51 protein-coding genes (2 of these 51 cut by a window edge) are annotated in these 56,729 nt (G+C 61.7%); 19 read left to right on the forward strand and 32 right to left on the reverse strand.

Annotated features, from left to right (window positions below; genetic code table 11):
* Window positions 1-1,002 carry the 5' portion of a murein transglycosylase A gene (gene mltA / locus M1D68_RS01830; RefSeq protein ID WP_434675504.1) on the reverse strand. The gene continues 186 nt to the left of window position 1, outside the view, so the window shows 1,002 of its 1,188 coding nt (coding positions 1-1,002); the start codon lies at window positions 1,000-1,002; the stop codon falls past the left edge of the window.
* 123 nt (window positions 1,003-1,125) lie between these two features.
* On the opposite strand from mltA, the gene M1D68_RS01835 reads away from it, so the two are divergent.
* Complete coding sequence (locus tag M1D68_RS01835) at window positions 1,126-1,575, forward strand: c-type cytochrome (RefSeq protein WP_420764989.1); 450 nt, start codon at window positions 1,126-1,128, stop codon at window positions 1,573-1,575.
* Window positions 1,576-1,644: 69 nt separating this feature from the next.
* Here the strand turns inward: M1D68_RS01835 and M1D68_RS01840 are convergent, their stop codons facing one another.
* Window positions 1,645-2,040: a DUF1090 domain-containing protein gene (locus M1D68_RS01840; RefSeq protein ID WP_420764988.1), complete on the reverse strand. Its 396-nt coding sequence runs from the start codon at window positions 2,038-2,040 to the stop codon at window positions 1,645-1,647.
* A gap of 91 nt (window positions 2,041-2,131) precedes the next feature.
* Window positions 2,132-3,805, reverse strand: coding sequence for an NAD-dependent DNA ligase LigB (gene ligB / locus M1D68_RS01845; RefSeq protein ID WP_457969101.1), 1,674 nt, complete (start codon window positions 3,803-3,805; stop codon window positions 2,132-2,134).
* 207 nt (window positions 3,806-4,012) lie between these two features.
* On the opposite strand from ligB, the gene M1D68_RS01850 reads away from it, so the two are divergent.
* Window positions 4,013-4,633 (forward strand): LysE family translocator, encoded by a 621-nt coding sequence (locus M1D68_RS01850; protein WP_457969102.1) that lies wholly within the window; start codon window positions 4,013-4,015, stop codon window positions 4,631-4,633.
* 75 nt (window positions 4,634-4,708) lie between these two features.
* On the opposite strand, the gene metK is transcribed toward M1D68_RS01850, so the two are convergent.
* Together metK and M1D68_RS01860 are read right to left on the reverse strand one after the other, a co-directional pair.
* The gene (metK, locus tag M1D68_RS01855; RefSeq protein WP_030137860.1) at window positions 4,709-5,899 is read right to left on the reverse strand and encodes a methionine adenosyltransferase; all 1,191 of its coding nucleotides are present in this window, start codon (window positions 5,897-5,899) and stop codon (window positions 4,709-4,711) included.
* A 19-nt stretch (window positions 5,900-5,918) separates the two neighbouring features.
* Window positions 5,919-6,914 carry an ArsR/SmtB family transcription factor gene (locus M1D68_RS01860; RefSeq protein WP_457969104.1) on the reverse strand — a complete coding sequence of 332 codons (996 nt, stop codon included), beginning with the start codon at window positions 6,912-6,914 and terminating at the stop codon, window positions 5,919-5,921.
* 254 nt (window positions 6,915-7,168) lie between these two features.
* On the opposite strand from M1D68_RS01860, the gene tkt reads away from it, so the two are divergent.
* From tkt to fba, 6 genes are all read left to right on the forward strand, one after another.
* On the forward strand, window positions 7,169-9,166 hold the full coding sequence (tkt, locus tag M1D68_RS01865) for a transketolase (protein ID WP_420764984.1): 1,998 nt from the start codon (window positions 7,169-7,171) through the stop codon (window positions 9,164-9,166).
* Between the two features lie 172 nt (window positions 9,167-9,338).
* Window positions 9,339-10,394, forward strand: coding sequence for an erythrose-4-phosphate dehydrogenase (epd, locus tag M1D68_RS01870; RefSeq protein ID WP_457969105.1), 1,056 nt, complete (start codon window positions 9,339-9,341; stop codon window positions 10,392-10,394).
* A gap of 24 nt (window positions 10,395-10,418) precedes the next feature.
* On the forward strand, window positions 10,419-11,582 hold the full coding sequence (locus tag M1D68_RS01875) for a phosphoglycerate kinase (protein WP_420764982.1): 1,164 nt from the start codon (window positions 10,419-10,421) through the stop codon (window positions 11,580-11,582).
* Window positions 11,583-11,613: 31 nt separating this feature from the next.
* The gene (locus M1D68_RS01880; protein WP_457969107.1) at window positions 11,614-11,838 is read left to right on the forward strand and encodes a hypothetical protein; all 225 of its coding nucleotides are present in this window, start codon (window positions 11,614-11,616) and stop codon (window positions 11,836-11,838) included.
* A gap of 56 nt (window positions 11,839-11,894) precedes the next feature.
* On the forward strand, window positions 11,895-12,230 hold the full coding sequence (locus M1D68_RS01885; protein ID WP_434561867.1) for an MliC family protein: 336 nt from the start codon (window positions 11,895-11,897) through the stop codon (window positions 12,228-12,230).
* A 245-nt stretch (window positions 12,231-12,475) separates the two neighbouring features.
* Window positions 12,476-13,540, forward strand: coding sequence for a class II fructose-bisphosphate aldolase (fba, locus tag M1D68_RS01890; protein WP_457969109.1), 1,065 nt, complete (start codon window positions 12,476-12,478; stop codon window positions 13,538-13,540).
* Between the two features lie 106 nt (window positions 13,541-13,646).
* On the opposite strand, the gene M1D68_RS01895 is transcribed toward fba, so the two are convergent.
* From M1D68_RS01895 to M1D68_RS01915, 5 genes are all read right to left on the reverse strand, one after another.
* Window positions 13,647-13,961, reverse strand: coding sequence for a type II toxin-antitoxin system RelE/ParE family toxin (locus tag M1D68_RS01895; protein WP_457969111.1), 315 nt, complete (start codon window positions 13,959-13,961; stop codon window positions 13,647-13,649).
* A complete protein-coding gene (locus tag M1D68_RS01900) occupies window positions 13,962-14,240 on the reverse strand; it encodes a ribbon-helix-helix domain-containing protein (protein ID WP_420764978.1) in 279 nt (92 codons plus the stop codon).
* Between the two features lie 177 nt (window positions 14,241-14,417).
* The gene (locus tag M1D68_RS01905; protein WP_264433038.1) at window positions 14,418-14,702 is read right to left on the reverse strand and encodes a fructose-bisphosphate aldolase; all 285 of its coding nucleotides are present in this window, start codon (window positions 14,700-14,702) and stop codon (window positions 14,418-14,420) included.
* A gap of 459 nt (window positions 14,703-15,161) precedes the next feature.
* A complete protein-coding gene (locus M1D68_RS01910) occupies window positions 15,162-15,830 on the reverse strand; it encodes a polysaccharide lyase family 7 protein (RefSeq protein WP_457969112.1) in 669 nt (222 codons plus the stop codon).
* Between the two features lie 334 nt (window positions 15,831-16,164).
* On the reverse strand, window positions 16,165-16,836 hold the full coding sequence (locus M1D68_RS01915) for a polysaccharide lyase family 7 protein (RefSeq protein WP_457969114.1): 672 nt from the start codon (window positions 16,834-16,836) through the stop codon (window positions 16,165-16,167).
* Between the two features lie 323 nt (window positions 16,837-17,159).
* Here M1D68_RS01915 and M1D68_RS01920 point away from each other — a divergent pair, with 323 nt between their 5' ends.
* Genes M1D68_RS01920 through M1D68_RS01930 form a run of 3 tightly spaced genes read left to right on the forward strand, consistent with a single transcriptional unit; the run spans window position 17,160 to window position 20,129 of the window.
* The gene (locus M1D68_RS01920; RefSeq protein ID WP_457969116.1) at window positions 17,160-19,283 is read left to right on the forward strand and encodes a putative bifunctional diguanylate cyclase/phosphodiesterase; all 2,124 of its coding nucleotides are present in this window, start codon (window positions 17,160-17,162) and stop codon (window positions 19,281-19,283) included.
* Window positions 19,284-19,324: 41 nt separating this feature from the next.
* Window positions 19,325-19,828 (forward strand): M48 metallopeptidase family protein, encoded by a 504-nt coding sequence (locus tag M1D68_RS01925; protein ID WP_457969118.1) that lies wholly within the window; start codon window positions 19,325-19,327, stop codon window positions 19,826-19,828.
* Window positions 19,829-19,832: 4 nt separating this feature from the next.
* Window positions 19,833-20,129 carry a winged helix-turn-helix domain-containing protein gene (locus tag M1D68_RS01930; RefSeq protein ID WP_420764972.1) on the forward strand — a complete coding sequence of 99 codons (297 nt, stop codon included), beginning with the start codon at window positions 19,833-19,835 and terminating at the stop codon, window positions 20,127-20,129.
* A 99-nt stretch (window positions 20,130-20,228) separates the two neighbouring features.
* Here M1D68_RS01930 and M1D68_RS01935 read toward each other — a convergent pair whose 3' ends face one another.
* On the reverse strand, window positions 20,229-20,681 hold the full coding sequence (locus M1D68_RS01935) for a GNAT family N-acetyltransferase (RefSeq protein WP_420764971.1): 453 nt from the start codon (window positions 20,679-20,681) through the stop codon (window positions 20,229-20,231).
* Between the two features lie 261 nt (window positions 20,682-20,942).
* On the opposite strand from M1D68_RS01935, the gene M1D68_RS01940 reads away from it, so the two are divergent.
* Window positions 20,943-21,680 (forward strand): substrate-binding periplasmic protein, encoded by a 738-nt coding sequence (locus tag M1D68_RS01940; RefSeq protein WP_434561875.1) that lies wholly within the window; start codon window positions 20,943-20,945, stop codon window positions 21,678-21,680.
* Between the two features lie 67 nt (window positions 21,681-21,747).
* Here the strand turns inward: M1D68_RS01940 and yccS are convergent, their stop codons facing one another.
* From yccS to betI, 9 genes are all read right to left on the reverse strand, one after another.
* Complete coding sequence (gene yccS / locus M1D68_RS01945) at window positions 21,748-23,931, reverse strand: YccS family putative transporter (protein WP_420764969.1); 2,184 nt, start codon at window positions 23,929-23,931, stop codon at window positions 21,748-21,750.
* Window positions 23,932-24,107: 176 nt separating this feature from the next.
* Entirely contained in the window at window positions 24,108-25,238 is a 1,131-nt protein-coding gene (locus tag M1D68_RS01950; protein ID WP_457970669.1) for an NAD(P)/FAD-dependent oxidoreductase, read from the reverse strand.
* Between the two features lie 194 nt (window positions 25,239-25,432).
* Complete coding sequence (gene dbpA, locus M1D68_RS01955) at window positions 25,433-26,770, reverse strand: ATP-dependent RNA helicase DbpA (protein WP_457970671.1); 1,338 nt, start codon at window positions 26,768-26,770, stop codon at window positions 25,433-25,435.
* 320 nt (window positions 26,771-27,090) lie between these two features.
* Window positions 27,091-28,518: a multidrug transporter subunit MdtD gene (mdtD, locus tag M1D68_RS01960; protein ID WP_420764967.1), complete on the reverse strand. Its 1,428-nt coding sequence runs from the start codon at window positions 28,516-28,518 to the stop codon at window positions 27,091-27,093.
* Between the two features lie 174 nt (window positions 28,519-28,692).
* Window positions 28,693-30,030 (reverse strand): TldD/PmbA family protein, encoded by a 1,338-nt coding sequence (locus M1D68_RS01965; protein ID WP_457969120.1) that lies wholly within the window; start codon window positions 30,028-30,030, stop codon window positions 28,693-28,695.
* Window positions 30,030-31,472: a TldD/PmbA family protein gene (locus tag M1D68_RS01970; protein ID WP_457969121.1), complete on the reverse strand. Its 1,443-nt coding sequence runs from the start codon at window positions 31,470-31,472 to the stop codon at window positions 30,030-30,032. Before M1D68_RS01970 ends, M1D68_RS01965 begins: the two co-directional genes overlap by 1 nt.
* Before the next feature lie 255 nt (window positions 31,473-31,727).
* On the reverse strand, window positions 31,728-33,431 hold the full coding sequence (gene betA, locus M1D68_RS01975; protein WP_420764964.1) for a choline dehydrogenase: 1,704 nt from the start codon (window positions 33,429-33,431) through the stop codon (window positions 31,728-31,730).
* 218 nt (window positions 33,432-33,649) lie between these two features.
* Window positions 33,650-35,122, reverse strand: coding sequence for a betaine-aldehyde dehydrogenase (gene betB, locus M1D68_RS01980; RefSeq protein WP_457969123.1), 1,473 nt, complete (start codon window positions 35,120-35,122; stop codon window positions 33,650-33,652).
* Between the two features lie 79 nt (window positions 35,123-35,201).
* Window positions 35,202-35,822, reverse strand: a complete 621-nt coding sequence (betI, locus tag M1D68_RS01985) for a transcriptional regulator BetI (protein ID WP_434561885.1) — start codon at window positions 35,820-35,822, stop codon at window positions 35,202-35,204.
* 365 nt (window positions 35,823-36,187) lie between these two features.
* Between betI and M1D68_RS01990 the strand changes: the two genes are divergently transcribed.
* Window positions 36,188-37,723: a BCCT family transporter gene (locus M1D68_RS01990; RefSeq protein WP_457970673.1), complete on the forward strand. Its 1,536-nt coding sequence runs from the start codon at window positions 36,188-36,190 to the stop codon at window positions 37,721-37,723.
* 130 nt (window positions 37,724-37,853) lie between these two features.
* On the opposite strand, the gene choV is transcribed toward M1D68_RS01990, so the two are convergent.
* The 3 genes from choV to M1D68_RS02005 all read right to left on the reverse strand — a co-directional run bounded on the left by choV (window position 37,854) and on the right by M1D68_RS02005 (window position 40,888).
* Window positions 37,854-39,032, reverse strand: coding sequence for a choline ABC transporter ATP-binding protein (gene choV, locus M1D68_RS01995; protein WP_420764961.1), 1,179 nt, complete (start codon window positions 39,030-39,032; stop codon window positions 37,854-37,856).
* On the reverse strand, window positions 39,029-39,874 hold the full coding sequence (gene choW / locus M1D68_RS02000; RefSeq protein ID WP_420764960.1) for a choline ABC transporter permease subunit: 846 nt from the start codon (window positions 39,872-39,874) through the stop codon (window positions 39,029-39,031). The genes choV and choW overlap by 4 nt, the downstream gene beginning before the upstream one ends.
* 66 nt (window positions 39,875-39,940) lie before the next feature.
* A complete protein-coding gene (locus M1D68_RS02005) occupies window positions 39,941-40,888 on the reverse strand; it encodes a choline ABC transporter substrate-binding protein (protein WP_420764959.1) in 948 nt (315 codons plus the stop codon).
* Between the two features lie 433 nt (window positions 40,889-41,321).
* Between M1D68_RS02005 and M1D68_RS02010 the strand changes: the two genes are divergently transcribed.
* Both M1D68_RS02010 and gbdR read left to right on the forward strand, forming a co-directional pair.
* Entirely contained in the window at window positions 41,322-42,698 is a 1,377-nt protein-coding gene (locus M1D68_RS02010) for an L-serine ammonia-lyase (RefSeq protein ID WP_434609108.1), read from the forward strand.
* Window positions 42,699-43,175: 477 nt separating this feature from the next.
* Window positions 43,176-44,279, forward strand: coding sequence for a choline metabolism transcriptional regulator GbdR (gene gbdR, locus M1D68_RS02015; protein ID WP_013694424.1), 1,104 nt, complete (start codon window positions 43,176-43,178; stop codon window positions 44,277-44,279).
* A gap of 93 nt (window positions 44,280-44,372) precedes the next feature.
* On the opposite strand, the gene M1D68_RS02020 is transcribed toward gbdR, so the two are convergent.
* From M1D68_RS02020 to choX, 6 genes are all read right to left on the reverse strand, one after another.
* Complete coding sequence (locus M1D68_RS02020) at window positions 44,373-44,636, reverse strand: hypothetical protein (protein WP_434561889.1); 264 nt, start codon at window positions 44,634-44,636, stop codon at window positions 44,373-44,375.
* Window positions 44,637-45,006: 370 nt separating this feature from the next.
* Complete coding sequence (locus M1D68_RS02025) at window positions 45,007-46,170, reverse strand: gamma-butyrobetaine dioxygenase (protein ID WP_457969126.1); 1,164 nt, start codon at window positions 46,168-46,170, stop codon at window positions 45,007-45,009.
* Between the two features lie 20 nt (window positions 46,171-46,190).
* Window positions 46,191-46,667, reverse strand: a complete 477-nt coding sequence (locus M1D68_RS02030; protein WP_457969128.1) for a thioesterase family protein — start codon at window positions 46,665-46,667, stop codon at window positions 46,191-46,193.
* A gap of 160 nt (window positions 46,668-46,827) precedes the next feature.
* Window positions 46,828-47,793 (reverse strand): L-carnitine dehydrogenase, encoded by a 966-nt coding sequence (locus M1D68_RS02035; protein WP_420764954.1) that lies wholly within the window; start codon window positions 47,791-47,793, stop codon window positions 46,828-46,830.
* A 142-nt stretch (window positions 47,794-47,935) separates the two neighbouring features.
* The gene (locus tag M1D68_RS02040; RefSeq protein ID WP_045157164.1) at window positions 47,936-48,823 is read right to left on the reverse strand and encodes a beta-keto acid cleavage family enzyme; all 888 of its coding nucleotides are present in this window, start codon (window positions 48,821-48,823) and stop codon (window positions 47,936-47,938) included.
* Between the two features lie 71 nt (window positions 48,824-48,894).
* Window positions 48,895-49,839 (reverse strand): choline ABC transporter substrate-binding protein, encoded by a 945-nt coding sequence (choX, locus tag M1D68_RS02045; protein WP_420764953.1) that lies wholly within the window; start codon window positions 49,837-49,839, stop codon window positions 48,895-48,897.
* A 187-nt stretch (window positions 49,840-50,026) separates the two neighbouring features.
* Here choX and M1D68_RS02050 point away from each other — a divergent pair, with 187 nt between their 5' ends.
* Window positions 50,027-50,986, forward strand: coding sequence for a GlxA family transcriptional regulator (locus M1D68_RS02050; protein WP_457969130.1), 960 nt, complete (start codon window positions 50,027-50,029; stop codon window positions 50,984-50,986).
* A gap of 130 nt (window positions 50,987-51,116) precedes the next feature.
* Here M1D68_RS02050 and M1D68_RS02055 read toward each other — a convergent pair whose 3' ends face one another.
* From M1D68_RS02055 to M1D68_RS02065, 3 genes are all read right to left on the reverse strand, one after another.
* Window positions 51,117-51,533, reverse strand: a complete 417-nt coding sequence (locus M1D68_RS02055) for a DUF3010 family protein (RefSeq protein ID WP_420764951.1) — start codon at window positions 51,531-51,533, stop codon at window positions 51,117-51,119.
* Window positions 51,534-51,582: 49 nt separating this feature from the next.
* On the reverse strand, window positions 51,583-52,359 hold the full coding sequence (locus tag M1D68_RS02060) for a bestrophin-like domain (protein WP_434561901.1): 777 nt from the start codon (window positions 52,357-52,359) through the stop codon (window positions 51,583-51,585).
* A 109-nt stretch (window positions 52,360-52,468) separates the two neighbouring features.
* On the reverse strand, window positions 52,469-52,870 hold the full coding sequence (locus tag M1D68_RS02065) for a lysozyme inhibitor LprI family protein (RefSeq protein WP_434561903.1): 402 nt from the start codon (window positions 52,868-52,870) through the stop codon (window positions 52,469-52,471).
* A 233-nt stretch (window positions 52,871-53,103) separates the two neighbouring features.
* On the opposite strand from M1D68_RS02065, the gene M1D68_RS02070 reads away from it, so the two are divergent.
* From M1D68_RS02070 to dgcA, 3 genes are all read left to right on the forward strand, one after another.
* Complete coding sequence (locus tag M1D68_RS02070; protein ID WP_186634465.1) at window positions 53,104-54,081, forward strand: dipeptidase; 978 nt, start codon at window positions 53,104-53,106, stop codon at window positions 54,079-54,081.
* A gap of 79 nt (window positions 54,082-54,160) precedes the next feature.
* Entirely contained in the window at window positions 54,161-54,691 is a 531-nt protein-coding gene (locus M1D68_RS02075; RefSeq protein ID WP_018612374.1) for a DUF5943 domain-containing protein, read from the forward strand.
* 15 nt (window positions 54,692-54,706) lie between these two features.
* Window positions 54,707-56,729: the 5' portion of a dimethylglycine demethylation protein DgcA gene (dgcA, locus tag M1D68_RS02080; RefSeq protein ID WP_420764948.1), read on the forward strand. The gene runs 38 nt beyond the window's last position; only the first 2,023 of its 2,061 coding nucleotides appear in the window; the start codon lies at window positions 54,707-54,709; its stop codon lies beyond the right edge, outside the window.

Consider the following 56,729-nt stretch of genomic DNA (forward strand, 5'->3'; position numbering starts at 1 on the left):
CGCAACGGGGCGGTTCAAAGCGCTGCCGTCGGGTCGAGTCGTGGACAGCCACAACAGACTGCCCAAGGGAATTACCTTGCGGTCCACGGCCACGCTGTAGCCCGCGGTCAAAGGGACGTTCAGCGAGCCTCGCGGGCCTTCATTGCTGTCGGGGTTGCGGTTGAAGAATACGTAGCTCGGATTGCTGGCCAGCAATTCGGGAATACGGTTCGGGTGGGCCTTGGCCCAGGCACTGATGGTGCCCATGGTCACGTCTTCTTTTTTCAGCTCGCCCTGCTCAACCAGCCAGCGGCCAATGGGGCGATACGGGTGGCCGTTCTGGTCGGCATAACCGATGCGCAGTTGGCGGCCATCATCGAGACGGATGCGCCCCGACCCCTGGATTTGCAGGAATTGCAGGTTCATCGGGTCTGTCAGCCAGGCGATGACAGGCGCCTTCACCCCGTTGTTCTCGATGGTAGCGGCGTCGTCATACGGCTTGAGCACCCGGCCTTCGAGACGGCCGCGCAGGCGTTTGCCCTTGAGCTCGGGATAAATGCTGTCCAGCGACACAATGATCATGTCCTCCGGTACACCGTAGACCGGCACGTTGGCGGTGGCAGTCTGGGTGAGGCTGCCGGGATAGACCGGTTCGTAGTAGCCGGTAATCAGGCCGTTGGGGCTGTTGTCCCCCGAACGCAGACCATAGACATCCAGGGTCTGCTTGAGGAAGTTGCGAACATCCTGTGGGGTCTGCGGCACATTCACCGCTGCCGCGCAGGTTGGGCCCCAGCTCGCGTCCGCCTTGAGCCGGACGCACGCGCTGCGCCAGGAGCCGAAGCCGGCCAGCAGGTCCTCATCGGACACCGGCGGCAACGCTTCCCAAGGTGCGTTGACGTAAGTGGCAAGGGCGTGGGTCTTGGGTTCTTCGACCTTTTCGCCGCGATTGCAGCCGGCCAGCAGCACGATCAACGGCAGTGTCAGCGCCAGGTTTTTGTGCCATGACTTGAAGCGGCTATTCATGAAGGTTTCCTTTGCAATCGTCGGGTGCCTTCGCGCACTCGACAACCCGTATTGTTGATAGGGCCATTGGTCTTTTCTGGCGACCCGGGGATACTAACGGCCGTTTCCTGTCCCGAGGCAAAGATGTTTGTAAGACGATTTTCCATGGCTGTGCTGGCCTGCCTGATGTTATCCGGCTGCGGTGGCGTCGATCCCAACTCTCCCCTGGGCCAGCGCAAGGCGATTTTCAAACAGATGCTCAAGACCAGTGAAGAACTGGGCGGCATGCTGCGCGGCCGTGTTCCGTTCGACGGCGTGCGTTTTGCCGACGGCGCGGTAAAGCTGGACCAACTGTCTCACGAACCTTGGAAGCACTTCCCGCCGGTTCGTGAAGAAGACCACACCAGCGCCACGGATGAGGTTTGGCAAAAGCAGGCGCGCTTTCAGGAACTGGCCCGCAATCTTGAGGCGGCCACCGGTGAATTGGTGACGGCCAGCAAGGTCCAGCCTTACAGGGCCAGCAACCTGGGGCCGGCGGTGCAGAAAGTCGAAGATGCGTGCAGTGCCTGCCATAAAGAGTTTCGCAATCACTGATCGTGAAGCAGTGGGCGGTTTCAAAGCATGGAGCTTTGAGCTTGCCGCTTGAAACTTGCAGCTTGCCGCTTATTTATCCAACTCATCCACCGCTTCCTGCAATTCCTTGCGGGAAGCCGCCAGTTTGTCTTTACGCTTGTTGATTCGCTCCGCGTCGCCTTTCTTCATGGCTTTTTCCAGGTCGGCCTGGCGACGACTCACCTCGTGCTTGGCCTCGAGGACCTTGTTTTCCCGCTCCTTGCGCAAGGATGCGTCCGTGCAATGAGTGGTCACTTCGTTCAGCGCTGTTTCGAGCCCGGCTTGCTGGGCCGAATTGCCTCGGGACTTGGCCAGTTCGATCTGGTTGATGATGCCCTGGCGCTTTGCCGCGCACCCGGTCAGCTCCGGGGGTTGCTCAGTTGCCATCAAAGGCGAAGCCATGGCACCGCACAGGGCGAGCAGGGCAACGGGGGACAGGAAATTCATAGCAACTCCGTATAAAGACTCTCGGGCGGTCGGTGTAGATGCGCTGTTGGAACGCATGTCCGCCCCTTGGGTTCAACCGCGCCGGGTCGAATCAGAAACCGTCGACGCCAGCGGTGTGTAGTGTTTCTCTCAAGGCCAGCACCTGCGGGTCGCGAAAAAAAGCGCTCAGTTGCGCGGCGCGTCCCGGCCCGATACCGGCTTCGGCTTGCCATTGTTCAATGCTGCGCCCAGCCAGCGCCTGCCACGATCCGTCCAGCTTGGCCTCAGCAGTGGGCGGCAGGCCAAGGGCCTTGAGCCATTGCCGAAAAGGCTGCTGCCGTGCGCTGTGCAGGCTGGCCAGCAGGCGGGCGCTGCTGCGCTCGCCGAAACCGGCAATGTTAGCAAGCTCCGTGGCATCGAGGGTCAACCAATCCAGTAATCCGTCGAGTCGACCCGCGGCCAGCAGCTTTTCCCAGGTGCCGGGGCCGACATGGGGCAGGCCGAGCCCATGTTTGCCACTGAGCCAGTTCAAGCGCGCAAGGAACTGGCTTTCGCAACCGGGCGTCGGCTGCCAGCAACTCAGGAAATGGTAGTTGGCGGCGATCGGTACCTCGAGGTCCGGGCGCTCGACGCTGCGCAGTACAACGCTGTCGAGCCGTGGAATGGTCAACCCGGCCAGGCTGATGGCCACATGGTCGCCGGGGCGGATGTCCATCTGCTCCCAACGCTTGAGCGAGCTGACGCTTACCCGCTGGATCTGGCGATCATCGAGCGTCACGGGCTCAAGCTCCAGCACGGGTGTGATGCGCCCGGTACGGCCGATCTTGAAACGCACCTTGCGTACCTGCGCCAGGGCCTGGGCGTACGGGTACTTCCAGGCCACGCTCCAGAACGGCGCCCGGGCCTGCCAACGGTCGGCCGGTGGACGGTGGCTCTGGCGCAGCACGATTCCATCGCTGGCAAATGGCAGGGGCGTGCGATACCAGTGGTTGCGCCAGTGTTCGGCATCGGCCAATGCCTCGACAGGCTGGCTGTAGCCGGTCGTATCGGCAAAGCCCAGCTCGTTCAGCGCGGCGATCCGTTCGGGCAGGGTCGCCGGGCCCTCGGGCCAGTCCCAAACAAACAGGCCGATTCCTGATGCCTGGCCGGGGGGCAGGTCTTTGCGGGCCATCAACCCGGCCACCGCCGATCGGGCATTGAGTCCGCCGCGAGTGGCTTGTACATGATCGTCGAGCCGCCAATACAACTCGCCCTGAACGAGCAGGTCCGTGGGTTGACGCAACTGGCGGGGAATGGCCTCGATCTTGTGGGCGTTCGAAGTCCAGTCGTGCCCGTGGTTGCCATCGCCGCGGCTGATTGCCTGTTGCAGGCGCCCACCGTGATAGATAAGGGTCACCGCGACACCATCGACCTTTGGCTGGACCCAGACGTCCGATCGCCCTTCAAGCCAGTTCCCCACGGCTTTGGCATCCTGGAGTTTATCCAGGCCCGTATGAGCGACAGGGTGCGGTACTTTTCCGCCCGCCGTTCGCAAGGACGAGGCTAGGGGGGCTAGGCCCTGGCAACGGCGCCATTGCTCCAGCTGCATGCGGGACTGGTCGTACAGCTCGTCGGCCACCAGGGCGCGGCCGAGGCGATGATAGGCATCGTCCCAGGCGTCGACTTGTCGCTGGAGGATGTCGACCTGCGCCTGGGCGCGCTCCTTGGGCCAATCGGGGCACGGCGCAGCAATGGCCAAGGCCACGAATGATAGATAACAGGCGAAGACGCGCAATAACGGCAGCATCGAAGCATCCTTGCTAAATGAGGTACTCGAAGGCTAGCCGCTGCCGTGAAAGGCGCGAGGCCTGGAGCGTTACGGGGTTTTACGAAGAAATGAAGGCGAATCGCCGACGGTACAGTCCGGGTCGATCTGGCTGCGCAACTGTCCCTTGAACCCGTCGGTGGCCGGTGCAGAATGGGCGCTCGATCCGATCTGCCAGGAGTGCAAACGATGGACCTGACGACGCTCGCTGTCTTCATCCCTGCCTGCTTCGCGCTGAACATGGCGCCGGGCCCGAACAACCTGCTATCGATCAGTAACGCCTCGCGTTATGGGTTCGTCCGAGCGTGCAGCGGCGGAGTGGGTCGATTGGTGGCCTTTGCCATCATGATTGCCCTGGCGGCGGTGGGGCTGACGGCTGTGTTGCACACCTCGGAATTGTTGTTCCTGGGCATCAAGCTTGTCGGCGCCGGCTATCTTTTTTACCTCGCCGTGCAGTTATGGCGCGCGCAGCCTGACGCCGGCAGCGAGGCGGCGACCAACTCGATGAGCATGGCCAGCCTGGCGCGCCAGGAATTTCTGGTGGCAATCGGCAATCCCAAGGCGATTCTTTTATTTACCGCTTTCCTGCCGCAGTTCGTTGATCGTGCTGGCACTGTCACTCAGCAGTTCGCCGTATTGGGCGGGCTGTTCCTCGCCCTGGAATGCGTGGCGATCGGCTTGTATTGCTACATGGGCATTTATGCGCGGCGATTGTTTGCCCGGCCTAGCGGCAAGCGCTTGTTCAACCGGATGTGTGCGGCGTTGCTGGCGAGTGCTGCTTCGTTCTTGCTGGTGGCGCGGCGGACGTAGCAATACCCCTTTGTCAAAACGCAAAAAAAGCCCCTGGCGACCGAGTCGCCAGGGGCTTTTTCATTGCAGCGCGTATTACAGGCCGGCAGCGGCGCGCAGGGCGTCGGCGCGGTCGGTTTTTTCCCAGGTGAACGTGGTGAAGGTGTCGTCGCCCACGGTCTTGGTCTGCGGCGTGCGACCGAAGTGGCCGTAGGCTGCGGTGTCCTGGTACATCGGGTGCAGCAGGTCGAGCATAGTGGTGATCGCGTATGGACGCAGGTCGAACACTTCACGCACCAGCTGGATGATCTTGTCGTCGCCGATCTTGCCGGTGCCGAAGGTATTCAGCGAGATGGACGTAGGTTGGGCTACGCCGATGGCGTAGGAAACCTGAATCTCGCAACGCTCGGCCAGGCCGGCGGCGACGATGTTCTTGGCGACATAACGACCGGCGTACGCCGCCGAACGGTCAACCTTGGATGGGTCCTTGCCGGAGAACGCGCCGCCGCCGTGACGCGCCATGCCGCCGTAGCTGTCGACGATGATCTTGCGACCGGTCAGGCCGCAGTCGCCCACCGGGCCGCCAATGATGAACTGGCCGGTCGGGTTGATGTGGAACTGGGTGTCCTTGGACAGCAGTTCGGCAGGCAGCACGTGCTTGACGATCAGTTCCATCACGCCTTCGCGCAGGTCCTTGTAGGACACTTCCGGGTTGTGCTGGGTCGACAGCACGACGGCATCGATGCCGACGACCTTGCCGCCTTCGTAGCGGCAGGTAACTTGCGACTTGGCATCCGGGCGCAGCCAAGGCAGCAGGCCGGATTTGCGGGCTTCGGCCTGACGCTGGACCAACTGGTGCGAGAAGGTGATCGGAGCCGGCATCAACACGTCGGTTTCGTTGCTGGCGTAGCCGAACATCAGGCCCTGGTCGCCGGCGCCCTGGTCTTCTGGCTTGGCGCGGTCAACGCCCTGGTTGATGTCCGGGGACTGCTTGCCGATGATGTTCATCACGCCGCAGGTCGCGCCGTCGAAGCCGACGTCGGAGCTGTTGTAGCCAATGCCGAGGATCACGTCGCGAACGATCTGTTCCAGGTCGACCCAGGCCGAGGTGGTGACTTCGCCGGCGATGATCGCCACGCCCGTTTTCACCAGAGTCTCGCACGCCACGCGGGCGAACTTGTCTTCAGCAATGATGGCGTCCAGCACCGCATCAGAAATCTGGTCGGCGATTTTGTCCGGATGCCCTTCAGACACGGACTCGGAGGTGAAAAGGGAGTATTCGCTCATCTCGATGTTTTCCTACAAGTTACCGATGGTGAGTGTCGCCAGCCGGCCGCTGAAAATGGCGGACCTGTATCTGGAAACCATTACGTAAGCCTACATAGAGGCTTTCCCCGGGCACGAGGCCCGCAGCGGTGGCCCAACGGGCCAGATCGTCCTGTTCAAACCCCAGCCAGAGATCACCGCAGGCCTCCTTGGCCCAACTCTGGTTGTGGCTGCATAACTCTGTCACCAACAGGCTACCGCCCGGTTGCAGCAGGTTGGCCATGTGCTTGAGCGCGTCGGCCGGTGCGGCAAAGTGGTGGAGCACCATGTTCAATACAACGCAATCGGCCCGCAGGCTCACGCCGTTCAGGGCATCGGCCAATTGCAGGCTGACATTAGCCAGGGACTCGCGCTCACATACCTGGCGGGCCAGTTCGAGCATCGCCGGGCTGTTGTCCAACGCTGTCACCTGGCTGAAGCGTCGCGCCAGTTCCGGCAGGAAAGCGCCGTCGCCGGGGCCGACTTCCATCGCCGTGGCACAGGGGCCGAAGCTCAGCTTGTCGAGCAGTGCCACGACGCTGTCACGGTACTGCGGCAGCCCGGCGATCAGGTCCTGCTGGGCGCGAAATTTCTCTGCTACTCGTGCGAAAAAATCCTGGCTGGCGGCGGCGCGTTGCCCGTGGACCTGGGCAATGCGGTCCTGTACCTCCATCGGCAGGTCCAGCTCGTCCACTTCTTCGAGCAGCGCGGCGTGCAGCTTGCCACCCAGAAGCTCGGTGTGGGGCAGGGCGCGCCGATAGAAGATCGCGTTGCCTTCGCGCCGCGTCGCCACCAGGTCGGCCTGGGCCAGGACCTTGAGGTGATGGCTCATGCCCGACTGGCCAATGCCGAAGATCTGCGCCAGCTCCAATACACCGAACGAGTCGTTCGCCAGGGCGCGCAATACATTGAGCCGCAACGGATCGCCGCCGGCCTTGCAAAGGGCCGCCAGCTCATCGCTGTCATCATGGCGAATGAAAGGCACGCGTAAGTTCATGGGCGGCAGTCTAGTGACGGGCCTGGTCCATCGCAAGGCCAATATCAAAAAGTTTTGATATTGCTCGATAAATGGCACTTCCTTGCGTGTGCTTGACTCTACCCACCATCAGCGGAAAGGTTTCACCTGCCCGATGCGACTTTATCCGCCGCAAATATCGCCTTTGGACGAGTATCTGATTGCCCCGGGGCGGGTGGGTGAGGGAAAATGCTCGCCTTTTTCAGTTTCGTTATTCAAAACCCAGGAGATCAGCGATGCCCAGCCGTCGTGAGCGTGCCAATGCCATTCGTGCCCTCAGCATGGATGCCGTGCAAAAAGCCAACAGCGGCCATCCCGGCGCCCCCATGGGTATGGCGGATATCGCCGAGGTGCTTTGGCGCGATTACCTCAAGCACAGCCCGAGCAACCCATCGTTCGCTGACCGTGACCGCTTCGTGCTGTCCAACGGCCACGGCTCGATGTTGATTTACTCGTTGCTGCACCTGACCGGTTATGACCTGTCGATCGATGACCTGAAGAACTTCCGCCAACTGCACAGCCGCACCCCGGGCCACCCGGAATACGGCTACACGCCAGGCGTGGAAACCACCACCGGTCCACTGGGCCAAGGCCTGGCCAACGCCGTGGGCTTCGCCCTGGCGGAAAAAGTCCTGGCGGCGCAGTTCAACCGTCCCGGCCACAACGTCGTCGACCATCACACCTACGTATTCCTGGGTGATGGCTGCATGATGGAAGGCATTTCCCACGAAGTCGCTTCCCTGGCTGGCACTCTCGGCCTGGACAAGCTGATCGCTTTCTACGATGACAACGGCATCTCCATCGACGGCGAAGTCGAAGGCTGGTTCACCGATGACACGCCCAAGCGTTTCGAAGCCTACAACTGGTTGGTGATCCGTAACGTCGACGGTCACGACCCGGAAGAAATCAAGATCGCCATCGAGACGGCCCGCAAGAGCGCTCAGCCAACCCTGATCTGCTGCAAGACGACCATCGGTTTCGGTTCGCCGAACAAGCAGGGCAAGGAAGACTGCCACGGCGCGCCATTGGGTGCCGAGGAAATCGCCTTGACCCGTGCCGCGCTGAAGTGGGAACACGGCCCGTTCGAAATCCCGGCCGACATCTATGCCGAATGGGACGCCAAGGAAAAAGGCCGCGCGGCCGAAGCCGAGTGGGACCAGCGTTTTGCGGCCTATTCCGCCGAATTCCCTGAACTCGCCAACGAACTGGTGCGTCGCCTCAGCGGCGAGCTGCCGGCCGATTTCGCCGAAAAAGCTTCGGCGTACATCGCCGAAATCGCGGCCAAGGGCGAAACCGTCGCCAGCCGCAAGGCCAGCCAGAACACCCTGAATGCCTTCGGCCCGCTGTTGCCGGAGTTGCTGGGCGGTTCGGCCGACCTGGCTGGTTCCAACCTGACCCTGTGGAAAGGCTGCAAAGGCGTGACGGCTGAAGACGCCAGCGGCAACTACATGTACTACGGCGTTCGTGAATTCGGCATGAGCGCGATCATGAACGGCGTTGCCCTGCATGGCGGCCTGGTGCCCTACGGCGCGACCTTCCTGATGTTCATGGAATACGCTCGCAACGCCGTGCGCATGTCGGCACTGATGAAAAAGCGGGTGCTGTATGTGTTCACCCACGACTCCATCGGCCTGGGCGAAGACGGCCCGACCCACCAGCCGATCGAGCAACTGGCGAGCCTGCGCTGCACGCCGAACCTGGACACCTGGCGCCCATGCGACGCCGTGGAGTCGGCCGTGGCCTGGAAACACGCCATCGAGCGCAACGACGGCCCGTCGGCGTTGATCTTCTCTCGCCAGAACCTGCAACACCAGGTCCGCGATGCCGGCCAGATCGGCGATATCAGCCGTGGCGGCTATGTGCTCAAGGACTGTATCGGCGAGCCTGAGCTGATCCTGATCGCCACCGGTTCGGAAGTTGGCCTGGCCGTCCAGGCCTACGACAAGCTGACCGAGCAGGGCCGCAACGTGCGCGTGGTTTCCATGCCATGCACCAGCGTGTTCGATGCCCAGGACGCCGGCTACAAGCAAGCGGTGTTGCCACTGCAAGTCAGCGCGCGGATTGCCATCGAAGCCGCTCACGCCGATTACTGGTACAAGTACGTGGGCCTGGAAGGTCGCGTGATCGGCATGACCACCTATGGCGAATCGGCGCCTGCCTCGGCGCTGTTCGAGGAATTCGGCTTCACCCTGGACAATATCCTGGGGCAGGCTGAAGAGCTGCTGGAAGACTGATCCACATAAGTTGTCTGTTCTGCCATCGTCGGATCGCCGCCCGGAGCAAGCTCGCTCCCACAAGGATCTCCACCGACCCTGTGGGAGCGAGCTTGCTCCGGGCGGCGATCCGACGATAGCGGTGGTGCAGACAATGCTGGTCTTAACGGATTCACCCGATCAGAGAACCCCCATGCCCCAACCGCCTCCCTACAAAGTTGCACTCAACGGCTACGGCCGCGTTGGTCGTTGCGTCTTGCGTGCGTTGTTCGAGCGAGGGGCGAAGGCTGGGTTCGAGATCGTGGCCATCAACGATCTGGCCGACATGGCCAGCATCGAATACCTGACACGCTTTGACTCCACCCATGGCCGGTTCCCCGGCGAAGTGCGGGTCGAGGGCGACTGTCTGCATATCAATGGTGATTGCGTGAAGGTCCTGCGCAGTGCCACCCCCGAAGGCATCGATTGGGCGTCCCTGGGTGTTGACCTGGTGCTTGAATGCTCCGGCGCCTACAACACTCGCGACGATGGCCAGCGTTTCATCGCTGCGGGCGCGCCAAGGGTGCTGTTTTCTCAGCCGATGGCCAGCGAGGCGGACGTCGACGCCACCATCGTCTTTGGCGTCAACCAGGATTGCCTGACCGGCGAAGAGTTGCTGGTGTCCAACGCCTCATGCACCACTAACTGCGGCGTGCCGCTGTTGCGCCTGCTGGACCAGGCCATTGGCCTGGAATACGTGTCCATCACTACGATCCACTCGGCAATGAACGACCAGCCGGTGATCGACGCCTATCACCACGAGGACCTGCGCCGTACCCGCTCGGCCTTCCAGTCGGTGATCCCCGTGTCCACTGGTCTGGCGCGCGGCATCGAACGGCTGTTGCCGGAACTTGCCGGACGAATTCAGGCCAAAGCCGTGCGGGTGCCGACGGTCAACGTGTCCTGCCTCGACATCACGATGCAGACCGTGAGCGATACCGACGCCACCGAGGTCAACCGGATCCTGCGCGAAGCCGCCACCCGCGGCCCGCTCAAAGGCCTTCTGGCCTATACCGAGTTGCCTCATGCCAGCTGTGATTTTAACCACGACCCGCATTCGGCCATCGTCGATGCCAGCCAGACACGTGTTTCCGGGCCGAGGCTTGTGAACATCCTGGCGTGGTTCGACAACGAATGGGGTTTTGCCAATCGAATGCTGGACGTTGCCGAGCACTACCTGCAAACAGCTTCCAATAAACCTGCTCTCTAAACAGTTACCCAGGAATTGCGACCCATGACCGTGTTGAAGATGTCCGACCTCGATCTGCAAGGTAAGCGCGTACTGATCCGCGAAGACCTCAACGTCCCCGTCAAGGACGGTGTCGTCACCAGCGACGCGCGCATCCTGGCCTCGCTGCCGACCATCAAGCTGGCCCTGGAAAAAGGCGCTGCGGTGATGGTCTGCTCGCACCTGGGCCGTCCGACCGAAGGCGAGTTCTCGGCGGAAAACAGCCTCAAGCCTGTCGCCGACTACCTGAGCAAGGCCCTGGGCCGTGACGTGCCCCTGGTGGCTGATTATCTGGGTGGTGTCGACGTCAAGGCTGGCGACGTCGTGTTGTTCGAAAACGTGCGCTTCAACAAAGGCGAGAAAAAGAACGCCGATGAGCTGGCCCAGCAATATGCCGCCCTGTGCGACGTATTCGTGATGGACGCCTTCGGCACCGCGCACCGCGCCGAGGGCTCGACCCACGGCGTGGCGAAATTCGCCAAGGTCGCCGCTGCTGGCCCGTTGCTGGCTGCCGAGCTTGATGCGCTGGGCAAGGCCCTGGGCTCTCCAGCTCAACCGATGGCCGCTATCGTTGCTGGCTCCAAGGTGTCGACCAAGCTGGATGTACTCAACAGCCTGAGCCAGGTCTGCAACCAATTGATCGTCGGTGGCGGCATTGCCAACACCTTCCTCGCCGCCGCTGGACATCCCGTCGGCAAGTCGCTGTACGAGCCGGACCTGCTGGAAACCGCCCGTGAAATCGCCGCCAAGGTCAGCGTGCCGCTGCCGGTGGACGTGGTGGTCGCCAAGGAGTTCGCCGAGAGCGCCGCCGCGACGGTGAAGCTGATCGCTGATGTGGCCGAAGACGACATGATCCTCGACATTGGCCCGCAAACCGCAGCCAATTTCGCCGAACTGCTGAAATCCTCCCAGACCATCCTGTGGAACGGCCCGGTTGGCGTATTCGAATTCGATCAGTTCGGCAACGGCACCAAGGTACTGGCCCAGGCCATTGCCGAAAGCGCTGCGTTTTCCATCGCGGGCGGCGGCGACACCCTGGCCGCCATCGATAAATATGGCGTCGCCGAGCAGATCTCCTACATTTCTACCGGCGGTGGCGCGTTCCTCGAGTTCGTCGAGGGCAAAGTGCTGCCTGCCGTGGAAGTCCTGGAAAGCCGGGCCAAGGCCTGAGGCGACGTTGACCAGGCAAAGGAGTGTTCCGATGGTCAAGACGTTCATGGCGCTGATGGCCGCGACGTTGCTGATAGCCTGTTCCAGCAGCCCGCAAGGCACGGCGCCAGATAATACGGTGCCGGCGCCCGAAAAAGGCTGTTACCAGGCTGACTGGCAGGCCGAGACCAATCCGGTGCTGAACAAGCGCTCAGGACCGGACGGCCTGGATAAATACGAGACGCAAGCGCCGGTCAAGGAACATGGTTGCCCTTGACGGGTCAGACTCATTAGCTCATGGCGGGCGGCTCGGCCGTCAGCCGAGGAACACGGATGAAAGGCTTTGTCGCCGTTGTGGCGTTGGCATTGTTGGCCGGTTGCTCGCAACTGGGTTTTCTACAATCGTCCGAGCCCGTTGCAGAAGGCTGGACGAGTTGGACATGTGATAGCGGGGCCAAGGTGCTCTGGCGTTATACCGATGCAGCGCGCAAGGAAGTGGATGTTCGCCTGGGTGGCGCAGACAAGGTCTACCGTCTCAAGCTTGAGCCGGGCGCTGAAGGATCGCTGTACAGCGATGACATGCTGGCGCTGCACGTCAAGGGTGAGGAAGGCCTGGCGTATTGGGTCGCCACCAATGACTTGATTGGGCGTGGCTGCAAGGCTGACTGATCTGCCGAAACCCCATGTGGGAGCGAGCCTGCTCGCGAAAGCGATGCCTCAGGCAACAGAGATGTTGACTGCTAGGCCCTCATCGCGAACAGGCTCGCTCCCACAGGGTTTCTTGTTTGTAGTGAGATTTTGTTTCATTGGACACGCAGATCGGGTCAACCCCCGATCCGCAATGACTTGAATAGCCGCCGCCGCTCCGGCAGGCTGGCACGATTAACGACCCTCGACCGGGAGAGATACACACAATGGCACTTATCAGCATGCGTCAGATGCTGGACCACGCAGCCGAGTTCGGCTACGGCGTCCCAGCCTTTAACGTCAACAACCTTGAGCAGATGCGCGCCATCATGGAAGCCGCTGACAAGACTAACTCCCCGGTAATCGTCCAGGCCTCGGCCGGTGCCCGCAAATACGCCGGCGCGCCGTTCCTGCGCCACCTGATCCTGGCAGCGATCGAAGAATTCCCGCACATCCCGGTGTGCATGCACCAGGACCACGGCACCAGCCCTGACGTCTGCCAGCGCTCCATCCAACTGGGCTTCAGCTCGGTGATGATGGACGGCTCCCTCGGCGAAGACGGCAAGACCCCGACCGACTACGAATACAACGTGCGGGTCACCCAGCAGACCGTCGCCATGGCCCACGCCTGCGGCGTTTCGGTGGAAGGCGAACTGGGTTGCCTGGGCTCGCTGGAAACCGGCATGGCCGGCGAAGAAGACGGCATCGGCGCCGAAGGCGTGCTGGATCACAGCCAGATGCTGACCGACCCGGAAGAAGCCGCGGACTTCGTCAAGAAAACCCAGGTCGATGCCCTGGCCATCGCCATCGGCACCAGCCACGGCGCATACAAGTTCACCAAGCCGCCTACCGGCGATGTACTGGCGATCGACCGCATCAAGGAAATCCACAAGCGCATCCCCAACACCCACCTGGTGATGCACGGCTCGTCCTCGGTACCGCAAGAGTGGCTGGCGATCATCAACCAGTACGGCGGCGACATCAAGGAAACCTACGGCGTGCCGGTTGAAGAAATCGTCGAAGGCATCAAGTACGGCGTGCGCAAGGTCAACATCGATACCGATTTGCGCCTGGCTTCTACCGGTGCCATGCGTCGGTTGATGGCGACCAATCCGAGCGAGTTCGACCCGCGTAAATTCTTTGGCGCGACCGTGACCGCTATGCGGGATGTGTGTATCGCGCGTTATGAGGCGTTTGGTACTGCGGGTAATGCTTCGAAGATTAAGCCGATCTCGTTGGAAGCCATGTATCAGCGGTATTTGAAGGGTGAGTTGAACGCTAAGGTCAACTGAGGCTTCAACATTGTGAGAAAAACCCGCAGTGATGCGGGTTTTTTAATGGGGCGGATTTGTGTGTATAGCCGGTGCTTGGGTTGGCCGCTTCGAGAGTGAGCTGGTTTTAATCGTCCAGTCCACTCTGCAAAGCGCCCTCAAAGTCTTGTCCGCCATAAAACACGCCCAGAATGGAAACCAGTTCGGCTTCAACAGCAAAGGCGATCACGGTCCGTTTACGGTAGTTTGTGATACGCAAACCCGGGCGTATCTCGTGCCTTTGGTTCCCTCGGTGCGGGAACGTCTGTAGTTCTTCACAGTAGGTCAAGATGGCGTCGGTATACCGACGGGCCATTTCCGGCGAAGCCGCTGTGGCAATGTAGCGGTAGAGGGCAGCTAATTGCTCAAGGGCTTCCGGTGCAAACTCGACGGTGTAAGCCATTCACGGTTTCACAGTGGAATTTTCGTGCTCTGCCGCCAATCGGGAGCGCACCTGGTCCACGTTCAATGCTCGCGAGGGATCGGTTTTCAACGCGTCATAAGCTGGGGCCACTTGGCCTACGAGCCAGTTTTCCAACGCACGATCACGAGCTAGCAGTGCTCGGAGGCCATCCCGAATGACTTCGCTTTCAGTGGCGTACTCACCGGCAGCCACCTTGGCTTTCACTACGTCAGCCATCTGGTTAGGCAGCGTGATGCTGAACTGTTGAGTGCTACGCATGATGAGCCTCCTGGGTAAGATGGGATTTAATCCTACTCTGCTCAAAAGAATATGCACATGACCTCCTATCGTCCGATGACTTTGCCTGCGGATTAGGTGAGCTTGCTCGCGCTCGCGGTGTGTCAGTGGATATCACTGCTTTGCCGATTCGCGAACAGGCTCGCACACAGGGGACCTCTATTGGTCTTCGAGGCCGCGCTGTTCAATGACACCGAACACGTCCGTCACGTCTTGGACGAGGATCCGGGCGACGTTCGTTAGGGTGTTGAAGTCGCCAGCAGCCGAGTCGCGCAAGGTGGCGCAGGCCATGAGCGTCAGGTAGTCGAGCGTGGCATGCAAGCGTTCGCTGGCGCAGGCGTGGAGCTCGGTCAGTGGGACGGTTTTATCGATGAACAGGACGGGCTGGGTGGTGGCGATCGGGGTGAGCGGAGTGAAGCGAGTGGGCAATTGTTCGGCTTTCATGACAAACCTCTAACTCAAATAGATATTTGCCACCGTTCGCTGCGAAACAAATTTGGTGGCAGCCATGTGCGGGTTCGCAGACCGAGGAGTTAGAGAAACCCGGCAGACCCGAAGATCTCCCACACACAGCCGCCATGAAAAGCCGAGCATAGACAGGAATGCCTATGTCGATTTCTGACGGTCGTGATTCTAACTCACACGGGCTGCGAAACCCTTGTCCACCGACCAAAGCCAGCAGACCCACCAACTATAGAGCAGATTCCCAAGGCCAAAATCGGCCCTGTAGGACGCACCAGCCCCCTGTGGCGAGGGAGCTTGCTCCCGCTCGGGGGCGCAGCCCCCGCAAAACCGGTGCATGAGATGGGGCTGGCGGAAAGAAGGGGTCGCTTCGCAGCCCAGCGGGAGCAAGCTCCCTCGCCACATGGTGTAAATTCCTACGAGATTTTAGGACGTGAAAACTCAGGTGTTGTGATCGATATCCAGCACGCTGAACGTCACCTTCCCGCCTTCGCTGGTGTAGCCCGAGTTGTCCTGCACATATACCCCGGCCTTGAAGTACAACGGCTTGTCGCGCCAGGCGCGGCCGACGGTGGTGTACCAACTGTTGCCGGCCGCGGTGATGCCCAGGTCACCGGTACGATCGAGGTGAATCCGGTAGGAGAACGACCGATTGAGCTTCACCCCCGTGGCTACGGTGATGACCCTGCCTTTGCTGTCATCGGGACGCATGCGGACCTTGGCGACGATGTTCCCGGTGTCGCTGTCGTCCTTGTATTGGTATTCCAGCTTGACCATGGGTTTGCTGCTGTCCTTTGCATGAATCTGACCGATGACGATCTTGCCGCTGCTAGGTACCTGATTGACGGCGAGCGTTGCCCTCAGGAAGTTGTCGGCGTCTGGGTAGACCCAATTGCGCAACCTTCCGTCTTTATAGGTTTCGCGCAGTTCACTGCGCGGGTAGATCGCATTTTCAGTCTTGGAGCCCGTCACCGGCGACCAGAAATACACCGTGCTGCCTTGGGAATTGAAATACTTATCCTTGAACCCGTCCACCAGGCGCGGCGTTTCGATGGTTTTCGGCGGGCTGCCTTCGGGAATGCTCAGGTTCCAGGTTGCAAGATCGACCATGTTCGGATCCTTTCTGAGAAAAAGAAATGATTTACGCCACAGCCGGAGGCTCTAAGACGCGCTTTTGCTGAGGCCAGACGCAGGCGCGGACGAAAAATTGGCACGTTCGTCCGGCGAAGGGTTGGCGTCAGCAGACCGTCAGAGTGGCGTTTCGCGGTTTTGTGCCCGAGAGAAGGGACCGCTGGTCGAGAAATTGGATTTTCGAGGGAACGATTACACGATGGCCTTTTGACGCTTGTTGCGTGAAGACATCATGGGCCTGTTGAAACCGAGGGATGAAGGCGGGAACCCATCGCAGCGTCCCTGCTGCAATGGCGGCGGAGCGGGTCGGCGATCAAAGCGTGGTGTGCTTGATTTCCAACTTGCTGAACGTCACTTTCCCGCCTTCAGTGACATAACCGGTGTTGTCTTGCACGTACGCGCCTGCCTTGAAGTAGAGCGGTTTGACTTTCCAGCTTGGGTCAACGGTGGTGCGCCAGTTGTAACCCGCCGCGGAAATGCCCAATGCGCCCTTGGGGCTCAGGTGGATCATGTAGGAAAAGTTGCGGTTGAGCGTCACACCGGTCGCGACGGTGATGACCTGGCCCTCCTCGTCGTCCGGGCGCATGCGCACTTTGGCGACGATGTTGCCGGTCGAACTTTTAGTCTTGTATTGGTATTCCAGCTTCACCATCGGGCTGTTGCTGTCCTTTGTGTGAATCTGGCCGATCACGATCTTGCCGGTGCTGGGCACCTGGTTGACCGCCACGGTCGCGCGCAAGGTGTTATCTGCCGCAGGGTAGAGCCAGTTGCGCAGTCGTCCGTCGGGAAAGGTTTCCCGCAGCTCGCTGCGCGGGTAACTCGCGTTGGCCGTTTTGGTGCCGGTCACTGGCGCCCAAAAGAATACGGTGCCGGTTTCGGCGTTGAAATATTGGTCCTTGAACCCTTGGGCCAGGCGAGGGGTGTCGATGGTCATCGCCGGGCTGCCTTCGGGGATGCTCAAGTTCCAGGTTGCGAGATCGATCATGTCCAGGTTCCTACGTATCTGATGTAAAAGGTGCACGCCGTGTCGGGAGGCTTTAAACCGCCCTTTGAAGCGTTTCGAAACGCTGGATGGGGCTTTTTGTTGTTGACCGGTCGGCGAATGTTTGACGTCAATTGTTCGTCGAGTAGGTCATTGCAGTTTCTGTGCCTGGAGAGGGTGACCGTTAGTCGGCTATTTCGGGCTTTGTCTGGATGATGGCGCGATGACACCTACTGCTTTTCAAAATCCCGGTCTAGAGTGAGATCACTGTATGTTGTCCGCCTTGTTCCATAAGACGGACATGGCGCCCCGATAAGAGAAGCAGCATGGAATGCGCGCAACCCCCGTTTGGCGAAGACAGCTCCGTCCTTTTGATCGTTGATGACTACCCTGAAAACCTGCTCAGCATGCGAGCGTTGTTGCAGCGTCCGGATTGGCGGGTGATGACCGCCGCCTCTGGTGTCGAGGCGCTCAACATGCTCCTGGAACACGACATCGACCTGGTGCTGCTGGATGTGCAGATGCCGGATATGGACGGCTTCGAAGTGGCGCGCCTAATGCGTGGCAGCCAGCGCACGCGGCTTACGCCCATCATCTTCCTGACGGCCAATGAGCAATCCCAGGACGCGGTCATCAAGGGATACGCCAGTGGCGCGGTGGATTACCTGTTCAAGCCATTCGATCCACAGATCCTCAAGCCCAAGGTGCATGCCTTGCTGGAGCACCAGCGCAACCGGCGCGCGTTGCAGCGTCTGAGCCAGGATCTCGAGGCTGCCCGGGCCTTCAATGCCTCGGTGCTGGACAACGCCGCCGAGGGAATCCTCGTGGTGGATGAGAACGGATGCATCCGGTTCGCCAACCCTTCCACCTGCCGCTTGCTCAACGCCACCGCCGACCGGTTGCAGGGCTCGGCGTTCCTCGATTTCCTGCAAAAACCCCACATTCCCGAATGGCTTGATTCCGACATCCATACCGCCTACATGCGCGGCGAAACCTGGCGCTTGCACGATGCCGTGTTGCGTACCGCGCCTGGCCAGCAGGTGTCGGTAGCCTTGTCCTGCGCGCCATTGCCTGCGGAGCAGAGGGCGATGGTGGTCACGCTTCAGGACATGTCGGTGGTTCGTCATCTGCATCAGCAACTCGAATTCCAGGCTGTCACCGACCCCTTGACCGGCCTGCTCAACCGCAGGGGGTTCTATCAGACGGCGGAAAACCTGCTGATGCGCAGCGAGCGGCTGGAAAGCAACTGGGTGTTGCTGTACCTGGATCTGGATGGATTCAAGCGGGTCAACGATTCCCTGGGCCACGATGCCGGTGACCGGGTGCTGCGCTGGGTCTCGGAGCAATTGAAGGCGTGCCTGCGTCCGTTCGACATCCTGGCGCGCCTGGGGGGCGACGAATTCACCGCGCTGCTGGATCTGGAACTGCCTGAGCAGGCGGCGAAGATTGCCGAAAAGCTCATCGAGCGGGTCTCGGTCTGCCAGCAGATCGACGGCATGGACGTGACGCTGGGGGCGAGCATTGGTATCGCGACCTATCCGGACTGCGGCTCCAACCTCGACGGTTTGCTGCGCGCCTCCGACATCGCCATGTACGAAGCCAAGCGTGCCGGCCGCCAGCAATATCGTTTCTACGACCATGAAATGAACGGTCGAGCCCGTTCACGGCTCATGCTCGAAGAGAGCGTGCGTTCGGCAATCGAGAACCGTGATTTCAACATGGTCTATCAGCCGCAGGTCAGCATTCGCGATGGGCGCACTCGCGGCTTCGAAGCGCTGTTGCGCTGGCAGCATCCGAGCGTCGGCGACGTGCCGCCAGGCTTGTTCCTGCCGTTGCTTGAGGAGGTACGGTTGATCAGCCGGCTGGGCAGCTGGATTTATCATCGCAGCGCGGCCCAGCGCAAAGTCTGGGAACGCATGTTCGCGGATGACCTGGTGCTGGGTGTGAGCCTTAGCAGTACGCAGTTCGGCATGCCGAACCTGGTCACCGAATTACGCCAGGTGCTGGAGCGCCATGCCTTGAAGCCCCGGCAACTGGAGGTTGAAGTGACGGAAGATGCGTTGATGCGCAACCCCGACGAAACCCATAAGCAGTTGCGGCTGCTGCGTCATTTGGGCGTGCGGGTGGCATTGGACGATTTCGGTTCGGGCCCTTGCTCGCTGGCGCATCTGCGCGATCTTGAGCTCGATACCCTCAAGCTTGATCGGCATTTGATTGCCCGCTTGCCGGACTCGCCACGGGACGCCGCGTTGGCCGCCTCGGTGATCGATCTGTGCGGTCAACTGGGGTTGCGGGTGATCGCCGAGGGGGTTGAAACCGCGGCGCAGTACCAGTGGCTCAGGGATCACGGTTGTGAATATGTACAAGGTTTCCTGGTGGCGCGGCCCTTGATGGCCGAGGATACCGATGCCTTTGCCCGACCCTTCGACTGGAGCGCGGTGCAGGCCTGAATTCGCTACACTGGCAACCTTTTGTGATTTGTTGCCGGCCGATGACCACGCTCAAGTACCTCCAGGCGTACCCCGCCGCCCTGCAAGCCCAGGTGCAGCAATTGATTGCCCAGGATCGGCTGGGCGACTACCTGCACCAGCGCTATCCCGGCCGCCATCCGATCCAGAGCGACAAGGCGTTGTATGGTTATGCGCTGCAAATCAAGCAGCAATACCTGCGCAACGCACCGGCGATCGACAAGGTGCTGTTCGACAACCGTCTCGACCTGACCCACCGCGCGCTCGGCCTGCACACGGCTGTCTCGCGGGTGCAGGGCGGCAAGCTCAAGGCCAAGAAGGAAATCCGCATTGCCTCGTTGTTCAAGGACGCGGCGCCTGAGTTTCTGAAGATGATCGTGGTCCACGAGCTCGCCCACTTCAAGGAGTCGGACCACAACAAGGCGTTCTATAACCTTTGCGAACACATGCTGCCGGGCTACCACCAGCTGGAATTCGATTTGTGCGTGTACCTGACCTGGCGTGACCTGCAACAAGACAAGGAATGAGTGGATGGACGTCAGCAAGACCAAGAGCAGCTTCTATCGTCGCCTGTATGTGGCTTACCTGATCGACAGCGACCTGGCCAGCAACATTCCCGCGCTCACCGAGGCCACCGGCATGCCACGGCGTACCGCGCAGGATACTGTCGCGGCATTGGCGGACCTGGACATCATCTGTGAGTTCGAACAGCAGCAAGGCGCGCGCAACCATGCCGGGCAGTATCGAATTCGTGATTGGGGGGCGATTGATCGGCGGTGGATCGAGCAGAACCTCGAGCGGATCAAGGCGGTGCTTGGGTATCCCTGAAGTTTTACTGGCCCCATCGTCGGACCGCCGCCCGGAGCCAGCTCGCTCCAGTATTTGAATGCAACCTTGGTGGGAGCGAGCCTGCTCGCGAAGCGGACCTCAGGGACGATGCATACCGATATGTGGAATCCCATCTTCCAGATACTCCACGCCCACCGCCTCAAACCCATATCGCCCGTAATAACCTTGCAGATGCGCCTGGGCCGACAATGAAATCGACGTACCTGGCCAGTGTTTTTCCGCCTGCTTGAGGGCGTGTTCCATCAGCGCGTGTCCCAACCCCTGGCCTCGTGCTTCGGGCGCGATGACCACCCGACCAATCACCACATCGCTGTTTTGCGAATGTGGATCGAGCAAGCGCAGGTAGGCGACCAGATGGTTGTCGCGCCAAGCCATCAGGTGGCACGTGTCGCCCTCAAGGTCCAGTCCGTCGACATCCGGATAGGCACAGTTCTGCTCTACGACGAACACCTCGGCGCGCAGTTTGAGGATGGCGTACAGCTGTTCCTTGTTCAGGTCGTTGTGATGTTTGCAGACCCAGTCGATATCCATTTTTTGAATTTCCTTGAGAACCTGATGCCGATATTAGGCGCCCTTGCGTCGGAAGTCTCTTCTGCGATCAGACGAAAAAACTGTGATAAAAGGCCAAAATGCCATCATGGATGTGTCGCGGTCCCGTCTTCTTTGTGTAATCTTTATTCGAGCACTGCGCAGCGGTTTCGATGAGCTAACGTTAGGACCGGATGTCTCAGGACTTCCCTTGAGTTTCGGCTAAAAACAAACCGGGCTTTGAACCCGTCAAGGATGTTTGGCATGCCGCGATTGCATCGAGCTCTTGCTTTGGTCGGATTGCTGTTGCTGAGCCACCACGCCTGCGCGCAGAAGTTGCGCCTGGTCGCGGATGCCTGGCCGCCCTTCACCGATTCGACGTTGATCAATGGCGGCTTGGCCACCGATATCGTCACCACTGCACTGGCACGGGCCGGTTATGCCAGCGACTTCGAGCAGGTGCCCTGGGCCCGGGCGATGCTGGGTATCAGTGAAGGGCGCTACGACGTGTTGATCAACGCCTGGTATGCCGAAGAGCGCACCCATGTGGGCCAGTTCTCGGCCGAATACCTGCTCAATCGCGTGCGCTTCATCAAGCGCAAGGACGCGGCCATCGAATTCGACAATCTGCAACAGCTTTACGCTTTTCCTGTCGCCGTGGTGCGCGGCTACGCCTATGCCAAGGCGTTCGACGAGGACGGGCAGATGCAGAAGGTCCCTGTGCATAACTTCGCGATGGCCGTGCGCATGGTGGCCGCCGACCGGGTGAAGCTGACCCTGGAAGACGAATACGTCGCCCGTTACTACCTGGCTCGAGAATCCCCCAAGGTGCGCAATGCCGTGGAATTCCTGCCCAAGCCCCTGAGCGAGAACAGCCTGCACATCCTGGTCAGCCTGAAGACCCCCGAGCATGAGCGGATCGTGGCCGGTTTCGATCGCGAGATTGCGGCGATGAAGGCCGATGGGAGTTATCAGCGGCTATTGAAGGCGCACGGGATGTGAGACCGCAGCGTGGCTGATCTCCTTCGCGAGCAGGCTCGCGAAGGGGCTGGTTTGGCCACCGCAACACTCAAGCCTCACTGGTGTCCTTGATCAAATGCGCCGCCAAGGTGCGCAACGGCCCCAACTGGCGGCAGATCAATGCCAGTTGCGTCTGCACCAGGCGCTGGCCTTCGTCGATTTCATCGGGCATCTGCTCAAGCTCGCTGGCGAGGGTTTCTTCCTCGTCGCTCTGGATTGCAATCGGCTGCTTGCTCGCCAGGCCTTGGGCGATTTCGTCGATGCTGGTCGCCAGTTTCACCCCCGCGCCGTCGATCAGGTACTCGCGCACGTCCGTGGGCAACTCCGTGCCCCGGTGGGCGCCCAGGCCCGACAGGTAGCTGAGCAGGGTATGGGAGAGCACCAGGAAGCGGAACCCGACATCGGCTTCCTTACGGAAGTGCCCGGGCTCCATCAGCATGTTCGCCAGCGTCGTGGACAGCGCGGCGTCGGCGTTATGGGCGTTGCGTCGGGCCAGGCGATAGGCCAGGTCGTCGCGCTTGCCGGCCGCGTATTGCTGCATGATCTGGCGCAGATAGATGCTGTTGCAGGTCAGCGTATTGGCGAGGACTTTGTTCAGCCGCCGCCCTTGCCAGTCGGGCAGGAACAGGAAAACCGCCAGCCCGGCGATCAGGCTGCCCAGCAGGGTATCGAACAACCGTGGCAGAAGCAGTCCATAGCCGTCCCCGACCTGGTTGAAGCAGAACAGCACCATGATCGTGATGGCGGCGGTGGCCAGGGTGTAGCGGGTGGTGCGGTTGGTGAAGAACACCACTCCGGCGACGATGGCGAAGCACGATTGCACCAGCGGGTTGGGAAACAGGTCGAACAGCGCCCAGGCCACCGTCAGGCCGATGGCGGTGCCGATGATCCGCTGGCCGAGCTTGCGCCGGGTGGCACCGTAATTGGGTTGGCAGACGAACAACGTGGTGAGGATGATCCAGTAGCCCTGGGAAGGGTGGATCAGATGCACCATGGCGTAGCCGACGCTCAGGGCCAGGGGCAAGCGCAGGGCGTGACGAAACAACAGCGAAGTGGGCGTGAGCTGTGTGCGCAGGCGCAGCCAGACGTCCTTGAGGTTGCGCGGCGAGCGGTCGAGGAGGCTGCTGTCGGAGGCATCGGCCAGGGCGTCGGGGTTGCTCGCATCACTGAGCAGGCGGTCCATCGTGCCCAGGTTCACCGACAGCGCCCGCAGCGAGCGCAGCAAGCCACGCCAGGCCGGGTTGCTCTGGATGCGTAGGTGTTCAAGGGACGCATGCAGGTCATTCAAGGCTTCGGCGAAGCTGTCGTCGTAGACGAACGGTTGGCGTAGCTGGATCGACTCGGCCAATGCCTGGCAGGCCTTGCCTTGCTGGCGCAGCAGACGCTGGCAACGGAACAGCACATCGCTGTGGAAGAAGGCCTCGGCCAGGGCGTTATAGGGGTAGTGGGACGAGCTCGCGCGTTCGTGGATGTCCTGAGCGAGGAAATAGAGTTTCAGGTAGCGGCTGACTTTCGAGCCCGGCCGGCCATTGCCGACGCGGTGCAGGATGATTTCCTTCGCGCTGTTGAGCGCAGCGACCACCCGGCCGTTCTGCTGGGCCAGTTCCAGGCGTCGTGCCTCGACGTCCAATTGTCGGACCGGTTCGAGCAACGACGACTTGAGCTTGAGGTAACGCCCCAGTTCACGGAAAAGTCGCGCCAGGCTCTGCTGCACCGGCTGGTTCGAAAACAGCGCGTGCCACAACACCGAGAGCAGGCCGTACCATGCGGCGCCCGCCACCAGAAGCAAGGGTTCATGCCAGAAATCCGTGACCGCGCCACCGCGTTGGTCCACGCCGATCATGGTATAGACCGACAGGATCAGAGTCGCCGAAGCAATGGCGCCATACCGCTCGCCCAGGGCGCCGAGCATGGTCAGGCCGAATGCCGCCAGGGCCAGGGCAACGATGAACAGGATGGGGTAGGGGAACAGCAATTCCACCGACAGCGCGGCGACGCTGAAGCACACGAGCGTCACCGCGAGTGCGTTGAGGCGGCCTTGCCAGCTGTCGTCGGTTTCGGCCAGGGCGCTGGCGATGATGCCCAAAAACAGGGGAATCAGCAGCGCCATCTCGTCCAGGTACCAGCACAGCCCCATGCTGCCGGTCAGGGCGATGAACACCCGCACGCTATAACTGAACTTGTCCAACGCCCAAAGGCGACGCAGTGACTGGCTAAACGAGGTCGATGACATGAAGTGCAAGGGCCTGACGGGCAATGACGCTAAATTGAGGCAGTAATGACGCCGATGCAATGGCGGCGATCACATCTGGCAGCAAAAAGTGTTCCTGCATGCCAAGGACACACCTTTACCCTGTGGCGAGGGAGCTTGCTCCCTCGCCACAAAAGCAGGCTCCACCTCGGTGAGAATCAGACGTACTGCGCCGCCGCATACCCTGACGCCCATGCCCACTGGAAGTTGAACCCGCCCAGGTGCCCGGTGACGTCCAGCACTTCGCCAATGAAATACAGGCCAGGGCTTTTCAACGATTCCATGGTCTTGGACGAGACTTCCCGCGTATCGACGCCACCCAGGGTGACTTCGGCGGTGCGGTAGCCTTCGGTGCCGGCGGGCACCACGTTCCAGCTCGCCAGTTTTTCGGCGATGTCGGCGAGCTCCGCGTGGGTGTATTGCTTCATGGGTTTGGAGACGAACCAGGTGTCCGCCAGCAGGTTGGCCATTTTCTTGGTGAACAGCTCGCCCAGCAAGGTCTTCAGCTCGCTGTTGGGGCGTTCGGCTTGTTGCTGTTGCAGCCATTGCGGCACGTCATGGTCGGGCAGCAAGTTGATCTGCACCGTGTCCCCTGGCTCCCAGAATGATGAAATCTGCAGGATCGCCGGACCGCTCAGGCCGCGGTGGGTGAACAGGATGTTTTCGCGAAAACTCTGGTCGTTGCAGCTCACCAGGCAATCCACCGAGGTGCCCGACAGTTCGGTACACAGGGCCTTGAGTTGATCGGTAATGGTGAACGGCACCAACCCGGCGCGGGTCGGCAGGAGTTGATGGCCGAACTGCTTCGCGACTTGATAACCGAAACCGGTCGCGCCCAGGGTCGGGATCGATAGTCCGCCGGTGGCGATCACCAGGGACTGGCAGGCGATCGGTCCGAGGGTGGTCTGCAACTGGTAGCCGCCGTCGGTCTTTTCGATCTGCTCGATGGAAGTGTCCAGGTGCAGATTGACGCCCGCCTGGTCGCATTCATCCAGCAGCAGGCCAAGGATGTCGCTGGACTTGTTGTCGCAGAACAACTGACCGAGTTTTTTTTCGTGATAGGGCACGCCGTGCTTGGCCACCAGGGCGATGAAATCCCACTGGGTGTAGCGGGCCAGGGCCGACTTGCAGAAGTGCGGGTTCTGCGAAAGGAAATTGCCCGGCTCGGTATACATGTTGGTGAAATTGCAGCGTCCACCGCCCGACATGAGGATTTTCTTGCCAGCCTTGTTGGCGTGGTCCAGCAACATCACTTGGCGCCCGCGCGCGGCAGCGGTGAGCGCACACATCAACCCCGCGGCGCCAGCGCCAATGATCACGGCTTCGGTAGAGCGCAAAACGGTGTCCTCTAAATGTGTCGCCACAAAACCCAGTGTGGGAGCGAGCTTGCTCGCGATGGCGGACTGTCAGACAACATCAATGTTGAATGTACCGGCCTCATCGCGAGCAAGCTCGCTCCCACAGTTTGATCTCTGTCTATCGGTCAGAGGATCCGCACCCGCAACGACCGACCCTTGATCTTGCCATCGTTCAGGCGTTGCAGCGCCTGTTTGGCGATCCCGCGTTCCACGGCCACATAGGCCTGGAAATCGAAGATTGCGATCTTGCCGACCTGGGCGCCGGGGATGCCGGCCTCGCCGGTCAGGGCGCCTAGGATGTCACCGGGGCGGACTTTGTCCTTGCGCCCGGCGCCGATGCACAGGGTGCTCATGGCCGGCAGCAACGGGCCGCCTCCCTGAGGCTTGAGGTTGTCCAGTTGGTCCCAGTTCAACGGCGATTTCTGCACTTGTTCGATGGCCTGGGCGCGATGGGCTTCGGAGGGCGCCACGAGGCTGATGGCGATGCCTTTCTCACCGGCGCGACCGGTGCGGCCGACGCGGTGGATATGGATTTCCGAATCCCTTGCCAGTTCGACGTTGATCACCATGTCCAGGGCATCGATGTCCAGGCCGCGGGCCGCGACGTCGGTGGCCACCAGCACCGAGGTGCTGCGGTTGGCGAACATTGCCAGCACCTGGTCGCGGTCGCGCTGTTCCAGGTCGCCGTGCAGGCCGACGGCGGAGATGCCCTTGGCCGTCAGATGATCGACGGTTTCCTGGACCTGCTGCTTGGTGAAGCAGAACGCCACGCAAGACGCCGGACGGAAATGCGCCAGGACCTTGACCACCGCGTCCATGCGCTCCTCGGGAGAAATCTCGTAGAACCGCTGTTCGATCTGCGCGTCGGAGTGCAGCGCTTCGGCCTTCACCTGCTGCGGGTCGCGCATGAATTTGGAAGCAAGTTGCTTGATGCCCACCGGGTAGGTCGCGGAGAACAACAGCGTCTGGCGGCGTTCCGGGGTCTGCTGGATGATGTCTTCGATGGCGTCGTAGAAGCCCATGTCGAGCATGCGGTCGGCTTCGTCGAGAATCAGTGTGTTGAGGCCATCGAGCACCAGCGAACCCTTGCGCAGGTGCTGTTGGATACGCCCTGGCGTGCCGACGATGATGTGGGCGCCGTGTTCGAGGGAGGCGATCTGCGGGCCGAAAGACACGCCGCCGCACAGAGTCAGGACCTTGATGTTATCTTCGGCGCGGGCCAGGCGGCGGATTTCCTTGGCGACCTGGTCGGCCAGCTCGCGGGTCGGGCACATCACCAGGGCCTGGCAGCCGAAATAGCGTGGGTTGATCGGGTTCAGCAGGCCGATGCCGAAGGCCGCGGTCTTGCCACTGCCGGTCTTGGCCTGGGCGATCAGGTCCATGCCCTTGAGGATCACCGGCAAGCTTTGCGCCTGGATCGGCGTCATCTGGGCATAACCGAGTGATTCGAGGTTAGCCAGCATGGCGGCGGACAACGGCAAAGTATTAAAAGCGGTGGCGATGGTAGTCACGGGACGGGCCTGCAAAACAAAATGTCGCGCAGTGTAGCAGCCTCGTGCCACTTTCTTCGAAAGATCTGGACGAGCTGTGGCGCAGTTCTGAAGTGGGCGAATTCCCCGTGGCGAGGGAGCTTGCTCCCGCTGGGGCGCGAAGCGGCCCCAAACCGGCCAACACGGTGCACCTGAAAGTTCGCATTGCCTGGATTGCGACTGCTGCGCAGCCGAGCGGGAGCAAGCTCACTCGCCACAAAAGCCCTGAAGCCTTAAAACCGTTCGAGTCCTATCTAGTGCTCGATATGCTCATCCGGCCGCTTGACCCGTCGCCCATCCTGCTTCGACAGCTGGGAAAAGATCGTCGCCGCCAGCATCGCCATGATCCCCACCGTCACAAAAGTCAATTGAAAGGCGCCCAGCACCGTGTCCACACCGTCGTTGCCGACCTGGGCGGTAAAGCCTCCCAGCAGGGCACCTGCACAAGCCACGCCCAGGCTCAGGGACAGTTGCGCCACCACCGACAGCAGGCTGTTGCCACTGCTGGCGCTGGCGTCGTCCAGGTCGATCAGGGTCACGGTGTTCATCGCGGTGAATTGCAGCGAGTTGATCGCTCCCAGCACTGCCAGGTGCGCCAGCAACAGCCAGTACGGTGTTTGCTCGCTGACCAAGCCCATGCTCGCCAGCATCACGCCGAGGGCAAGGGTATTGCCGGTCAGGACGATGCGATAGCCGAAGCGTTCGATCAGCGGGCGGGCCACGGACTTGGCGACCATCGCGGCGGCCGCCAGGGGCAGCATGCTCATCCCCGCCTGGGACGGTGAATAACCCAGGGCGACTTGCAACAGCAACGGCACCAGGAACGGCAGGGCACCGCTGCCCAGGCGCGCGAACAGGTTGCCGAGGATGCCCACCGCGAAGGTCCGGGTCTTGAACAGCGACGGTGGAAACAGCGCGTTCTCGACGTGCCCGGCGCGCACCCAGTAAGCCGCCAGGCAAGCCATGCCGCCAAACAGCAGCAGCATCACCCGCAGGTGCGGCAGGTGCAGTTCACCCAGCCCCTCCATGGCGACGGTGATCAGCACCATCGCCGCGCCGAACAACAGAAAGCCCACGCCATCGAAGCGCGTGCGCTCAGTGCCGCGCAGGTCCGGGATGAATTTCCATACCGCGTAACAACCGACCACGCCCACCGGCAGATTGATGAGGAAAATCCAGTGCCAGGTCATGTACTCCACCATCCAGCCGCCCATGGTCGGGCCGATCAGCGGGCCGAGCAGCCCGGGGATGGTGATGAAGCCCATGATTCGCACCAGCTCCGAGCGCGGGTAAGCCCGCAGTACCACCAGCCGGCCCACCGGCAACATCAGCGCACCGCCCAAGCCTTGGACGACCCGTGCGCCGATCAACATGCTCAACGAGTTAGACAAGGCGCACAGCAGCGAGCCGAAGCTGAACAGCAGGATCGCGCCGAAGAAAATCTTCTTGGTGCCGAAGCGGTCGGCAATCCAGCCCGAGGCCGGGATCAGCAAGGCCACGGTGAGCATGTAGGCAATGATCACGCCTTGCATGCGCAGCGGGTTTTCCGCCAGGTCGCTGGCCATGGCGGGCAGGGCGGTGTTGAGGATGGTGCCATCCAGGGACTGCATGAAGAAGGCAATCGCCACCACCCACGGAAGCCAGCGGGCGGTGACGGCGTCGAGGGGAGCGCGGTTGGGCATGGGACCTCTCGTGTGAAATAAAACAATTACCTGTGGCGAGGGAGCTTGCTCCCGCTGGGGTGCGGAGCACCCCCAAACCGGTGAACACGGTGTGCCTGACAGATAGCGTCGCCTGGATTACGACTGCTTCGCAGCCGAGCGGGAGCAAGCTCCCTCGCCACGGGGCACTGCGTGTTATAGCGTCAACGTGAGCTTCTTGACCAACGCCCCCGGCAGCAACATCGAGGCCGTGGCCCGCTGGCTGTAGGTGCTGGCCGAAAGCAGAAGTTCCCGCTCCCGGGTCAGCGCTTCGAGTTGCGAGCCGAGCAAACTGTAGACGCTGTCGTCGAAGCGCATGGTGCTCACCGGCGCCTGGATCTGACCGTTCTCGACCCAGAACGTGGCGAAGCGGGTCATGCCGGTCAGACGCGCCGCCGGTTGGTCGGAGTAGTTCAGGTACCAGAGATTGCTGATGTACAGCCCGGTGCCGAGTTGCTCGAGGATGTACTTCTGTTCCAATTGCCCGCCCTGCATGTCCAGCGCCGTGGGGTATTCATAGCTGCTGGCGCCGTTGGCGGCGAGGCCGTATTCGGCGGCGCTGCGGGAGTTGACCAGTTGCGCGTTGGCCATGCCCTTGGCGATCAGCCCCAGGTCATCGCGGGGATAACCTTCGTCGGAAAATGCCGGGCTCAATGAGCCGCTGACCTGCTCCGTCAACCACACGTTGGGACTGAAGTGGGCTTCGCCGGCGTAGAATTTCTGCAACGGGCTTTGCTTGCTGGCGATCGCCCGGGCCGAGAATCCGCCCCAACTGAGCATGCCCATGATTTCTTCCAGCGCGGCCGGCGCCAGGTAGGCGCGGTATTCGCCCGGCGGCAGCGTACGTAGGGGCAGGCCGAGGAATTGCAGCTGCTGGCGTGCCTGCTCGAAACGTTGGGCGAATCCTTCGCTGCTCCAGGCGTGTCCCGCGTAGCTGGCCTTCACGGCCTGGCCGTTTTCATGGAACAAGCTGAAGTCGAAGTTGAAACTGTTGGCCTGATGCCAGCCGAACGCTCCCGAGGAACTGGCGAAGCCACGACTGATGGGGCCTGCGGCGTAAAAGCCGACCAAGTCCAGGCCCTCGGCGGCACGGCTGATTTCAGCGACGGCTTGCTCGGTGTCCGGCAGGGGGTGGTCCTGCACGTTGTTGCTCTGCCAATGGTTGTGGTTGAGCAGCAGGTAGGGGTCGGCTGGCAGCAGCGGCAACGTCTCGCGCAACTGTTGCAACCCGTCGGCCAAGCGTCGCAGGTCGGTCTCGGTGTCGCCGGACAAGGTGATCTGCAGATCGGCATGACGGCCGTCATTGATCAACTTGAAACTGACGTTGGCCTGTTGCACCTGGCCGGCCTGACGGACCTTGCCGTGGTTGAAGCGCACGAAGGCCGACGACTCGGCGGCGTAGCCGAGGGTGAATTGCTCAGGTTCGCGCAACGCGTCGCGCAGCCAATCGACCAGCGCCTTGAACGCTCCAGCTTGATTATCGACGGTGCTCATCAGGCGTCTCCCCCAAACACATCCACTTTGCTAAACACACAGGCCGGCGACGCATGGCCAACGCGGATGACCTGGTTCGGTTCGCCCTTGCCGCAATTCGGTGTGCCAAGCACTTGGGAAGTGCTGGCGTCGCCCACGGCCCGCAGGCTCTTCCAGAACTGCGCGGAGATGCCCCGGTAGTTGGGGTTCTTCACTACGCCCTTGAGCTCACCGTTCTCGATCAACTGGCCCCATTCGCAGCCGAACTGGAATTTGTTGCGGGCGTCGTCAATGGACCAGGAGCGGTTGGTGCGCATCAGCACGCCATGCTCGATGCCTTGGATCAACTGCTCCAGGGATTGGTCGCCGGGCTCGATGTTCAGGTTTGCCATGCGGTCGATGGGCGGACGATTCCAACCGCAGGCGCGGCTGTTGGCAACACCGTCGAGGCCGGCGCGGAACTGCGACAGCGCGCCGCCCAATGGGCGCAGCAACAGGCCTTCGCGAATCAGGAACTGCTTGCTGGCGGCGGTGCCGTCGTCGTCATGGCTGTAACTGGCCAACTCCTCGGGAATGTCCGGATCGAAGGTCACGTTCAACAGGCTGGAGCCGTATTGCAGGTGGCCGAAATCCTCGGTCTTGACGAAGCTGGTGCCGGCGTAATTGCGCTCGTCGCCGAGGATGCGGTCCAGTTCCAGCGGATGGCCGATGGACTCGTGGATCTGCAACATCATCTGGTCGGGCATCAGCAGCAGGTCGCGGGGACCTTGGGGCGTGTTGGGCGCCATGAGCAATTGCAGGGCCTGGTCGGCGATCCTTGGACCGGCGCCGATCAGGCCGCAACGGCTGATCACATCGAAACCGCCTTGCTGGCCGAAATTTTCCCGGCCCAGGGTGCGGGTCTGGCTGTCGTTGCCGTCGAAGGCGGTGACGTCCAGGGCCGGGTAGATGAAGCGTTGGGCCTGGCGCAGTTCAGCGCCGGCGCTGTTGAGGTAGATCTGCTCGACCTGGGTCAGGCCGATGCTGGCCTGCCAGTTCACCAGGCGTTCGTCGGCGGGCACCGCGGCCGATTCGTCGCCGAGCAATTGGTAGCAATCGCTCAGGGGCGGGAAGGCCTGGTCGAAATGCGGCGAGAAGTAGTCGGCGCGGTCGCTGGACACCGGTTGGTCGCGCAGGTCCAGCAGGGCGTGGGGCTTGAGCTGGCGAGCGTATTGCTCGGCCCGCTCCAGCGCCGCTTGCAGGCCGGTCTGGGACAAATCATTGGTGGCGGCATACGCCTCGACACCGTTGACCCGCACGGTGAGCATGGCGCCTTCGTCGTGGCTCAGGCTCGGAGGTTCGGCGACGTTCTTGCGCACCGACAAGTGTTGGCCGGACTCGCGTACGTAACGCAGGGAAAAGAACTCAGCGCCCGTGCGCAAGGCAGCAAAACGCTGCTTGAGCTGGGGTTGGAAGTCAAACATGGAACCTCCTTGTCTGGAGTGGCGGTGCTGCGAGGTGCGGCGCATTGGCGCGGGCGGCTCTAGAGTAGGCCTGGGGCGGGGGAGGGATCAAGGCAGATGGGTACTTGCGATGTCAGGTCGGACGTCATCGCGAGCAAGCTCGCTCCCACGGTGGATCTTTGGTGGTCACAAAATCTGTGTTCACCGCCAATCCCCTGTGGGAGCGAGCTTGCTCCGGGCGGCGATCCGACGAAGGCCGCGCCGCAGTCTGGAGTCTTACTGCGCGGCCGTCGCCACTTCACGCAACGGCTTGCCGCGCACCGGCGCGTCGCCGGCGACGTAGTAAGGTGCGGTGCTGCGCGGCAAAGGCTTGCGGCCGCGGATCTTGTCGGCGATTTTCTCGGCGATCATGATCGTCGGCGCGTTCAGGTTGCCGGTGGTGATGATCGGCATGATCGAGGCGTCGACCACGCGTAACCCTTCCATGCCGTGCACGCGGCCTTCGCCATCCACCACGGCCATATCATCGGTGCCCATCTTGCACGAGCAGGATGGGTGGAACGCGGTTTCGGCGTGCTCACGGATGAACTGGTCCAATTGCTCGTCCGTCTGCACCTCGATGCCCGGGCTGATTTCGCGACCACGGAACGGATCGAGCGCCGGCTGCTGCATGATCTCGCGGGTCAGGCGGATGCCGTCGCGAAATTCCTGCCAGTCCTGCTCGGTGGCCATGTAGTTGAACAGGATGCTCGGGTGCTGGCGCGGGTCCTTGGACTTGGCCTGGATCCGGCCACGGCTTGGCGAACGCATGGAGCCCATGTGCGCCTGGAAACCGTGCTCTTTCACGCCGTTGCTGCCGTTGTAGTTAATCGCCACCGGCAGGAAGTGGTACTGGATGTTCGGCCAATCGAACTCGGGGCGGGTACGAATGAAGCCGCCGGCCTCGAACTGGTTGCTGGCGCCGATACCGGTGCCGTTGAACAGCCACTCGGCACCGATCGCCGGCTGGTTGTACCAGAGCAGCGACGGGTACAGCGAGACCGGTTGAGTGCAGGCGTATTGCAGGTACAGCTCAAGGTGGTCCTGCAGGTTTTCACCGACGCCCGGCAGGTCGTGGACCACCGGGATGTCGAGGTTTTCCAGCAGCTTGGCAGGGCCGACGCCGGAGCGTTGCAGGATCTGCGGCGAGGCGATGGCGCCGGAGCACAGCAGCACTTCCTTGCGCGCCCGGGCCTCGACGCGTTCTTCGGCGGCGCCCACCAGGTAACGCACGCCGACCGCGCGTTTGCCTTCGAAGAGGATCTTGTCGGTCAGGGCGTGGGTGACGATGGTCAGCGTCGAGCGCTTCTTGGCGACGTCCAGGTAACCGCGCGCGGTACTGGCGCGACGGCCATTGGGCGTGACGGTACGGTCCATCGGGCCGAAACCTTCCTGCTGGAAGCCGTTGAGGTCTTCGGTACGCGGGTAACCGGCCTGAACGCCGGCTTCGACCATGGCGTGGAACAGCGGATTGTTGCCAGGCTTGGGCGTGGTCACACTGACCGGGCCGTCGCCGCCATGGTAGTCGTTCGGGCCGATGTCTCGGGTTTCGGCTTTACGGAAATACGGTAGGCAATCGAGATAGGTCCAGTCTTCCAGGCCGGGCAGCTTGGCCCAGTTGTCGTAGTCCAGCGCATTACCGCGGATGTAGCACATGCCGTTGATCAGCGAAGAACCCCCCAGGCCCTTGCCGCGACCGCATTCCATGCGACGGCCGTTCATGTGCGGCTCCGGATCGGTCTCGTAGGCCCAGTTGTAGCGGCGACCCTGGAGAGGAAATGCCAGGGCGGCGGGCATCTGGGTACGGAAGTCGAGGCGATAGTCCGGGCCGCCGGCTTCGAGCAGCAAGACGGTAACGCCTTCGTCTTCGGTCAGGCGGGTAGCCAGGGTGTTACCGGCCGAGCCGGCACCGATGATGATGTAATCGAATTCTTGGGACATGAAATGTACCCTCTTTTGGAGTTGGTTCAGGTCGCGGTCATCGAGTGCCACATTCTCTGTGGCGAGGGAGCTTGCTCCCGCTCGGCTGCGCAGCAGTCGCAAACAGGGCGACCGTGTTCTGTCTGGATGAACCTGGGAGCTGGGTCGGGGCCGCTTCGCGGCCCAGCGGGAGCAAGCTCCCTCGCCACAAGGGCCCCGGCCTCAGGCTCGGTCTCAGATCAGAACACCGACGTGTAATCGCCCATTTCGACCTGCACCGACTTGATGCGCGTGTAGTTGGTCAGCGAGCTGATCCCATTCTCCCGGCCCACGCCCGATTGCTTGTAGCCACCGACCGGCATTTCCGCCGCCGATTCGCCCCAGGCATTGATCCAGCAGATGCCCGCTTCGAGCTGGTGGATCACGCGGTGCGCGCGGTTCAGGTCGCGGGTCACGACACCGGCGGCCAGGCCGAAGTCGGTATCGTTGGCGCGGCGGATCACTTCTTCTTCGGTTTCGTAGCTGAGGATGCTCATCACCGGGCCGAAGATTTCTTCACGCACGATGGTCATGTCATCGGTGCAATCGGTGAACACGGTCGGGGCCACGAACGCGCCCTTGGCCAGTTCGCCTTCTGTCAGGCGACCGCCGCCGCACAGCAGGCGCGCGCCTTCGGCCTTGCCTTTATCGATGTAGCCCAGCACGTTTTCCATGTGGGCAAAGCTCACCAGCGGGCCGAAGTTGGTGTTCTCGTCTTCCGGGTTGCCGATGCGGATGCGCGCCACGCGCTCGGCGATCTTGGCTTCGAAGGCAGCCTTCAGGTGGCTCGGCACGAACACCCGGGTGCCGTTGGTGCAGACTTGGCCGGAGCTGTAGAAGTTGGCCATCATCGCGGTGTCGGCGGCGCGGTCCAGGTCGGCGTCGTCGAAGATAATCAGCGGCGACTTGCCGCCCAGCTCCATGGTCACGTCCTTGAGCGAAGAGCTCGAGGCACTGGCCATGACCTTCTTGCCGGTGTCGGTGCCGCCGGTGAAGGAGATTTTCTCGATGCGCGGGTGCTCGGTCAGCCAGGTGCCGACTTCACGGCCGCTGCCGGTCAGCACGTTGAATACGCCCGCTGGAACGCCGGCTTCGGTGTAGATCTCGGCCAGTTTCAGGGTGGTCAGCGAGGTGACTTCGCTGGGCTTGAAGATCATCGCGTTGCCAGCGGCCAGGGCCGGGGCGGATTTCCACAGGGCGATCTGGATCGGGTAGTTCCATGCGCCGATACCGGCGACGACGCCCAGGGGCTCGCGGCGGGTGTAGACGAACGACGTGGTGCGCAGCGGAACCTGTTCGCCTTCGATAGCGGGCACCAGGCCTGCGTAATATTCCAGTACGTCGGCGCCGGTGACGATGTCGACGTAGCGGGTTTCGGAATAGGCCTTGCCGGTGTCCAGGGTTTCCAGGGCCGCGAGCTCATCGTTGCGTTCGCGCAGGATGTCCACGGCGCGACGCAGGATGCGCGAGCGCTGCATGGCGGTCATCGCCGCCCAGACTTTCTGGCCTTTTTCGGCGCTGACCACGGCACGCTCGACGTCTTCTTTCGTTGCGCGCTGCACCAGGGCGAGTACTTCACCGTTCGCCGGGTTGATGGCTTCGAAAGTGGCGTCGCCGCTGGCATCGCTGTACGCGCCATCGATGTAGAGTTTTTGCAGTTCGAAACGGGCCATAAAGTCCTCGCAAGTGCATAAGTGGTTGGCTGACCACCGAGCGTGTCGTTTACAGCTGACTACGCGCTGCGGTGGGGGTTCAGGAGTCGAGCGGTTCTGTGTGCTCTGGCGCTCCTGCCTTGGCCAGTTGGAAATCCATGTATTCGTACGCGATCCGATGTGCCTGGGCGGTGTCGAACGCGTCTCCCGACAGCGCTCCGCGCAGCCACAAACCGTCAATCAGAGCGGCCAGGCCCCGGGCCGCGCTGCGTGCCTGGTCGACAGGCAACACGCGGCGGAACTGGCAACACAGGTTGGAATACAGACGGTGATCGTTGATCCGCTGCAACCTGTGCAATGACGGGTGATGCATGCTGGTGGCCCAGAAGGCCAGCCAGGTTTTCATTGCCGGGCCGTTGACCTGGCTGGCGTCGAAGTTGCCCTCGATGATCACCTTCAGGTGAGCTCGCGGGCTCGGGTCCGTCAGCGCTTGACGACGCGCGGTGACGTTCTCGCTCAGGACAGTCATCAGGTACTGGGCCGTAGCCGCGATCAGGCCATTCTTGTCCTGAAAGTAGTGACTGATGATGCCGTTCGAAACACCGGCCAAACGGGCGATCAGCGCAATGCTGGCGTCCCCCATCCCGACCTGATCAACAGCCTGCAAAGTGGCTTCGATCAATTGCTGGCGGCGGATGGGTTGCATACCGACCTTGGGCATCTGCAAATCTCCTTAGGCCATCGGGCGGACGAGTAAGGTCCGCCGTCATGAGGGCCAGTCTATTTTGTTTTGATTGAACGTTCAATCAACAAAGAATAAGCTCTGCGACAATTCGTCGCGATTTACCGGTTTTCCTACGGGGTAAATGGCGCAGAAACGAGACATCAAGAGCCCAGAGACCCGCGCAATCGCGGGGCAAGGGCTTTCCGGGTGTCTTTATAACACCCGCCGGTCGGCTGCCAACCCACCGATTGGCCGGGTATCGCGTTGCCTTGTCCTTCTCTCGCACTGCCTGGAGCATCCGTGCAATGAGTTCTGCCTTGCTAGTAAAGACCCCGCCGCAGAAGGTGACGGTCAACGGTTGGGTGTTCTACACCTCCACCGCGCTGATTCTGTTGCTGACCGCCATTCTGATCATCGCCCCGCAGGAGGCCGGCCGTCTGCTCGGCATTGCCCAGGCGTGGCTGTCCCGCAGCTTCGGCTGGTACTACATGGTGGTCATCGCTGCCTATCTGGTGTTTGTGGTCGGCCTGGCATTTTCCTCCTATGGCAAGCTCAAGCTGGGCGGCAAGGACGATACGCCGGACTTCAGCTACGGCGCCTGGGCCGGGATGCTGTTTTCGTCGGGCATCGGCATTTCATTGCTGTACTTCGGCGCATCCGAGCCGCTGGACCATTTCTTCAACCCCCCTGAAGGCGTGGCCGGCAGCCAGATGGCCGCGCGCCAGGCCGTGCAATTGACGTTCTTGCACTGGGGCCTGCATGGTTGGGCGATCTATGCCCTGGTGGGCTTGGCCGTGGCGTATTTCGCCTATCGGCACAACCAGCCGCTGGCGCTGCGCTCGGCCCTGTATCCATTGGTGGGCGAGCGCTGGGTCAAGGGCGCGGCCGGCCATGCGGTGGACGGTTTCGGCATGTTCGTGACGCTGCTGGGGCTGGTGACCAACCTGGGGATCGGTTCGCTGCAAGTCGCGTCCGGTTTGGAAAACCTGTTTGGCATCGAGCACAGCAACACCAATTTGCTGATCGTGATCATCGTGATGAGCACCGTGGCGACCATCGCCGCCGTGTCCGGCGTGGAAAACGGCGTCCGCCGGTTGTCCAACCTGAACATCGTGTTGTTCAGCGGCTTGCTGATTTTCGTGTTGCTGTTCGGTCCGACCCTGCACCTGCTCAACGGTTTCGTGCAGAACATCGGCGACTACCTCAACGGCGTGGTGCTCAAGACATTCGACCTGTACGTCTATGCCGACGACACCGCGAAATCGGGCCGTTGGATGGGCTTGTGGACCCTGTTCTACTGGGCCTGGTGGATCTCCTGGGCGCCTTTTGTCGGCATGTTCATCGCGCGCATTTCCCGTGGCCGCACCGTGCGTGAGTTGGTGGCGGGCGTGTTGCTGATTCCCCTGGGCTTCACCCTGGCCTGGTTGTCGATCTTCGGTAACTCGGCCCTGGACCTGGTGATGAACCACGGCGCGGTCGAGCTGGGCAAGACGGCGTTGACGCAGCCGTCGATGTCGATCTATCAGCTGCTCGAATACTATCCGGCGTCGAAGGTTGTGATCGGCGTGTCGATCTTCGTCGGTTTCGTCCTGTTCCTGACCCCGGCTGACTCCGGCGCGGTGATGATGGCGAACCTTTCGTGCCAGGGCGGCAACGTTGACGAAGACGCGCCGCATTGGCTGCGGATCTTCTGGTCGGTGGTGATCACGCTGGTGACCATCGGCCTGTTGTTCGCGGGCAACTTCGAGGCGATGCAAACCATGGTGGTGTTGGCTGGCCTGCCGTTCTCGGTGGTGCTGGTGTGCTTCATGTTCGGGCTGCACAAGGCCATGCGCGAGGATGTGCGGGTTGAGCAGGAACGGGCGGAGTTGGCGGCGCTGGGTCGGGTCTTTAGCTGACCCGTTCGATAGTTGTGAACACTCTTGTGGCGAGGGGATAAATCCCCTCGCCACAACAGCATTCCAATTCTTGTTTCTGCGCACACAAAAACGCCGCGATCATCTCGCGGCGTTTTTGTGTGCATTGGCTTTAGCCCAGGTTCTTGCCGAGCAGGGCGTGATACAGCTCGCTGTCGCCGAGGATGCCGACGACTTGCTGATTATCGTGAAGCACCAGTTTGTTGCCGGTCTGGTAGCGGATCTGCAACGCGTCGCGCATGCCGATGCTGGAGTCGACCAAGGTCGGGAAACGCCCCAAGCCTTCGACGGACTGCCCTGGCGCCCAGTTCTGCAGGTCCAGGGCGGCGCCGTTCTGCCGGGCGCCCTTGATGGTGTTGCCTTCGGCCAGGTCAAGCCAGGAGTCGCCGCCCGGATCCAGGCACACCGAGCCGTTGATGCGCTTGCAGTTGTCCAGGGTGCGCATCAGGCTGCGGCCGCAGAGCACATTGAGCGGATTGGTATGGGCGACGAACGTGCGCACATAGTCGTCCGCCGGGTTCAACACGATCTGTTCCGGCTTGCTGTACTGGATGATGCGGCCGTCTTTCATGATCGCGATACGGCTGCCCAGCTTCAGGGCTTCGTCCAGGTCGTGGCTGACGAACACGATGGTCTTGCTCAACTTGCGTTGCAGTTCCAGCAGTTCGTCCTGCAGGCCTTGGCGGATCAGCGGGTCGAGGGCCGAGAACGGTTCGTCCATCAACAGGATGTCGGCGTCCATCGCCAGGGCGCGGGCCAGGCCGACCCGTTGCTGCATGCCGCCAGACAGCTCGTCGGGCTTCTTGTTGCGCCACTGCGTCAGGCCCACCAGCTCGAGTTTTTCATCCACCAGCTTCTTGCGTTCCTTCTCCGGCCGGCCCTGCATTTCCAGGCCGAAGCTGATGTTTTCGCGCACCGTCAGCCAAGGCATCAGGGCGAACTTCTGGAACACCATGGCGATGCGCTTGGTGCGCATCATCTTCAGTTCGGCGGGAGTGCAGGAGGCGATATCGATCTGCCGGCCTTCGTGCTCGACGAACAATTTGCCGCGACTCACGGTGTTCAAGCCGTTGATGCAACGCAGCAAGCTGGATTTGCCGGAGCCGGAAAGGCCCATCAGCACGCAGATCTCGCCTTTTTCGATGTCGAGGCTGGCTTTTTCCACGCCGACGATCTGCCCGGTCTTCTTCAGGATTTCGTTGCGCGTCATGCCCTTGTCGAGCAATTTGAGGGCTTCGCGTGGATCTTTGGAGAAGATCACGTCGACCTCTTCGAAGCGGATTATGCTCATGCGTCACCCCCTACTTTGGCGTCGGGTTGTTTGCAGATTCGGTCGAGCATGATCGCCAGCAATACGATCGCCAGGCCGGCTTCGAAGCCCAGGGCGATATCAGCGGTGTTCAATGCGTTGACCACGGGTTTGCCCAGGCCGTCGGCACCGACCAGTGCCGCGATGACCACCATCGACAGCGACAACATGATGCATTGGGTGATTCCGGCGGCGATGCTCGGCATGGCGTGAGGCAGTTCGATGCGCGACAGGAGCTGGCGCCGGGAGCAGCCGAAGGCTTTACCGGCGTCCATCAGTTCGTCCGGAACGTCGCGGATGCCCAGGTAGGTCAGGCGGATGGGCGCGGCGATCGCGAATACCACCGTGGAGATCAGGCCCGGGACCACACCCAGACCGAACAGGGTCAGGGTAGGAATGAGGTAGACGAAGGTCGGTACGGTCTGCATCAGATCGAGCACCGGACGCATCATGGTGTAGAACATCGGCTTGTGCGCGGCAACAATGCCCAGCGGCACACCGATAAGCACGCAGACCAGGGTCGCGAAGAGCACCTGGGCGAGGGTTTCCATGGTCTCTTGCCAGTAACCCAGGTTGAGGATCAACAAGAAGGACGCGATAACGAAAACGGTCAGGCCCCATTTGCGCTGGATGAAGTGCGCCAGTAGCGCGATGAGGCCGATAAGCACCAGGGGATTGAACCAGGTCAGCGCAAACGTCACGCCGTGAATCATCGTTTCCAGAAACATTGCGATTGCATCGAAGGTGTCGGCGCCGTTTTGCGTCAACCATTCGACAAAGCCCGCGATGTACTGGCCCAAGGGTATTTTCTGATCAATAAGCATGGTAGTGAACGTCCGCATGCAAGGAATAAACAGCCCGGGCGAGCGAACTCGCCCGGCATAAGCTTTTTACTGCGCGAGCTTGGCTTTCACGGCCTCCAGGCCAGGTTTACCGTCAACGGTGGTGACGCCGGCGAGCCAGGTATCGAGTACTTGTGGGTTTTTCTTCAACCAGGCCTTGGCGGCGGCTTCAGGCTTCATCTTGTCGTCCAGCACGTTGCCCATCAGCGTGCTTTCCATGTCCAGGGTAAAGACCAGGTTTTTCAGCAACTGACCAACGTTGCTGCATTCCTGGGCATAGCCCTTGCGGGTGTTGGTGTAGATGGTCGCCTGGCCGAAGTTCGGGCCGAAGTATTCATCGCCACCGGTGAGGTATTTCATCTTGAAGCGGGTGTTCATCGGATGCGGTTCCCAGCCCAGGAACACCACGGCGGTGCTGCGACGCTGGGCCCGATCGACCTGGGAAAGCATGCCGGCTTCGCTTGACTCGACGACCTTGAAGCCGGCGTCCTTGAGGCCGAAGGCGTTCTTGTCGATCATGCTCTGGATCAAGCGGTTGCCGTCGTTGCCCGGTTCGATGCCGTAGATCTTGCCGTCCAGTTCCTTCTTGAACTTGGCGATGTCGGCAAAATCCTTGAGGCCTTTGTTGTACAGCTCTTCGGGGACCGCCAGGGTGTACTTGGCGTTTTCCAGGTTGGCGCGCACGGTTTCCACGGTGCCCGCTTCACGATAGGCCTTGATGTCGTTTTCCATGGTCGGCATCCAGTTGCCGAGGAACACGTCCATGTTCTTGCCATCGGCCAGGGACTTGTAGGTCACCGGCACGGAGATCATCGTGGTCTTGGTCTTGTAGCCGAGGGCGTCGAGCACGACGCTGGTGGTGGCGGTGGTCACGGTGATGTCGGTCCAGCCGACATCGGAGAAGTTGACGGTACTGCATTGGGCGGGTTCTGCAGCGTTGGCCAGCATCGGAAGACTCAGCATGGCGGCCAACAACAACGGCGTGGAACCTTTCATGGGTGGACTCCTGGTGTTTTATCGGCAGTGTCCGGTCGGGACAACCGCGCTTTTTTGCTTTTTTTAAGTTGCGGTTGGCGGCGCGTGGGCACACTTCGTGGCACGCGGCCTTGCAAACGAGCCGTAACCGATCATGTACCAGTGCAAATCCGACGCCTACAGGGCGCGTCGTATCCAGTACAGGGAGGGTCGCATCCAGTGTTGGTGACGTCGTTTACAGATTTTTTCGGCCCTCGGCTGGCTTCTGATACGTAAAAAACGTCGTAAAACCTGGGCGACAAAGACGCGGCGTTGGTGGGCATGATTGCGTCGGTGTCAGACGTCGAAGGCCCATTCAAAAGCCGGATGATGCGGCCATCCCGGCGTTGAGCGTAGCAGCTGCGCCACCGGACGCTCCCGCGCCCGGATGTGTCCGTTCTGGAGAGTCAAGGCAATGGCCATCAGCGTGTTCGACCTGTTCAAGATTGGTATCGGCCCGTCCAGTTCCCACACCGTGGGGCCCATGCGCGCAGCGGCGCTGTTTGTCGAAGCGTTGCGGGCCAAGTCGCTTTTAAATGACGTGCGGCGGGTCGAGGTGCAATTGTTTGGTTCGCTGTCGGCCACCGGCATCGGTCACGGCAGCGATACCGCCACGATCATGGGCTTGATGGGCGAATGGCCCGACTCGATCGATCCGTCGCAAATCGGTACGCGCATCGAGCTGCTGCGCGAGACCCAGACCCTGCTGCTCGATGGCCGCCTGCCGGTACCTTTCGTCTGGTCCCGCGATATGCGCCTGCTCGACGAAAACCTGCCGTTCCACCCCAACGCGATGACGCTGGTGGCGGAGGGTGAAAACGGCGAACTGCACCGCGACACCTATTATTCGGTCGGTGGCGGCTTTGTGGTCGACCAGGCCCAGGCGTCCAGCGGCGTGATGGACCTGGACACCACCGAGTTGCCTTACGACTTCTCCAGCGCTGAGGAACTGCTCGGGCTGTGTCGCACGCATAACCTGCGAGTGGCTGAGCTGATGATGGCCAACGAGAAGGTCTGGCGTTCGGAAGAAGAGATTCGCAGCGGCCTGATGAGGCTCTGGCGAGCGATGCAGGACTGCGTCGAGCAGGGCCTCAAGCACGAGGGCATCCTGCCTGGCGGCTTGAATGTGCGCCGGCGCGCGGCCAAGTTGTACCGCAGCCTGCAAGAGCTGAACAAACCGAACGTGATCGGCTCGACCCTGAGCGCCATGGAGTGGGTCAACTTGTACGCCTTGGCCGTCAACGAGGAAAACGCCGCTGGCGGGCGCATGGTCACGGCGCCGACCAACGGCGCGGCGGGGATCATTCCGGCGGTGCTGCATTACTTCATGAAATTCAGCGAGGCCGTTACTGACGCCAACGTCGTGGATTATTTCCTCGGCGCGGCGGCGGTGGGCATCCTGTGCAAGAAGAACGCCTCGATCTCGGGCGCCGAAGTCGGCTGCCAGGGTGAAGTCGGCTCGGCCTGCGCCATGGCGGCGGCAGGCCTGGCGGAAATCCTCGGAGCCACGCCGGAGCAACTGTGCAACGCGGCGGAAATCGGCCTGGAGCACAACCTCGGCCTGACCTGCGATCCGGTGGGCGGCCTGGTCCAGGTGCCGTGTATCGAGCGCAACGCCATCGCCGCGGTGAAAGCAATCAATGCCGCGCAGATGGCCCTTCGGGGTGATGGTCAGCATTTCATCTCCCTGGACCGTGTGATCCGCACCATGCGCGATACCGGCGCCGACATGCACGACAAATATAAAGAGACTTCACGGGGCGGGCTGGCGGTAAGCGCGGTGGAATGCTGATTCAGCACTGCAAGATAATCCCGTGGCGAGGGAGCAGGCTCCCTCGCCACGGGTGTTGAAAAATCGCTCGTAAAACGCACACCGCAGGAAAAACACGCCACGTTTTGGCGCGTCGCAAACAGATAAGGCGGGACTTGGCGGTCACGCCTTTGTACGCCGCCCTACCGTCCGTCCCCGCGCTTGCGGTGACAACCATCGCGCAAACGGCGCGGCCCAGTGACCACAAGTGCTACCGATCTGCTCACAGCCCGCCCTGGCGTTCGCCCGCAGCCCATGATGGCACTTGGAACCCGGCCTCGACGGGGCCCTTATATAGACACGCCGGCATGTCGTTTTCAGGAGTTATTGAACGCGCATTCAAATTTAGGCATGGCAATTGCTCTGTCCCGATAAAGCCCCTCTCACGCAAGAGAATGAGGGCAATAACAAGAGCCTCCGCCTGAGGCCATCACCCGCTTTGTGTGAGGAGATACCGCGATGACGACGTCCAACTCCGGGGCCCAACCCCAGAACCGTGCGCCTCAATCCATCGGCTTTCTGCTGCTGGACAATTTCACGCTGATTTCCCTGGCGTCCGCGGTGGAACCGCTACGCATGGCCAACCAGCTGTCGGGGCGCGAGCTGTACCGCTGGACCACCCTGACCGTCGATGGCGGCCAGGTCTGGGCCAGTGACGGTTTGCAGATCACCCCGGACGCCTCCATGCACAAAGCCCCGGCCCTGGACACCGTCATCGTGTGCGGCGGCATCGGCATCCAGCGCACCGTAACCCGCGAACATGTCTCATGGCTGCAAGGCCAGGCCCGTCAATCCCGTCGTCTTGGCGCAGTCTGCACCGGCAGTTGGGCCCTGGCGTGCGCCGGCCTGCTGGACGGTTTCGATTGCAGCGTGCACTGGGAATGCCTGGCCGCGATGCAGGAAGCTTTCCCACGGGTTTCGATGAGCACGCGCCTGTTCACGCTTGACCGCAACCGCTTCACAAGCTCCGGCGGCACCGCGCCGCTGGACATGATGCTGCACTTGATCAGCCGTGATCACGGTCGCGAGTTGTCGGCGGCGATTTCGGAAATGTTTGTCTACGAGCGTATCCGCAACGAGCAGGATCACCAACGTGTGCCGCTCAAGCACATGCTTGGCACCAACCAGCCGAAGTTGCAGGAAATCGTCGCGCTGATGGAGGCCAACCTCGAGGAGCCGATCGACCTGGACGAGTTGGCGGTGTACGTCGCTGTGTCCCGCCGTCAGCTGGAGCGCCTGTTCCAGAAATACCTGCATTGCTCGCCGTCGCGCTATTACCTCAAGCTGCGACTGATTCGTGCGCGGCAACTGCTCAAGCAGACGCCGATGTCGATCATCGAAGTGGCCTCGGTGTGCGGCTTCGTCTCCACGCCGCATTTCTCCAAGTGCTACCGCGAATACTTCGGCATTCCGCCACGGGACGAGCGCGTCGGCTCCAACACCACGCAACAAGTGGCGATGATGCCGCTGCCGCAGGCGTTGGTGCTGTCGCCGCTGTCCGGCCCGCTGTCGGCGCTGAGCCAGGCGCGCAATGAGTCGACGTTTGCGAGTGTGAGGCTCTAAGACTTCAGCGCTTTCATCGCGAGCAGGCTCGCTCCCACAGGTTTTGTGCGTTCACAAATCCTGTGGGAGCGAGCTTGCTCGCGATGGGTTTCATCAGGCGTTATGGTTCTGCTGGTACTGCGCCAACGCCGGCAACAGTTGCTGATCGATTGCCTGGCGCACCGCCGGCAGGATGGTCGCGCTGCTGGTGTACATTTCCTTGACCAGCCTGCGCAGCTCATTGGCGCGAGCCCTGTCCAGGCCGCGTACGGCGCACTCGCACGCCTGCTCGGCAGTCGCGCCACTGGGTATCTGCAACCCCAGGGCCTTCAGATGGCCCAGCAGGTCTTCCTGGTCGATCAAATCGGCGTACATCATGACGCTTTTCCTTGTTCAGGGATTGGGGTCGTGCCTGGATTCTGGTAGCCACCCGAATCGGCGGCAAGGGCAAATCGTCGTTCTGTCATGATTGACTATGAACGCGTCGTTTTCGGCTAACTCGCTGGGTCCGGGACTGGGCACACTGGCCCCAAGCTGCATCACGATGGTTTGGTCACCCTCGCGCCACAGCTCCTCCAGTAACGCTCCTGCCCCGATCCTGTCACGGCTTGATCGGGGATTTTTTTGCCTGTGTGAATCCGCAAATAATCGGTTGTCTGGCAGGTCGCTATCGCGAGCAAGCTCGCTCCCACAGGGAAATGCTTTCACCTGTGGCAGCGAGCTTGCTCGCGATGAACGATGACGCGGTCTAACGTTGCAACACCAGAATGCGCGACAGCAATTCATCCCGATCCACATAACACCCCTGGAAATGCCGCGCCCCGGTAGCAGGGTCGAAGGCGTTGCGCGCGTGGAGCGTGCGGCGGTTGTCGAAGCACCAGAGCTGCCCGGGTTCGAGTCGTTGCACCAGGCGAAAGCGTGGCTCGCGGGTCAGCGCGATGAAGCGGCGGTAGGCGCGGTAAAGCCTGGGCATCTGCTCCACCGAGGTGTCAAAGGGGCCGCGCAGAAAGTTCGCCATGCGGACCTCCGAGACTTGCCCAAGGGCGTCCAACGCAATGATCGGCGCCAGGCAGCGGTAGTCGCTGTGGCGGTCCTTGTTGCGAAATTCCACCGGGATCTGGCACAGCGCCTCGAAGGCATCGGGATCTTCCTGGCGCAGCGCCTGGGCAATGGCGAAACCGTCGACGAAGATACTCTCGCCACCCACGGCCTCGTTCACCAGGCAATGCAGGAACTGCAACCCCGGCTGCAATTCCCGCGTCGGCAAGTCGCTGTGCAACGGCAGGTTAAAAGCGGTGTAGGCGTTGCTGTCGGCGTCGGCCTTGGATTGCACGTTGAAGAGCACGCCGAAATTGCTCTCGCGAACGAAGGAAATGCGTTGGGCAATCTGTTTCAGCGAGCCGGGCTCGGTGGGCACGCCCCGCACTTGGGTCAGGCCGATGTCGCGTACCGCCAGCAGCCATTGCAGCAGCGCGTCGGCATCCTCCATCAGCGCCTGGTATTCGAACACCGGCAGCTGCAGGTCGCACTGCCATAGCTGGCGTTGCGGCCTGCCGTCGAGTCGTTCGGCCCTGGAGACTTCGTCATAGGCGTGAGCGCGCAGCCAGCCCGGGTCGAATTGGCTTTGGTGGCCGTCCCGCCAGGCCACGCGCAGGCGGCCTTCACCATCAACGCGGATTTCATCCGGCGCCAAATCTTCGGGCACATCGACAATCTCCAGGACCTGCTCACGGGTCACGCTGTAGACGCATGCCTGGCAAGGGCAGTTGTCCCGCAGCCACTGGTGATGAAAAGGACTGATCCGACCATCGGCCCACGTGACGTGAACCCGGTCGGCCAAGGGGATTGCGGCAGTCAAGGCGTGGACCAGAGGGTAGCTGCGGAAGTCGGCAATTGCGGCGGCGGTGTGCATGTCGGTCTCCTATAGGAGGCTTATCGGGCGGGTGGCAGGGCGATGACACGCCCGATGCAGGATGGCGCCGGCAGGTCGGACTGGCTGTCGAGCAGGGCTTTGAGTTGGCTCAGGGTCTGTTCGCTAAACGGCGCCGAACGTGGCCCCGCCAGATCGACGTGCAGTAGCATCTGCTCATTGCCGGCCAGCTCTTTGTCGCCGCCCGCCAAGTGCAGGCTGTGGTAGAGGTGCAGGCGTTTGGCATCGTGGCCGATGATGTGCGTATGCACCTCGACATCGGCGCCGAGCTTCACTTCGTGCAGGTAGTTCAGGTGCAGCTCGAGGGTGAACAGCGAATGGCCGCTGGCTTCGCGGGTCTGGCTGTCCAGGCCGAGCCGGTCCATCAACGCATCGGTGGCGTAGCTGAAGATCAGCAAGTAGAAGGCGTCGCGCAGGTGGCCGTTGTAGTCGACCCATTCTGGGAGGATGCGGGTTTGGTAGGTAGTGAGGGTGGGCATGTTGGACTCCAATGCAATCGTGGCGAGGGAGCTTGCTCCCGCTGGGCTGTGAAGCAGCCCCAAACCGGTTGTACGCGGTGTATCAGCCAAATGGCATTCGCTGGTTTTGCGACCGCTGCGCGGCCGAGCGGGAGCAAGCTCCCTCGCCACAGGAATGGTGTTATTCGCTAAAAATCATTCCGTGCTTTTGCTTGGTGGCCTTCACCGCCTCCAGCACCGCCAACAGGCAATCATCACGATAGCGTTCCAAAGCTGAAATGCTGTGCTGCCCCAACTGTTCGCTCGTCCCGTCCACCACATCGTCGATCAGTTTCTCGGTCAGTTCCGGTGCCGGCAGGTAGGTCCAGGGCAGTTGCAACGCCGGGCCGAACTGAGCCATGAAGTGACGCATTCCAGCGTCGCCGCCGGCCAGGGTGTAGGTCAGGAACGTGCCCATGAATGACCAGCGCAGGCCGGCGCCAAAACGGATGGCATCGTCGATTTCGCCGGTGGTCGCCACTCCGTCATTGACCAGGTGCAACGCCTCGCGCCAGAGCGCTTCAAGCAAGCGGTCGGCAATGAAACCGGGCACTTCCTTGCGCACGTGCAGCGGCCGCATGCCGAGGGATTCGTAGACTTGAATCGCCGCTTGCACGGCCTCGGGTGCGGTGTTTTTGCCGCCGACCACTTCCACCAGGGGCAGCAGGTAGACCGGATTGAACGGGTGACCGACCACGCACCGTTCCGGATGGGTCGAGCTTTCATAGAATTCGCTCGGCAGCAGCCCGGAGGTGCTCGACCCGATCAACGCGTTCGGCTTGGCGGCGGCGCTGATCTGGCTGTGCAGCTGCAATTTGAGCTCCAGGCGCTCGGGGGCACTTTCCTGGATGAAGTCGGCGTCGCGCACGCATTCCTCGATGGTCGCGACAAAACGCAGCCGATCCTGCGAAGCGCCAGGGGCCAGGCCTTGTTTCTCCAGGGCGCCCCAAGCATTGGCGACGCGCTTGCGCAACGCGGCTTCGGCGCCGGGCGCCGGGTCCCAGGCGACCACGTCGAGGCCATGGGCCAGGGCGCGGCTGACCCAGCCGCTGCCGATGACGCCACTGCCCAGGGCGGCGAAGGTCTTGATGTCGGTGATAAAGCTCATGGTGATGTCCTGAAAAGAGTGAAAATCACCTGTGGGAGCGAGCTTGCTCGCGATGGCGGCGGTACATCCGACGCATCGTCGAAGTCTGGAATATCGCTATCGCGAGCGAGCTCGCTCCCACAGGGTTATGCGTCGATTCGGTTTAGCCGCGCTGGACCAGGCCCATTTTCTTGCGACCTTCGGCAGGCGTAAGCACCCGTGCGCCGAGGCGGCTGAGGATTTCGCCGGCGCGCTCTACCAGTTGGCCGTTGGTGGCGAGCACGCCTTTGTCCAGCCAGAGGTTGTCTTCCAGCCCGACCCGTACGTTGCCACCCAGCAGCACGGCTTGGGCCGCCATTGGCATTTGCATGCGGCCGATGCCAAAGCCGGCCCACACCGCGTCGGCGGGCAGGTTGTCGACCATGGCTTTCATTGTGGTGGTGTCGGCCGGCGCGCCCCATGGGATGCCCAGGCAGAGTTGGAACAGCGGATTGTCCAGCAGGCCTTCCTTGATCAGTTGCTTGGCGAACCACAGGTGGCCGGTGTCGAAGATCTCCAGCTCTGCCTTCACGCCGAGCTCGGTGATGCGCTTGGCGCCGGCCCGCAGTTGCGCCGGAGTGGAGACGTAAATGGTGTCGCCGTCGCCGAAGTTCAGGGTGCCGCAATCCAGGGTGCAGATTTCCGGCAGCAGCTCTTCAACGTGGGCCAGGCGGGTCAGTGGACCCACCAGGTCAGTGTTGGGGCCGAACTCCATCGGACGTTCGCCGGCACCGATCTCCAGGTCGCCGCCCATGCCAGCGGTGAGGTTGACGATGATGTCGACGTCCGCCTCACGGATGCGCTCCATCACTTCGCGATACAGCGCCACATCACGGCTGAACTTGCCGGTTTGCGGATCGCGAACGTGGCAATGGACCACCGTGGCGCCGGCCTTGGCGGCCTCGACGGCAGCGGCGGCGATCTGTTTCGGAGTGACCGGCACGTGAGGGCTCTTGGCGGTCGTGTCGCCAGCACCGGTGAGTGCGCAGGTGATGATGACGTCGTGGTTCATGGTGCGGATTCCTTCAGGCGTGGTGAGTCACTGCGCAGCCCTTGAAGACCGCGCAGAGGGATAACGTTCAGTCAGTTACTGGTGAGTTTCAGGTTGTCGGCGGCCGGCTTGCCATCGAAGGTGGTCACGCCTTCGAGCCAGCGCTGTTTGTCCTGTGGATGGTCCTTGAGCCATTGCCGGGCCGATTCGAGCGGATCCTTGTGATCGAGCAGCGGCTGCATCATCCGGCTCTCGTCTTCGGCGGTGAAGGTCAGGTTGCTCAGCAGACGGCTGACGTTCGGGCATTGCTCGGCGTAGTTCGGCGCGGTGACGGTCCACACGGTGGCCATGCCTTCGTTCGGACCGAGGGCGTCTTCGCTGCCGGTGAGGTAGGTCATTTGCACGTTGACGTTCATCGGGTGCGGCGCCCAGCCGAAGAACACCACGGCTTCCTTGCGTCGCACGGCGCGGTCCACGGCGGCGAGCATGCCGGCCTCGCTGGACTCGACCAGTTGGAATTTGCCCAGGCCGAACTGATTCTTGGCAATCATCGCCTTGATCTGGGTGTTGGCGCCGGAGCCGGGCTCGATGCCGTAGATCTTGCCGCCCAGCTCCTTCTCGAATTTGGCGATGTCAGCGAAAGTCTTCAGACCCTTGTCGGCCAGGTAAGTCGGCACGGCCAGGGTGGCGCGGGCGTCCTTCAGGCTGGGCTGCTCAAGCACCTTGACCTGCTTGGCTTCGACGAACGGGGTGATGGTCTGGGTCATCAGCGGGTTCCAGTAGCCCAGGAACATGTCCAGGCGCTGATCGCGGATGCCGGCGAAAATGATCTGCTGGGAGGCGCTGGTCTGCTTGGTCTTGTAGCCGAGGCCGTCGAGCATCACTTGGGTCAGGGCGCTGGTGGCAATGACGTCCGTCCAGTTGACCACGCCCAGGCGCACATTCTGGCAGGCGGCGGGTTCGGCTGCGAGGGCGGCCTGGTTCAGTAAAGAAGTGGTGCTGAGTGCAATAACGCAGCAGCTGATCAGTCGTTTCATTGTCGGGTTCCTCGGCAGCTTATTGTTATGGGGCCCGGTGTCTGTGCGCCGGTGATGCCACGTTACGCAGGCCCGGGCGGGGCAAAACGCACAGCGGCGACGTGCTCTTGCACTACAGCGACTCTTGAACGGTTGTTGCAACTGGCGTATCAAGGTCCGCACGCTGCCCGCCAACCGAGAGCGTTTCATGTCCCAGGATTTCTATTTCTTATTGATGCCGGGTTTCTCGGCCATCGGTTTCATTTCGGCCATCGAGCCGTTACGGGTCGCCAATCGGTTTCGTGGCGAGCTTTACCGCTGGCATGTCCTGAGTGCCGATGGCGGAGCGGTGCTGGCGAGCAATGGCATGTCGGTCAACGCCGATGCTGCGCTGGAGCCGCTGAAGAAGGGCGCGACGCTCTGGATCGTGGCGGGCTTCGAGCCGTTGAAGTTCGTCAGCCCGGTGCTTGAGAGGTGGTTGCACCGGCTGGATAACGACGGTGTCATCCTCGGCGGAATCGACACCGGCAGCGTGGTGCTCGCGGAGGCGGGATTGCTGGATGGCCATCGCGTCACCCTGCACTGGGAGGCGATCGAGGCGTTCAAGGAGTCCTATCCCCAGCTCGCCGTGACCCAGGAGCTCTTCGAAATCGACCGCCGCCGCATCACTTGCGCCGGCGGCACTGCCTCGATTGACCTCATGCTCGACCTGATCGCGCAGGCCCACGGCCCGGAACTCGCAATCCAGGTCAGCGAGCAGTTCGTGCTCAGTCGCATTCGTCCACGCAAAGATCACCAGCGCATGGAAATCGCCACCCGCTACGGCATTCGCAACAAGAAGCTGGTGCATGTGATTGGAGAAATGGAGGCCAACAGCGAACCGCCACTGAGCACCCTGGCGCTGGCCGAATCGATCAACGTCACGCGCCGCCAGCTTGAACGCCTGTTCCGCCTGCACCTGAACGACACGCCGAGTAATTTCTACCTGCGCCTGCGCTTGGAAAAGGCCCGGCAACTGCTGCGCCAGACCGACATGAGTGTGCTGGAAGTCAGCATTGCCTGTGGATTCGAATCGCCGTCGTATTTCACCCGCAGCTACAGGGCACGGTTTGCACGTTGCCCTAGGGAGGATCGGCGGCGGCAGGGGGATGAGCGGGAGGTGGTTTGACAGGCTGGCCCGGCCGCCCCCAAAACCAGACACCGCGGTGCAACAGGTAACCTCTGTAAACCGGTTCACGACTGCTGCGCAGCCGAGCGGGAGCAAGCTCCCTCGCCACGGTTTCTGTGTTTGGAAGGGGCTACTTCTTCATCAACGCCGAGCACGCCGCCTTGTATGCCTCATGCTGATACTTGTTCAGCGTCGTCGGCAGGGCGAAGTCATGTTTTTTGCTCTGTGCGTTGATGGTCTGTGGCGACAGCAGTGTCACTTCGCAGCCTTCGAGCAATTGGAAAACGCCTTCGATCTTGAAGGTGGTCGGGCCGCCCGCGAACTCACCTTTCTTGCTGCGCTTCTTGATGGCGATGCGGTCGATGCCATTGTCCGCCACGAAAGCCCGCACTTGCGCGGCGAAGGCTTTGACGTTGGCGGCTTCGTCGTCATCGTCCAGGGCGATTTTCTTGGTGTTCAGCGCGACGTGGCTCAACGCCTGCTGGTCCAGCGAGGCAACGGCGATGATCGCTTCGCTGCCTTTGATTTCGATGCCGCAGATGATCATGCTTGGCCTTGGATTCCGGAGGTCTGGAACGCCAGTCTATCCGCCTTGCTCAATTCATGCTCGCCCGCAGGTCCAGCATGATCTTGTCGAAATAGTCGACCCGGATCACCCCAAAGCGCGGGTACTCGAAATCCAGGATCACATACAACACGCAGACCATCACCGCCGCATAGCCCAGGCTGTGCAGCCAGTTGCGCTGCCGGGTGCCGGCCATGCCGTAGCCGATCAGCATGGCGCTGATCAGGGTCATGGTCACGAGCATCAGGTAAATGGTCAGGGGTGGGTGGGTTTCGTGAGCCACGGCGCGCGTCGTGGTGATGTCGATCATTTCGTTTTGCGCCTGCAGCACAGGCGTTCCCAAGGTTGGGGTGGGCATCTGTTGCAGGGCGGCGACGGTACGTTTCCAGATGGTTTGCTGCAGATCATTGGCTCGGTCATGGGCCGCTTCGTCGACTTCGTCTTCGCGCAAGTCGCGGTAATACTCGATACGGGCGTCGACATACTCTCGGAATGCCTGGCGGATGTCCGGTTGTTCGCTGGCGGGCAGAAGGTCCAGGCGCAACCAGGCGGTGCCCATGGCATTGGTTTCGGCAACGATCAACGCGCGGCGCTGGTCCAGGCGCGAGGCCGCCCCGGAAAAGGTGAAGGCGATCAGCAGCGCCAGCAGGCCGAACACCGCGCCTTCGATGGCCCCGATGCCCTGGCGAGCGCCGTCCGGGTCCTGGGCCAGGTGACGGTTGCCGACTTGGCGACCGGCCTCGATGCCCAGCACGATGGCGATAAAGATGGCTAACCCGTAGAAGGGCAAGGCTGTAAGAGAGTGCATACGAAAATCCTCTGATCGTCGTGTGTGACTCGTCTGTACAGCCCGGCTCGGACGGGTATGCAGCCAGTGTAGACGGCGTTGCGCAGCTCTTCCTATAACCGCTGTTCGTTCACTCCTGCCCAATCGATTCCAAGAACTCCGACCGGTCATCGCTCACCTGGGCCATGCAGTCGTTTTCGGCGATTTTGTAGGCGTCGCTCCCGGGCTTGGCCGGGAAGGCGGCGATGGCGCAGTCGGCTTCGCGCTGTTTTTGCCAGAGTTGTTGAGCGGCCTTGATCTTGGCGGTGATGTCGTTGAGCTGGGCCTTGTCGCTGGCGTAGCGGGTTTGCAGGCGTTCGTTGAGGCTCTGCAGGTTGTCGCTGAGCAACTGCTCGGCGGCGGCTTTGCCATAGGCGGAACAGGCCAGGGTCTGGACGTCGTTCTCAACTTCGTCGCAGGGGTTGGGCTCGGTGTCTTCGGTCGCGTGGGCGACGGTGCTGATCAGTGCCAGGGCAAGGAAGATCGATTTCATCGGGTTGTCGCTCAAATCCAGTGAAAGCCAGTGGTGCCGCGGATTCTGGCCCAAGCGCCGGGTAAATAACAGATGGACAGAGGGGGGCCGTCGCAGCCCATTGTCGTGGATTGACGCTTTCGGCAATTCCCCTGTCGTTTTTGCACCCGGTCGCCACGGCCCTCCGGCATATGCTGGCCCCAAAGCGCCGGCACACGATTCGGCGCATGAATCGCCAACAAGGGGACTGCCTGATGAGCCCAGCCGAATTGCACGCCGACAGCATCGTTATCGACGGGCTGATCATTGCCAAGTGGAACCGCGACCTGTTCGAAGACATGCGCAAGGGCGGCCTGACCGCAGCCAACTGCACGGTGTCGGTGTGGGAAGGTTTCCAGGCCACCATCAACAACATCGTTGCCAGCCAGAAACTGATCCGCGAGAACAGCGACCTGGTGATCCCGGTGAAAACCACCGCCGACATCCGCCGCGCCAAGGAACAGGGCAAGACCGGCATTATCTTTGGCTTCCAGAACGCCCATGCCTTCGAAGACCAGCTCGGCTACGTCGAGATCTTCAAGCAGCTCGGCGTCGGTGTGGTGCAGATGTGCTACAACACCCAGAATCTGGTGGGCACCGGTTGCTACGAGCGCGACGGCGGCCTGTCGGGCTTCGGTCGCGAAATCGTCGCCGAGATGAACCGCGTCGGCGTCATGTGCGACCTGTCCCACGTTGGCTCCAAGACCTCCGAGGAAGTCATCCTCGAATCGAAGAAACCGGTCTGCTACTCCCACTGCCTGCCGTCCGGCCTCAAAGAACACCCGCGCAACAAATCCGATGAAGAGCTGAAATTCATTGCCGACCACGGTGGTTTCGTCGGCGTGACCATGTTCGCGCCGTTCCTGGCCAAGGGCATCGATTCGACCATTGACGACTACGCCGAAGCCATTGAATACACCATGAACATCGTCGGCGAGGACGCCATCGGCATCGGCACCGACTTCACCCAGGGTCACGGCCAGGACTTCTTCGAAATGCTGACCCACGACAAGGGCTACGCCCGTCGTCTGACCAGCTTCGGCAAGATCATCAACCCCCTGGGCATCCGCACCGTGGGCGAGTTTCCGAACCTCACCGAAACGCTGCTCAAGCGCGGTCACCCGGAGCGGGTGGTGCGCAAGATCATGGGCGAAAACTGGGTGAACGTTCTCAAGGACGTCTGGGGCGAGTAGGCCCCGTTGCATCACTGAATCCTTTACCTGCGGCCACTCGCGCGGCAGGCACATCACGAATTTCCGGAGTCAAGTTTTCATGGCCAAGATCGCCCCGCAACTGCCTATCGAAGTCGACAGCGAAACCGGTGTCTGGACCTCCGACGCCCTGCCGATGCTGTACGTGCCGCGCCACTTTTTCGTCAACAACCACATGGGCATCGAGGAAGTGCTGGGCGCCGACGCCTACGCCGAGATTCTCTACAAGGCTGGCTACAAATCCGCCTGGCACTGGTGTGAAAAAGAAGCCGAATGCCACGGCCTGGAAGGCGTCGCGGTGTTCGAGCACTACATGAAGCGCTTGTCGCAGCGTGGCTGGGGCCTGTTCAAGATCCAGGACATTGACCTGGACAAAGGCACCGCCAGCGTCAAGCTCGAACACTCGGCGTTCGTCTATGTGTACGGCAAGGTCGGGCGTAAGGTCGACTACATGTTCACCGGCTGGTTCGCCGGGGCCATGGACCAGATCCTCGCCGCGCGCGGCAGCCAGATCCGCACCGTGGCCGAGCAGGTCTACGGCGGTTCCGAAGAAGGCCACGACGACGGCCTGTTCATCGTCAAGCCGTTGTAAGTCGAGGATCGCGCCATGGCTTTTGAAGCAATGTTCCAGCCGATCCAGATCGGCAAGCTGACCATCCGCAACCGCGTGCTCAGCACCGCGCATGCGGAGGTCTACGCCACCGACGGCGGCATGACCACCGACCGGTACGTGAAGTATTACGAAGAGAAGGCCAAGGGCGGCATCGGCCTGGCGATTTGCGGTGGCTCGTCGGTAGTTGCCATCGACAGCCCGCAGGAATGGTGGAGCTCGGTGAACCTGTCCACCGACCGTATCATCCCGCACTTCCAGAACCTGGCCGACGCCATGCACAAGCATGGCGCCAAGATCATGATCCAGATTACCCACATGGGCCGTCGCTCGCGTTGGGACGGCTTCAACTGGCCGACCCTGATGTCGCCGTCCGGCGTGCGTGAGCCGGTGCACCGTGCCACCTGCAAGACCATCGAGCCAGAAGAAATCTGGCGGGTGATCGGCAACTACGCCCAGGCCGCGCGGCGTGCCAAGGCCGGGGGCCTGGACGGCGTCGAGCTGTCGGCCGTGCACCAGCACATGATCGACCAGTTCTGGAGCCCGCGGGTCAACAAGCGTACCGACGAATGGGGCGGCAGCTTCGAAGGCCGCATGAAGTTCGGCCTGGAAGTGTTGAAGGCCGTGCGCGCCGAAGTGGGCGAGGATTTCTGCGTGGGCATGCGCCTGTGCGGTGACGAGTTCCACCCGGACGGCTTATCCCACGAGGACATGAAGCAGATCGCCAAGTACTACGACGACACCGGCATGCTCGATTTCATCGGCGTGGTGGGTTCGGGTTGCGACACCCACAACACCCTGGCGAACGTCATTCCGAACATGAGTTATCCACCGGAGCCGTTCCTGCACCTGGCCGCCGGTATCAAGGAAGTGGTCAAGGTCCCGGTGCTGCACGCGCAGAACATCAAGGACCCGAACCAGGCCACGCGGATCCTGGAGGGCGGCTACGTCGACATGGTCGGCATGACTCGCGCCCACATTGCCGACCCACACCTGATCGCCAAGATCAAAATGGGCCAGGTCGACCAGATCAAGCAGTGCGTCGGCGCCAACTATTGCATCGACCGCCAGTACCAGGGCCTGGACGTGCTGTGCATCCAGAACGCCGCGACGTCCCGTGAATACATGGGCGTGCCGCACATCATCGAGAAGTCCACCGGGCCCAAGCGCAAAGTCGTGGTGGTCGGTGCCGGCCCGGCCGGGATGGAAGCGGCGCGCGTGGCCGCCGAACGTGGGCACGACGTGACCCTGTTCGAGAAGAAGGAATTCATCGGCGGACAGATCACCACCGCCTCGAAAGCGCCGCAACGGGACCAGATCGCCGGTATCACCCGCTGGTTCCAACTGGAACTTGCGCGGTTGAAAGTCGACCTGCGCCTGGGCGTGGCGGCGGACGCGCCGACCATCATGGACCTGCGTCCGGACGTGGTGGTGCTCGCCGTCGGCGGTCATCCGAACGTGGAGCAGAACGAACACTGGGGCGCCGCCGAAGGGCTGGTGGTCAGCAGCTGGGACGTGCTCGACGGCAAGGTCGCGCCGGGCAAGAACGTGCTGGTCTACGACACCATTTGCGAATTCACCGGCATGTCGGTGGCCGACTTCCTCGCCGACAAGGGCAGCCAGGTCGAGATCGTCACCGACGACATCAAGCCGGGCGTGGCCATTGGCGGGACTTCGTTCCCCACCTACTACCGCAGCATGTACCCCAAGGAAGTGATCATGACCGGGGACATGATGCTGGAAAAGGTCTACCGCGAAGGCGACAAGCTGGTGGCGGTGCTGGAGAACGAATACACCGGCGCCAAGGAAGAACGCGTGGTCGACCAAGTGGTGGTGGAGAACGGCGTGCGGCCGGACGAAGAAATCTACTACGCGCTCAAGGAAGGTTCGCGCAACAAGGGCCAGATCGACGTCGAAGCCCTGTTCGCGATCAAACCCCAGCCGTGCCTGGAGCAGAGCGGCGACGGTTACCTGCTGTTCCGCATCGGCGACTGCGTGGCCCAGCGTAATACCCACGCGG

It is taken from the genome of Pseudomonas sp. R4-84, from assembly GCF_054130985.1.

Bases quoted from the DNA above. Each gene is read 5' to 3' on its own strand.
- M1D68_RS02065 (WP_434561903.1), bottom strand. From the start codon at position 52,870: ATGAAATCGATCTTCCTTGCCCTGGCACTGATCAGCACCGTCGCCCAC.
- tkt (WP_420764984.1), top strand. From the start codon at position 7,169: ATGCCCAGCCGTCGTGAGCGTGCCAATGCCATTCGTGCCCTCAGCATG.
- M1D68_RS01920 (WP_457969116.1), top strand. From the start codon at position 17,160: ATGGAATGCGCGCAACCCCCGTTTGGCGAAGACAGCTCCGTCCTTTTG.
- M1D68_RS02075 (WP_018612374.1), top strand. From the start codon at position 54,161: ATGGCCAAGATCGCCCCGCAACTGCCTATCGAAGTCGACAGCGAAACC.
- M1D68_RS01840 (WP_420764988.1), bottom strand. From the start codon at position 2,040: ATGAATTTCCTGTCCCCCGTTGCCCTGCTCGCCCTGTGCGGTGCCATG.
- fba (WP_457969109.1), top strand. From the start codon at position 12,476: ATGGCACTTATCAGCATGCGTCAGATGCTGGACCACGCAGCCGAGTTC.
- yccS (WP_420764969.1), bottom strand. From the start codon at position 23,931: ATGTCATCGACCTCGTTTAGCCAGTCACTGCGTCGCCTTTGGGCGTTG.
- M1D68_RS02055 (WP_420764951.1), bottom strand. From the start codon at position 51,533: ATGATCATCTGCGGCATCGAAATCAAAGGCAGCGAAGCGATCATCGCC.
- dbpA (WP_457970671.1), bottom strand. From the start codon at position 26,770: ATGCTGGCTAACCTCGAATCACTCGGTTATGCCCAGATGACGCCGATC.
- M1D68_RS02070 (WP_186634465.1), top strand. From the start codon at position 53,104: ATGAGCCCAGCCGAATTGCACGCCGACAGCATCGTTATCGACGGGCTG.
- M1D68_RS01900 (WP_420764978.1), bottom strand. From the start codon at position 14,240: ATGCGTAGCACTCAACAGTTCAGCATCACGCTGCCTAACCAGATGGCT.
- betB (WP_457969123.1), bottom strand. From the start codon at position 35,122: ATGGCCCGTTTCGAACTGCAAAAACTCTACATCGATGGCGCGTACAGC.
- M1D68_RS02050 (WP_457969130.1), top strand. From the start codon at position 50,027: ATGTCCCAGGATTTCTATTTCTTATTGATGCCGGGTTTCTCGGCCATC.
- gbdR (WP_013694424.1), top strand. From the start codon at position 43,176: ATGACGACGTCCAACTCCGGGGCCCAACCCCAGAACCGTGCGCCTCAA.
- M1D68_RS02010 (WP_434609108.1), top strand. From the start codon at position 41,322: ATGGCCATCAGCGTGTTCGACCTGTTCAAGATTGGTATCGGCCCGTCC.
- M1D68_RS01875 (WP_420764982.1), top strand. From the start codon at position 10,419: ATGACCGTGTTGAAGATGTCCGACCTCGATCTGCAAGGTAAGCGCGTA.
- M1D68_RS02060 (WP_434561901.1), bottom strand. From the start codon at position 52,359: ATGCACTCTCTTACAGCCTTGCCCTTCTACGGGTTAGCCATCTTTATC.
- choV (WP_420764961.1), bottom strand. From the start codon at position 39,032: ATGAGCATAATCCGCTTCGAAGAGGTCGACGTGATCTTCTCCAAAGAT.
- M1D68_RS02005 (WP_420764959.1), bottom strand. From the start codon at position 40,888: ATGAAAGGTTCCACGCCGTTGTTGTTGGCCGCCATGCTGAGTCTTCCG.
- epd (WP_457969105.1), top strand. From the start codon at position 9,339: ATGCCCCAACCGCCTCCCTACAAAGTTGCACTCAACGGCTACGGCCGC.
- choX (WP_420764953.1), bottom strand. From the start codon at position 49,839: ATGAAACGACTGATCAGCTGCTGCGTTATTGCACTCAGCACCACTTCT.
- choW (WP_420764960.1), bottom strand. From the start codon at position 39,874: ATGCTTATTGATCAGAAAATACCCTTGGGCCAGTACATCGCGGGCTTT.
- M1D68_RS01935 (WP_420764971.1), bottom strand. From the start codon at position 20,681: ATGGATATCGACTGGGTCTGCAAACATCACAACGACCTGAACAAGGAA.
- M1D68_RS01905 (WP_264433038.1), bottom strand. From the start codon at position 14,702: ATGAAAGCCGAACAATTGCCCACTCGCTTCACTCCGCTCACCCCGATC.
- M1D68_RS02040 (WP_045157164.1), bottom strand. From the start codon at position 48,823: ATGAACCACGACGTCATCATCACCTGCGCACTCACCGGTGCTGGCGAC.
- betI (WP_434561885.1), bottom strand. From the start codon at position 35,822: ATGCCCAAGGTCGGTATGCAACCCATCCGCCGCCAGCAATTGATCGAA.
- M1D68_RS01970 (WP_457969121.1), bottom strand. From the start codon at position 31,472: ATGTTTGACTTCCAACCCCAGCTCAAGCAGCGTTTTGCTGCCTTGCGC.
- M1D68_RS01950 (WP_457970669.1), bottom strand. From the start codon at position 25,238: ATGTGTGCGCTCACCGCTGCCGCGCGCGGGCGCCAAGTGATGTTGCTG.
- M1D68_RS01910 (WP_457969112.1), bottom strand. From the start codon at position 15,830: ATGGTCGATCTTGCAACCTGGAACCTGAGCATTCCCGAAGGCAGCCCG.
- M1D68_RS01860 (WP_457969104.1), bottom strand. From the start codon at position 6,914: ATGAACTTACGCGTGCCTTTCATTCGCCATGATGACAGCGATGAGCTG.
- metK (WP_030137860.1), bottom strand. From the start codon at position 5,899: ATGAGCGAATACTCCCTTTTCACCTCCGAGTCCGTGTCTGAAGGGCAT.
- M1D68_RS01895 (WP_457969111.1), bottom strand. From the start codon at position 13,961: ATGGCTTACACCGTCGAGTTTGCACCGGAAGCCCTTGAGCAATTAGCT.
- M1D68_RS02035 (WP_420764954.1), bottom strand. From the start codon at position 47,793: ATGAGCTTTATCACCGACATCAAGACCTTCGCCGCCCTGGGCAGTGGC.
- M1D68_RS01965 (WP_457969120.1), bottom strand. From the start codon at position 30,030: ATGAGCACCGTCGATAATCAAGCTGGAGCGTTCAAGGCGCTGGTCGAT.
- M1D68_RS01930 (WP_420764972.1), top strand. From the start codon at position 19,833: ATGGACGTCAGCAAGACCAAGAGCAGCTTCTATCGTCGCCTGTATGTG.
- M1D68_RS02025 (WP_457969126.1), bottom strand. From the start codon at position 46,170: ATGCACACCGCCGCCGCAATTGCCGACTTCCGCAGCTACCCTCTGGTC.
- M1D68_RS01925 (WP_457969118.1), top strand. From the start codon at position 19,325: ATGACCACGCTCAAGTACCTCCAGGCGTACCCCGCCGCCCTGCAAGCC.
- M1D68_RS01915 (WP_457969114.1), bottom strand. From the start codon at position 16,836: ATGATCGATCTCGCAACCTGGAACTTGAGCATCCCCGAAGGCAGCCCG.
- M1D68_RS01880 (WP_457969107.1), top strand. From the start codon at position 11,614: ATGGTCAAGACGTTCATGGCGCTGATGGCCGCGACGTTGCTGATAGCC.
- M1D68_RS01940 (WP_434561875.1), top strand. From the start codon at position 20,943: ATGCCGCGATTGCATCGAGCTCTTGCTTTGGTCGGATTGCTGTTGCTG.
- mdtD (WP_420764967.1), bottom strand. From the start codon at position 28,518: ATGCCCAACCGCGCTCCCCTCGACGCCGTCACCGCCCGCTGGCTTCCG.
- M1D68_RS01835 (WP_420764989.1), top strand. From the start codon at position 1,126: ATGTTTGTAAGACGATTTTCCATGGCTGTGCTGGCCTGCCTGATGTTA.
- M1D68_RS02020 (WP_434561889.1), bottom strand. From the start codon at position 44,636: ATGATGTACGCCGATTTGATCGACCAGGAAGACCTGCTGGGCCATCTG.
- M1D68_RS01885 (WP_434561867.1), top strand. From the start codon at position 11,895: ATGAAAGGCTTTGTCGCCGTTGTGGCGTTGGCATTGTTGGCCGGTTGC.
- M1D68_RS01850 (WP_457969102.1), top strand. From the start codon at position 4,013: ATGGACCTGACGACGCTCGCTGTCTTCATCCCTGCCTGCTTCGCGCTG.
- ligB (WP_457969101.1), bottom strand. From the start codon at position 3,805: ATGCTGCCGTTATTGCGCGTCTTCGCCTGTTATCTATCATTCGTGGCC.
- betA (WP_420764964.1), bottom strand. From the start codon at position 33,431: ATGTCCCAAGAATTCGATTACATCATCATCGGTGCCGGCTCGGCCGGT.
- M1D68_RS02030 (WP_457969128.1), bottom strand. From the start codon at position 46,667: ATGCCCACCCTCACTACCTACCAAACCCGCATCCTCCCAGAATGGGTC.